This is a genomic window from Actinopolymorpha sp. B9G3 (genome assembly GCF_040120725.1).
Taxonomy (GTDB): Bacteria; Actinomycetota; Actinomycetes; order Propionibacteriales; family Actinopolymorphaceae; genus Thermasporomyces.
Window position 1 is genome coordinate 1 of sequence record NZ_JBEEAB010000029.1, and the last position, 54815, is coordinate 54815.

Consider the following 54815-nt stretch of genomic DNA (forward strand, 5'->3'; position numbering starts at 1 on the left):
GGGCTATCGCGCCGTTGCCACCCGATACGACAAACGCGACTACATCTGGCGCGGCACAATCGACATCGCATCGATCAGAATCTGGCTCCGCGACCCACCAACCCAAGATCTACGGGACACGCCCTAGACATAATCACTGACGTCCTCTCCAGAGGCAGACAGAACCGTCCCGTTGCTGGATTCGGTTCGTTGTTTGGGTGGGGTGTGCTTGAACAATTCGCTCTTCCCAGCCACCGCCTTTTTGGCGATGACCGGCTTTTCCTCGCTGGTGTTGGTCAGTGGGAGGCCGATGCCGACCGCCCATTCGGAGGCGGTGTAGCGGGTTTTCGACTCGACCCGACCGTTCGGTGGGATGACTTCGGGTTCGGCGTTCTTCTCGATCAGCACGGACCGGACTGGGGTCTTGGCGTCGAGGGGGTCGCGTCGGGTGATGTCGAGCCGGATCAGGTGGGCGAACCGGCGGTGTGCGGTGACGCGGCCTTCCCGGCCGTAGCAGGTGGACGCCAAGGACTCGGTGCGTTCTTCGACGTCTTTGCAGGTGACGCCTGCGACGAGCCACATCCAGGCCCGTTCACCGACCCTCGTGGGTCGGATGAAGATCAGCCAGGGCAGGCGTCCGGAGCGGTTCCGGAGCCCGTTCTCAGCCATGAACGCCCGCAGCCGGTGCCTGGTGACGTTCAAGCACCACAGGGCGATCAGCACCCGGTTGACTCCTGGGATGCACAGCAGGACCGCCACAGGTGCGACAAGGACACAGCCGGCAGCCCAGGCCGGCAGATCCATCCGGATCAGATATACGAACGCCGTCACCACAGCAGTGGTGGTGATGATCTCGGGTAGCCACCGCCACACGGCGACGACCACCTGCACTCCGACGCGCTGGTGGAACCGTGGTTTGACGTCCTCTACCAGGCGGACACGGTTACTAGAGCGGCTACGTCGTGGCATGACAGGTTCACCCGGCCTTCCGGAGTTCATCGGTGTCGAGGTTGAGGAAGGCGGTACGGGCCTGCTCGATCGCGGCGGTGAGCCGGTCGAGGGTTTCGATCTCGTGGACCCACAGAGTGATGCCGTGGTGGAGCCCGATGGTCAGCAACATGACGGGCTCGGAGTTGCCGTTGGTCGCCGAGCCGTTCAGGTAGGTCGTTGGCGTGATGTCGCCGCTGATCCGCAGTGGACTGAGGTCCCGGTCGACGTGGTGGGTAGAGTTGGACATGACAGAGCCCTCCCATTGGGTTGGGTTGTGTTTGGTAGGCAGAGAGCCGGAAGGTCTGGTAGCCGGTCCCGGCTCTCCGCCCGTCTTGTGTGGAGCGGCCCCCGACCTTTCGGGGGTCGTTCTCTTTGTGTTGATGCATGCGCCGTCCTGCAGCGCGTCTCGCCACCTCAGGGCGAGATCGGGATCACGTCACGTGCACTCGACTTGAGAACGTTGGTGTCGCCGTTCACCGTGCTATGACTCACGCGGCCTTTACCGACGCCTTGGTGTCGAGGGACTTGGCACGAAAGGCCACACCAGACCGACCGTTCGTCGCCCACGGCATGGCTTCCAGCTCAACCGGGGTAACGGTCTGCCCCACGCTCACCTTCGGCGGTTGACCCGCCACAGTGATCATGAGGACGTCCGCCCCGCTGTCAGCGTTGAGCGCCATCACCTGAGTGACGAACAGCAGCTCTCCGGTCTTGCGATCCGCCTTGTGCCGACCCTCGTTGTCGGTCTTCGGCTCCGGAGCCTTCGTCACCGTGAACGTGTACCGCGACGCATCGAGAAGCAGATTCATGAGTGCTCTCCCCTTCGTAGGAGTTCTGATGGAACGAGGCACCTCGCCTCACCACGCACGCTGCGTGGCTCCGTGCACGCGCCCGACTCGAACGGACCAACCGCGACTCGCGCGGCTTGCCACCTGGCTACGTGCTGCCACTCCTCACCTCCCTGACTTGCGGTCCTACTAGCCCGACCAACCGGACTAACAAGTCCGACTATAGGACACAATAGTCCTGGTGACAAGGACTAACAAGTCCGGGACGATGGGATGCATGCAGATGGGAGAAGTGATCCGGCAGCGCCGTCGCGATCTGGGCATGTCTCAGAGCGACCTTGCGCAGGCTGCCGGAGTCGACGCGCGACAGATTCGCCGGTACGAGACCGGCGACCAACAACCGCTCTTGACGGTGGCGATGGCCATCGCCGATGCCTTGCAGATCTCAGTGACCGAACTCGCCGGACGTCCGTCCCACCGGGTCAACGTCACCGGCGACTGGTGGGCGTCCTGGCAGACGTCCCGCGGTGGCGAACAGAAGATCGCCACCCAGCCCGTGCAGATGCGTCAAGAGGGCGACAAGGTGTTCATCGCCTCGACGCGACGCGGTCTCAGCGAAGAAGAGGGTGGCTACATGTGGAGCGGAGAGCTCCGACTCTGGGACAACGAGATCCTCACCGGCTGGTACGCGGCCGAGGACGGTTCGATCCGCTCCAAGGGCACCATGTACCTCGTTCTGCACCCGCACGGTGTCTACATGGAGGGCCGCTGGGTCGGCCTCGGCTACGACGACAGCATCATGACCGGCTGGGCAAGCATGGGGAAGACGAGCGAGGACTCCGAAGCTGCGATGACACGGCTCCTCAAGGGGGAGGCGAGCAGGCAGTGACGGAGCTGTGCGAAGTCGTCATCACCGCACCCGACCCAGACTGGCTCGCAGAGTTCACAGGGCAGCTCGTGTCCGAGCGGCTCTGCGCGAGCGGTCACAACTACACCCCTGTGCGATCTATCTACCGATGGCGCGGCCAGGTTCACGACCGCCAGGAAGGCCGAGTGTCGCTCCACACCCGTAGGAGCCTCGTGCCGGCGATTGTGCGCCGCGCCAAGGAACTGCATCCGTACGAGGTCCCCGGCATCAGTAGCAGGGTCATCGACGACGGCAACCCGGACTACCTCCAATGGATCCTCGACGAGACCCAGGAGCCGACGTCGTGACCGGACACCGGAGCCGCCTCTGCCACTTTGTCGTCGACGTCGGCGACCTGGACTACGGGCTCGCCTTCTGGAGTGCCGCACTCGGAGCGGAGGAAGAACCAGTCTCGAAAGGGAGCCAACACATCTACCGGCGTCTACGCCTACCCGACTCCGACGTCCGGATCCTGCTCCAGAAGACTGAGGACTCCAAGGTCTCGAAGGAACGTATGCATCTCGACATCGAGACCGATGACGTAGAGGCCGAGGCTACTCGGCTCGAAACGCTCGGCGCTACACGCTGGGACCACCAACAAGAACGCGGCTACGACTTCTGGGTCATGCGCGACCCCTGGCATAACGAGTTCTGCGTACTCCAACCAACCTTCCCCCACTTGCTCGCCCTGCGTCGCCCCGCGTGACCTAGCAGTAGCTCTGCGGCGCCTGTCCAAAAGATCAAACCATGGCGATCAAGGGCTGGCATACTTGGCGACGATCTTGAGGTCCATATGGGGGAGGGACATGCGATACCGGACCTAATGGTCAAATAGGACGCAAGTGGCGAGACGCCAGTGCTGGGGGGATACTGTGGCCATATACAAGAAGCCCGAGAAGCGTGTGCACCGAGGGTTCTATTACCTCAATGACGAGACCGTCATCAATTCACTCTCTGCCGTAGAGGCAGGCAAGGTTGACGAGGTAGTTGCGAAAGTCAACTCCTCACGCGAAGGCGGCTTCGGGGGAGGTGCCGGATTTCAGGGCGCCAAGATTGAAGGAGGGAAGAAATCTACCTCGGCATTCGAGGAAGAGATCGTACGCACGCGTACGCGGTTTTCGATCTTCGAACTCTGGTATCAGAATCTTGTAACCTCGAAAGCGATCGGTCAATTTAGAGGCTGGGGGCAGGACGCGCTCGAAGATGTTGACCCCGGCGACACTGTGGAACTTCGAGCCAGCCTGACGGTGGTTCCTCTTCAAGCGATGTTCCGAATGTTCCTCTGGTTCGCGAACTTAGCCAAGAGTCCCGGTCACATGTTCTCGCAGAAGGGTGACGAGCTCAAGACCACCAAGGAATCCGAACGGAACATACGCATGCTAGTGGGCGACGCCGATGAAATGGAGTTCGTTGTAATCGCCAAGCCCGTTGGAAATGCTGGTCCCATCGTTGCAATGCAACTGGCTGATCGTTGGATGATTGGCAATGTAGGCCACCTCTCTGGGCACTATACGGTCGTAGGCCAAGTAGATCAGGTGTTAACCGACGGCGATGAAGTTCCAACCATGCGCCTAATACGCGAAGCACCGCCAACGCCGCTCGAGGTCAACACGTTAGGAGATATCGTGGAGCCATTCATCGAACCAGCGAGCGCGTTTGGGGTATCCGTATCCAGGGATGATGCCGCCATCAAGGGGCCAGGGCTTTGGCTCACTCCGATCGCCATTTTCCGATAGGGATCATCCCGTGCAGGGCGGCCCTATAGAGTCGCTTCGTCCCGTCGGTGATGAGTTTCCCTACGTCTTCAAGGGCGGCCCGAACCGGGCCGCCGCGCCCGCCTCAACGGGGCCGGCCTTCCCTCCGCGCCTTGACGGCGCCCGGTCGGCCGGCCCGGCTGGGCGCGAAGAAAGGGCCGCCAGAAGACTGACGACCCTCACAGCGTCGGCACCGTTCACCAGAGACCCGGCGGTGGCCGGGGCGGGCCGGAGGCTTTAGCCACCTCGCTTGGTCCGGGTCCCGAAGGCCGGGGGCCCACGGTGGGCGGTAACGGTCGGCCAGCGAGCTGCCCACCGCGCCGGGCGAGGCTACGGGCCCCCGACCTCCCGGACCAAGCCAGGACACCGGCCAAACCCTCCGACCCTCCGAGCTGACCGATCCCTACGAGATGAGCCGGTGACCGACGAGGGCATGCGGTAGATCCGAGCCGGGTGAGGTCTCCCAACCGCGCACCAGTTCGAGGGACGAGACTGTCACGTCGACCAGGCCAGCACGCTGAGCCATCCGGATCGGCAGAGAGTGGTCTTGTAATCGCATGGCAGACAGCGCGTTGCGTGTCTCGGCGGTGTAGTGCCGCTGGAACAAGCCCATCGGTTTCTCGGCGGACTCCTGGGCTGGCGACTCGTCCATAGGGCCAGTTCCGAGGCCGTAGATCGCTACAACCCGGCCACCAGGTCGTAACAACGTCTGCCAGCTTCTGAAAGCCGTCTCCAGCTCGCGCAAGGTCCAGATCACGCTGCGAGAGATCACTACGTCGAAGCTCGCCGGCGGGAACGGTGGTCGCACCGCGTCCCCGACCAGCAACGACACGTCCAAGCCAGCCCGTTCGATGCGATCCTGCGCCGATTCGAGCATGCCCTCGGCTAGGTCGACCCCCGTCACCCGATGTCCGAGTTCCGCTGCCATCTGTGCAACGAATCCAGTGCCGGTCCCTACGTCCAGTACGTCGCTGGGCGTCTCGGGCAGGAGTGACCGAACTGTCTCCAGCCATGCCGTGTACTCCGATGATCCGGGCGCTGCCACGTTGTCCGCGGTGTTGTAGCCGGAGGCGAGGACGTTCCAGAACGCGGTGATCCGTGCCTGGACGGCATCTGCGTCGTCGGACATCTCCTGCTCCTTGAGATCGCTCCATGTGATGGCAGCATGCCGAGCGGATCCACGAGCGATCAAAGTAGCGACGTACAGCAGACAAGTACAGCAACGCAGCCGGCCGTAGCCGCCCATTCGAGACCCCCAATGGCCGCCTGACCTGCACGTACGACCTCTGGCGACCATCACGCCCATTGATGGCATCGAGGGGGTCTGGACTGCAGGCACGGGCCACACCGTCCGCCCTTCCGAGCTTCGACATGCCGCGTACTGTTCGGCACGTGAGACCGGACGCGATGCCTGAGTGCGCCGGGAGATGGCCGTGAACCTCCTGGACCTCGTAGTTGACTTCTGCCGAACGGGGACGCTGGGTCCCATGCGCTGTGGCGCCAAGCTCGAGGAACTGCACCGTCAGCTCGGACCGCACACCGACATCGCTGCCGATGGACGGCCCAGGCGGTGGAAGCCACGCCTGCACTACTGGGGAGCGATCGAAGTACTGATCTGCCACTCCACAGTGATCAGCCTCAGCCTCCAGACCTGGCGAGACACCGCCCAGCTGCCCGGCCAGCTCGGACTGGGCAACACCCCGATCCCGTGCCGCCTCAGTCATGTCGACGTCATGGACTCCCTCAACGCGGCCGAGATCGCTTGGCAAGACGCACCCGAACTCCTCGTCATCCCTGGTGACGGGGACGCCCGCGGTGTGCGCACCATGCCAGCGAACGTCGAGCTGGTCTTCTGGGACCACGACGGCACCGGCCGCAACGACACCACGCTGCGACTGAAAGGTGCCTACAAGAGCGACCCGAACGTCCGGTGCGGACCGCACCCCGACTCCGGACCACCCGACGGCAGATGACACCGTGACGGGGCCGTGGCGCATCCAGCTGCCATATCCTCCGTCGTGCCGGACGGGGCGGAGACTCACCATCGAGGAAGCAACGCCACCGCCATGACCACGAAGACCACCACGACCCTGTGGCGCCCGACAGGCCCGACGGAGTTGGACCTCGTTCGCCAGCTGGACTTCCGAGCCTGGCCACCGCGTCTGCCTGAGCAGCCGATCTTCTACCCGGTACTCAACGAGAACTACGCGATCATGATCGCCCGCGACTGGAACGTCAAGCACGACGGCGCCGGCTACGTGACCCGGTTCGAGGTCGACACCGACTTCCTGAGCCGCTACCCCGTGCAGCAGGTCGGCGGCAGCACCATCCTGGAACTGTGGGTCCCGGCCGAGGACCTGGACGAGTTCAACACGCACATCGTCGGCCAGATCGAGGTCATCCACGAGTTCCACTGACCGACGCCAGCCGTGACGCCAACCGACCCACTCAACAGCACACATCAGCCACCGCATCATGATCATCCCGAGTGCGAACCCGGCGCCGCAGCCGACCTGCCTGGACCTGAAAAGCGGAAGGTCGACGGTTCGATCCCGTCCCTGCCCACCATGTTTCCGCAGGTCAGCGGCTTGCAGAGCCTCCTGCGAGTGCCCGTCAGGGCCGAAACAATTGAGACCACCGAGACCGGAAACTGAGACCACCGGCGGCATCGTGCCTGGTCAGCGGCCTGCAAGCGTCTGATTCGGAAGCGGAAGGTCGCTGCCGTGTTGTGGCCGTTGCGTCCATTGTGTCCGCGGTCGGAGCGGGGCCCGTCGTCCCTGAGTAGGCCTCGTTCGGCCCGGTCCCCGTTCCAGGTGACCCGCGCCGGCATCGAGTTGCACCTAGGACCGCGGTCACAGGAGCACGGCCTCGAGCAGGTGGACATCACGCTGGAAGAGCAGCGCCTCATCCGAGGCCGCCCTCCTGAACTTTGGGCCTACGGGCCCCCGATGGAAATGCCGGCAGACATGACGCGAGTCCATCTGGCAGACATCTTCGAGGACGTCAACGAGTTCTACAGGTAGATCCACACCGGCAGATCCGTAGACCCAGGTGTCGCGAATCTGATGGCGGACCTGGGTCGCAGACAGTCGGTGCCCCCGACAGCAGATCTACGACAAATCACTGCCTCTGATACGCATCAGGCCTACGAGCCTGTTGACAACCGGAGGCAGGATCAACGCACGGATCTGCCGATGTCCGGGTGGGCGGGGACCCCTCACCCGTCGGCGGACTCGTCTCCCCCGTACAGGTCAACATCGAGGGGGATGCCCCGTCTCCCCAGTGCCAACATCGTCTCCGGCCCGAGCGTCACGCCTTCGTTTCCGCGCTCCATAAACCATCCGCAGAACAGGTCGACGGTGTACCGAGCGCCCAGGTCGCGCCACACCGCCTCGTCCGAGGTCAGGCGCCCGAGGATCGTCGCGACCTGGGCATCGACGTCGGCCGGCGTCGTCTCTTCGGCGTCCAGACTCCACAGACCGAAGCGCCGCGTTCTCGTCACACCGTGGGAGATCCACGCGTCGCCCATGGCCCAGCTTCGTGAGGGCTCACATCCCAAAGCAGTCGTGATCGCGTCCGGGACAAGGTCTTCGCCCGTAATCCGGAGCGCGGCCAACGCGCGAGCGAGTTCCGCCATGACAGCGAGAGTAGCCAGCCTTTAGGTCACGCTGCACGCGACTCACAACCATGCCGCGTTGAGTGAAGTAGGCGCGGCATCATTGCGTCGTGGACCAGTCGCTAGAATTCCCCGACGGCCGGCTCGAACTGCCCGACGGCGCCCGATTGGAACTCGTACCAGGAGGCGACGGCTACGCGTCAGCGGTTGTACGCCGAGAGGCCGACGGCTCAACCGGATGGCAGGCGCGGCCGCCCGAGGGAGAACATGACGCATGGGTCACGGTGCACCCTGTCGGGCGACTCCCTGATTTGCCATTCATGGTCGTCCTGGCTCGTCCGTATCGACCCGACCACGGGCACTGTCATCGAGCGCCTGTTCACCAAGTGAACGTACGCACATGCCGCCGTGAGGGCGTCTGAGAACGCGCCTGGCAGGCTTACGGCATGACCTTCGAACTCGCAAAGGTCCCGGGTGGCGACGTAGCCCGATGGGGTGAAGAGTGCCGCGCGAAGGCGCTGGCTGGAGTCGAGGCCAGAGACTGGCGCCCTGTCTACGACTGGACCAAGAGTTGGATCGGCTGGGGGCGGCGGGGCGTGGATACCAGACACGTGGCTCCTGTACGCCGTCTCCTCCCTGCTTCGAGGACAACCTCGGAATGCGGTGCACTCGCTCGACCTGGGCATCGGCACGTGGCTGGCGGGGCCAGGTGATCGTGCTGGCCTGACGTGGTGCCGAGGCATGGTTGTCATGAACGCTCTGCAGGACCCGAAGTCGGCCCTGCTCGACCTGGAACCCGTCGCAGAGTCACTGCCCCCGTGGCTAGCTCACCAAAACGCCGAACTCCTCGGCCGGTGCCGCGAGGCGGCCTCGCGAAGTCGCAAGCGCCAGCCGGCAGTCAAGCCGCACCCACACTTCACCGGTGCTGACAGTGTGCGACACGTAGTGGCTCCCGCTGCCACCGATCGCCGTGACGGCGATCCTCCTGCGGTGTGGGCAAACATCGTCGCCTACTTCAGCGCGTAACATCCGCAGATGCCGCGTTCCGCGCGCTCGTGCCGATTGGCAAGCGCCAAGGTTCTACGCTGCGACCTGTGCCCGACGACCTTGCCGAAGAGATGCGACTCCACATGGCTGAGCCCTTCTTCCCGACGCCGTGGAGAAGGGGATGGACTACAGGGAGGTGGATGCGGTCATGATCGGTGCCGACATCTACGGCTGGGCGACAAGGCCTGGGTTGCTGTCCGACCTGGACCGTTCTCGACTGGTGCAGGCGGCTGACGAACTGCAGCGCTCCATGGAGGCGTTTCCAGCAGACGCCCGGCCGTACTACGAGCGAATCCTTAGGATCGCTCGTCTCACTCTCGACGTCTGAGCGACGCACTCATCTGCCGCGGAGAGTGAAGTGCGGAAACTGCCGATGAGCGGACGCGTCACAAGTGGCGGATAAGCAGCGAGCCGCCGTACTGGGGCAGCCGGTCGGCGAGGGTCTGCAACACGGAGTTGGTGCGATGATCCGGGTCTCCGGCTTGAGCGGATACGACGATGCGCCACGGGCGTCCTGCTGCCTCCGGAAAGGACCTCTCCATCTGCCCGTCGAGAGCGAAGGAGACGTAGGTCTGCACCTTGTCTTGCAGCGATGACAACTGCGCATCGGAGCCCGTCCAGGGAGCGTCAGCCACGATGACCAGTTCGACCACCCCATCCGCGGTCTCAGCAACCAGGTCCACCTTGCCGGGGTCGAAGAGAGCTTCCGAATGCTTCCGTCCAAAGCGCATGGCCTCAGCGTAGGTCCGCCGGCACGTCCGCACATGCCGCGATCCGCGCGGTCATGCCGAATTGAGGGCCCTCAGCGAGGCAAGCTTCTCGCTTACTTGTCTGCGAGCCAGTCTGGCTGCGCTTCGCGATCGAGGGCCCGTGCCGGACAAGCCGGGTCCCTACATGCCACGTCGGGATCGTCGTCAGCCGAGCCCTCCGCCTGATGCTCGAACTCGTAGTGGAAGCAACTCCAGTGCATGCGCTCGAAGACCTCGAAGTTCTCGGCCTCACGGACCACCGGCCGGTTGCAGCGACGGCACGTCGGCACTTCTTCTGACATCTGAGCATCATGCCTCGTGACTGCTCGGTCATGCCGCTGATCGCGCGGTCGCGGCGACGAGCGGTAATCCCACCGATGAGCTTGCCGCTGTCCGTGCGGATGCGGTGGTGTTACCCGCTGAAGGCCTCCGCCAGATCGGTCCACAGGTCTGCCAGGACCTCGGTGCGCTCCGTAAGTTGATCCAAGGGCATCCAGGCGTCTTCTTCGGCGGCGTGGAGCTTGCGGTACGCCTCAGCATTGAAGCGAGCCGCCGCTTCGGCCACAGACTGTGCCGCGAGAGCAAGTTGTGTGTGGTCGAGCTGTTCTCGGACGGCCGCCATGAACGCGCCCTCGACCTGCTCGTACTGCTCGGACAACCGCTCCAAGTCGGACTTCACCCGTGCATTCTGTCCGCCGGCCCCTCTAAACGCACGGATCTGCCGCGATCCGGTGCTCGTGCCGATGTACGGGACTATCAGGCCCGGAAGGTCTGGCCCGTCGGACGGCCGTGGCGGATCTGTTCGAGTGACCACGCGTCGTCGGAGTAGTCGTCGAACGCGTATCCGCCCTCGGCCAGGAGACGCTCGACAAGATCACGCATCTCAGCCTGGTAGTCCCCGCGACCGGCCACACGAACCTCGACCCATACGCCCGCGAGTTCCTGCCCCTCCTTCCGCAGGGCGTCCACCTCGGATTTGGAGAACCAGCCCTGGACCTGCAACGCCTGGATCAGGTCTTGCGCAGACTCGTAGCGGGTCACACCGACCTCAAGCCGTCGATTAGCAACCCCGAACCATTCCGACCCTGCACGCTCGCCCACGCTATCGAGCAGGGGCAGCAGCCCAGGCAGGCCCATGACCGGGAACACCTGCACCGACCTCATAGCCGACAGTGTCTCAGCCGCGCACCCAGACGTCCGCACATGCCGCTGTCCGCACGATCATGCCGATGATCGGATGATCGCGAGCCCGACACCATGACCGTCGGAAGCCCGCCATCACGGCGATTCGCGGTCCTCCGGCAACTTGCCGCGCCTAGTGAAGACTCCCATGGCGGTTTCGGCCTCGCAGCGCAACCGCTCCCAGGCCGGCATAGCCTGGACGTCTCTGAGTGATGGGTAGTCGTCAGGCACTACCCTGGCCGTCTCCTGCCACACGCCGTGGAACTTCTTGATGGCCTCGATCTCGTCGGCGGTGTAGACGTCTGGCCAGTCATCAACGCTGTCGAGGCCCCGAGGAAGCTGGTCCTCCCACTGGTTGATGACCTCGTATGGCACGTGTGCTATTGGTGCTGCCCGCTCATAGTCCCTCTGTGCGGCGAAGGAACCAGCGAGTTCGAAGTACTCGATGATCCGATTGCGGACGCGCTGCTCGATCAGACGCCCCCTAGGATCATCGCCCTGGGGTTCGATCACGGCCACATCCTTCCGGCGGCCGCCCCCACACTGTCACTCCATGACGGCGAGCGCACTTACCTGCCGCCGGATAGCGCCCGCCGGAACGGCTCGGACACACGGATCTGCCCGCAGTCGGTGCGCGTTTTCGGGGGTCGCCGCCCATGGTGGACGGCGCCCCCTGGCGCCCGGCCCGACTCGAACGGTGCCGTCATCCTTGGGTTCAGTGACGCCCAGTACCAGCGCTGGGCGTTGAGCAGACTGACCTCCAACCGTACGAGAGAGGCCGCTCTCGAGCACGTCAATTGAATGTCCGCTCATGCCGCCGAGCGGGAAGCGATCATGCCGCCGTCCTCGCGATCATGCCGATGAGCGCGCTAGTGCTGCTCGCGGTACGGCCACTCTGATTCCGGAGGTTCCCATCCGTCGGGAGGCCGGTGGTAGGCGCCCTCGGCGAGGCATGAATCGCACGCCGAGGCGAACTCGTCGTCGAGTCCGAGGCGTTCTGATTCAGCGATCGACGAGGGCGTGAGTTGCCGCATGCACCAGTCGCAGTACGTCTGGCCACCGCGTCGTTCAAGAACCTGGAGGTCTGGTCCCTCTACGACCAGCTGGGCTTCGTCGCTGCACGCCACGACCCGGCGGACCTCACCTGCCACTCCTACGCGGAGAAGGGCGTGGCCCAACTCGCCGACGGCGCCTCCCGCAGCCAAAGAGAAATCCTCCTGCGCGACGTTCATGCATACCTTCAGCTCGTTTGGCGCCTCACCCGACCAGACGCACAACTCCTCGTCGTGGGGGCGGAGGGCGGCGGCGATCCGATCAAGATCGTCTGGTGTCAACGGCTGGATCGCCTGAAAGTCCAGGTACACGACGAAGGGCTCCACGTCACAAGTGTCCTCCACCGAATGATCCTGTAGTGGCCGCCCGCTCATGCCGCGATCCGCGCAGCCATGCCTATGAGCGAACGAGCGGCCCTCCGACTACCGTGGCGGCTATGGATGCCGGCCCACGCCGATTGACGGTCGCTGAAGCCTACGAGGCGGCTTACCGGCTCGTGTGGGACTACGCAAGCAGGGAGCCGGACTCGGAATCGCTGCAACTCATGCTCGTGGCCATGGAACCGACCGCAGACAGCGAGCGCACTAACGACCCGGCCCTGTGGCACGACTGGCTCCGATGTGTCGAAGCCGTCGGGCGGGCACCCCTCCCTCGCTTCCCGAGCTCGTGACCATGCGCACATGCCGCGTTCCGCGTGGTCATGCCGAATTGAGGGCGCTACTGACCGGGCCGATCGCGCCAGAACCGAGGTGATCCTTCCGACTGCCACTCAGCGCGGTATGCCTCGAACGAAGATGGTTGTGCGGTCCCCGGGTTGTCGTCGTTCCCAAACTCGAAGCCGCAGTTCGGGCACACCTCATACGAAGGGCGGCCGAGCAGATCCTCGTAGGGCGGGGTGATGGCCGTGCCCTTTGGCGGCGGCCAAACCTCGTAGGGAGGCGCGGTCAGCTCGCGCGAACCGCAGCCGGGCATTCGAACATGCTGCGAGTATTCCGCAGATGCCGGGAGCGGCGCACTGACATGCCGCTGTCCGCGCGATTTCCCATGCCGATAGGCCGAAGGTCATCCTCATTAATGACGCCTGGTGATGTCCTCGGCCGCTTGAATCGTCTCGGGTCGGAGTATCCTGCTCGCGCCGAGCAGCTCGATCCCCAGCACACGGCCGTTTGCGTCGAAGTCCACCGTCAACGCCGCGTTCTCCAGCGGGATATCAGCCACCCGGGAGTTGGCGACCTCGCCTCGGGCGATCTCATCGACCAGGTAAACGTAGGTGGCATCGGCTTCGGCATCGTAGGTGACGCGCATGGCCGGGATTCTCACATGGAACGCACTCATCTGCCGCGATCCGCGCGGTCATGCCGATGAGCGGTAACTGCGGATGATCTTGTCCGGCGCAGTTGTGCCGATGAGCGGTTACGCGGGCAGCTGACCGTACCGCCTGGATGGTCGTCATGGGCGGGACAGGTGAACTGCCTTGATGCTCGGGTCTACTCAACTGTGAGCGTGCTCGGCTTTTCACCCCGGTACGGAATCCAGAGGTAGCCCGGCTGGAACTCGACGTAGTTGTCTCCCAAGCGGAGTTCGTCGTGCAGGGCGTCCTTGAGGACGAGTCCATCGATAGTGCCGTCGGCCAGCTCGTCTGCCCAGTCGCTCTTGAGTTCTGAGGGATCGACGGAGCTCTCCGGGTCCCAGCCGACCTTCGCCACGAGGTACCCGTTGAACCGCTCAAGTAAGCGGTAGAGCCCTATACCTACCTCGCTCAACTCGGCGGCAGAGAGTCTGAATCTCGGCAGCGTCCCGTCCAGGCTCACACCCCAGCCGACAGCAACCGGGATCACTGATACCTCGATGTAGGAGGGCGTCCGGTTCATCACGGTGCGGTGGACGGGAATGCGGTGGCGGCCCGCCTGAACCGGCGCGGGGCTGGGATCGGCGAGGGCGGCCGCGCGTGCACCCTCGACGTTCTCACCGAAGTTGACTACCAACTCAAAGCAGATCGCCATGGCGTCCTCAGCTCGTCGGCCACGACGCCCCGGCACCCGGGCGCCCGGGCGCCCGGGCGCCCGGGCGCCCGGGACATTCTTGCGTGGAGGATCTCCGGATAGCACTGCAGGGCCTGGTCGTGGGCGGAGACCAACCCCGCGGCCATCCGGAACTGCCGCCGACCCGTCGAACGGTGTAGCAGGGGGAGAATGGTTCCGTGAGTGATCCCGCAGCAAGGTACCTCGCCACTTTGGGCAAGATGGCCGAGGCCGAAGGCGACGACGGGCTCGGCCAGAACCGCCCACGCCAGTGGAACCGGCTGGTTGAGCGTCTGCAGGTCGCGCGCAAGGAACTCGCGGCCACCGAGTCCGGCCAGGAGCTAATCAATGGGCTCCTCGACGACCCGCGAGTAACTGTCCGCCTGTGGGCCGCCAGCCACGCACTGCACTGGAACGCACACGCTGCGCGAACGGTGTTGGAGGAAATCCAGGCGGATCCAGCGCTCGGACTAAATGGACTCAACGCCGAGATGACGCTTCGCGAGTTCGACGCGAGACGCCTGAATCCGGACTGGTGATTCGCGCGCCCATGCCGCGGAGAGTGCGGCGCGGCACTGCCGATGTCCGGGTGGGCGGGGACCCCTCACCCGTCGGCGGACTCGTCTCCCCCGTACAGGTCAACATCGAGGGGGATGCCCCGTCTCCCCAGCGCCAACATCGTCTCCGGCTCAAGCGTCACGCCTTCGTTTCCGCGCTCCATAAACCATCCGCAGAACAGGTCGACGGTGTACCGAGCGCCCAGGTCGCGCCACACCGCCTCGTCGGAGGTCAGGCGCCCGCGGATCGTCGCGACCTGGGCATCGACGTCGGCCGGCGTCGTCTCTTCGGCGTCCAGACTCCACAGACCGAAGCGCCGCGTTCTCGTCACACCGTGGGAGATCCACGCCTCGCCCTTGGCCCAGCTTCGTGAGGGCTCACATCCCAAAGCCGTCGTGATCGCGTCCGGAACAAGTTCTTCGCCCGCAACCCGGAGCGCGGCCAACGCGCGAGCGAGTTCCGCCATGACAGCGAGAGTAGCCAGCCTTAAGGTCACGCTGCACGCGACTCACAACCATGCCGCGACCGCGAGGGTCATGCCGATGTGAGGTTCTGCTCCGGCCTCCTCGCCGCTCCTTCCTGAGAGGATTGTTTCATGAAGGTTCCGCCGCAAGAAGCGGGCGCCTGAGGATGTGCAGTGGGAGCACATCCAGGCCGAGGTTCGAAGGGCACGTCAATCACGGTTCGAGCAGACAGTGACGCAGCGAGATCTCGTCGATTCTGTGTCGCAGATCCTCTTGCGGGCCGATCCTGTCGGGATCAACTTCGAGACGAACACAGATGAGTACGACGCGGAAGCGGAAACCATCGTGATCGGCCTACCGAACACGCACGGCCCCGAGGACGTGAACGCGCTGACGCACGAGACTTCGTTCAGTGGTTCGACGCACAGACTGCCGGCCCCATCGAGCGGTACGCCGCGGTGTCCTCAGAGATTTGGAACCTGTGACGACGCCATCATGGTCAGCATGGACTGAGCGGTCAGTAGGCACTCACTTGCCGCTCTTCGCTCGCGGGTCCACGGCTATACGCGCGAGAGGACGATCGTCGAGAAGTCCGGAAGCTCAACGGCCGCGCGCTCGTGGCTTCGATCGATCATGCTCAGCCGGGTGATCGATTGGTCAACGCGATGGATGCAGTACAGGTCGTTCGTTCCGTCGTCGCCGAATGCGATCCAGTCGTCGAGGTAGCCGTCGATGGGTCTCAGCCAACTCTCGGCTCCACCCATAGACCCCGCAGGTAATGGCAAACGCCGGACCTTAGCGTGTCATGTTCCAGGGTGATCCTCGCCCCGGCCTGGTGCTCATCGTCAACCATGATCGTTCCGTCTTCACCACCTGGTTGCGAGAGCGTTTCGCCGTCTTGGAATGGGTGCCAGTCGGTCTCGGGCATGTGGTCAGCATCTCGGACACGTGGCAGCACTGACCAGAGAGGCAGCCCGTCATGCCGATGACAGGCGGGTCAGTGAGGTGTCGGGGGCATCGGCCAAACGCGCCGTTCGCGGCGCTCGCCTGGCAGGCTTACGGCATGACCTTCGAACTCGCAAAGGTCCCGGGTGGCGACGTAGCCAGATGGGGTGAAGAGTGCCGCGCGAAGGCGCTGGCTGGAGTCGAGGCCAGAGACTGGCGCCCTGTCTACGACTGGACCAAGAGTTGGATCGGCTGGGGCGGCGGGGCGTGGATACCAGACACGTGGCTCCTGTACGCCGTCTCCTCCCTGCTTCGAGGACAACCTCGGAATGCGGTGCACTCGCTCGACCTGGGCATCGGCACGTGGCTGGCGGGGCCAGGTGATCGTGCTGGCCTGACGTGGTGCCGAGGCATGGTTGTCATGAACGCTCTGCAGGACCCGAAGTCGGCCCTGCTCGACCTGGAACCCGTCGCAGAGTCACTGCCCCCGTGGCTAGCTCACCAAAACGCCGAACTCCTCGGCCGGTGCCGCGAAGCGGCCTCGCGAAGTCGCAAGCGCCAGCCGGCAGTCAAGCCGCACCCACACTTCACCGGTGCCGACAGTGTGCGACACGTAGTGGCTCCCGCTGCCACCGATCGCCGTGACGGCGATCCTCCTGCGGTGTGGGCAAACGTCGCCTACTTCAGCGCGTAACATCCGCACATGCCGCCGAGCGTGAATCAGGACCATGCCGATGAGGAGCGGGCGTGCTCACCCATACTTCCTCTATGGAGCCCCTGCCGCTCAGCGAACTCTTGAAAGCGCGCCCGAGGTTCAGCGTGCACATGCCCAAGCGGTTGATCGCTTCAGCCCTATGGGACTACGGCGAGGATGCGCTTGCCCAACGCGCACTTGGAATGTCTGAAGAGGAGCGACTCCAGATCGACAGGATTTGTGCCTGGTACGAGATGCCCGACTATCCGCTACCGATGACCGGGCAGCGCATTACCCACAACCACGTCGCAGCGTTCGCCGCCATCACCTATTTCGAAGGTGCGGTCAGACCCCTGGCTCGCAGTCGGCGCCGGCCAGCAAAGGACCGGCCGGCGGACTTCGACGACTAGCGGCCGGTTCGCTTGCCACCTCAGGACGCACGCGACGACGCACTCTCATGCCGCGATCCGCGCGGTGATGCCGATGAGCGGACGTAAGGCGGCGCAGCCTGCAACACTGCTCCGGTGGCTGACGACTGGTTCCGCTCTCCCGACTGGTCACCCGGTGCTCAGGCGGACTTCGAGGCGCGTCTTCGGCGCGCCCACGCCGGTAACCGGACTCAGTACACACGCATCAAAGGCATAGCTCTCCGGGAGTCGGGCCAGATGGATGCCGCTCGGAGCGTTTGGTCGCGCATCCTCGAAAGCGACCTCGGCCACGAGTTCGAGAAAGCGTCCACCATCGAGCACCTGGCGGACTCCTACGTCGAGCAAGACCCGACGACCGCTGAGCAGTACTACCGAAGACTATTGGCGGAACATCCCACGCTGAACGGAACGACCGCGACCGCGGAGATTTCCCTTGCTGAACTACTCATCGACAAGGGTGACCCAGCCAGCATGGAGGAGGCACTCGCGCTCTTGAACTCGTTCCTAGAACGCGGCACGTCCCAGTTCCCCAGTGCTCTTCCGCTGGCATCTGGCACTCATCCGCATCGCCCAGGCAACCGCCGAGCAGGAGACAGTTCGACGTGCAGCGAGGACCGCATTGGACATGGCCGGGCGCGGCCCGGTGTTTCCTCGTCACAAGACGGTCGGCGTCGTCCATGCTGACGACCACACCCTGAAGCGCCTACGCAAACTCGCGAAGTAGGCTATAAGGAGCAGCGATGCCAGAGAAGCGACAGACGTTACGACCGGGAGTTCCGTGAGATGCCTCTGGTGAGTCACACGCACCGCGAGGCGAACGAGTCGGCAATGTGTTGTTCCACGTCGGCCCAGGCCGGCGTGTGGTGACCGTAGCCGGGCACAGGTTGTCGCTGGACTCCGAAGAAGTATTGGTGGTCCACGGTGCCCCTGATCGCTGCATGCACGTCGGGGTGATCGTCGATGAAGTGGGTCAATCCCAGTTCAACGCAATGCATTCGCTTGTCCGCTCTCGCCCTGCAGAACCGAACATGTTCGCGTTTCAGTCCAGTGCGGCGGTAGAAGTCGTGCGCCTCTAGCCAGTGCTCGGTGCGGGCTTGGACCCGCGGACCGCATTTTGAGATCAGCCAGACCTGCCCGCCGAATTGTTTGATGAGCCGGGCAATCGCGGCCGCCGCGCCGGCCATCTCAGGCGTCGCCAGCATGGTCGCCTCGTCGCCGGTGAAGAACGCCGTGTCCCCACCGTCCGGATGCGCGGATCCGTCGATGATCACTCGTCCGATGTCGATACCCAAGCGTGGTTCGCGGCGCTGTTCCATGCTCGACAGCATCCACCAGCCGAGCCTTGACTTGAACTATTTTTCTGCGGACTAGCTATAGTCCTTTCCTATGATTGACCGGGACATGCTGGAAGCGGACGCGCTTCGCTCGTTTGCGGTCTTCGCCGAACACCGCAACTTCACTGCCGCGGCCACGGCTCTGCACATCAGCCAGCCCTCTTTGCACGTGAAGATCAAGAAGCTCGCCGCCGCGTTAGGTGTCGACCTGTACGAACGCACCGGCCGGGCATTGACGCTCACCGCCGCCGGCGAACGGCTGGCAGCGTTCGCACTGGACTCGCATCGACGGCTGGACGACTTCCTCGGCGACCTGCACGGCACAAGCCGACCACTGGGCATCGCCGCCGGACGCGGCGCGCTGCGCTGGGTGATCGCCGAAGCCATTCGCCGCATCAGTACAACCGACCGCAGCATCAGCGTCCTCACCTCCGACCGAGAGTCGGCGATCTCGGCACTGTCAGCGGGTCACGTCGACCTCGCGGTGATCGCCCACGACCCCCCACCTCCACAGTTCGACTCACGCCAGATCGCCAGCTACCCACAGGTGCTGGTCATCGATGTCGACCACCCGTTGTCCAACCGAGACGACGTCAGCCTGCTCGACCTCGACGGCCTCGAGCTGGTCCTGCCTGCCAGTGGGCGACCCCACCGCCGAACCCTCGAGCGGGCACTTGCCGACGTAGGAGCGTCCTGGCGTGTCACCGCCGAAGTCGACGGTTGGGACCTGCTCGTCCACTGCGCAGCCCTGGGCATCGGCGCCACAATTGTCAACGGATGCGTGGCCGTGCCAGACGGTCTAGCCGCCATACCGGTGACAGACCTCCCGAAGATCAGGTATTGGGCCACCTGGCGCAGCCAACGACGAACCCACGTCAACGACCTCATCACCCACCTGGCATCACCATGACCGAGGATCGCGTCGCAGCGAGCAAGTTCCTCGCCTACGTCCTGCGACACAACCCCGCCGCCATCGACATCAGCCTCGACCCATCCGGCTGGATCTCCATCGACACCCTGCTCGCCGCCCTCGAGCACCACGGCCGCCCCATCGACCGCAAGCTCTTCGACCAACTGGTGGCCGGCACCGACAAGAAACGGTTCGAAGTCCTCGGCACACGGGTCCGCGCCGCACAGGGCCACTCCATCAACATCGATCTCCAACTCGACGCCACCGAACCACCAGCCGTGCTCTACCACGGCACTGTCGACCGCTTCCTCCCCAGCATCCTCACGAACGGTCTCCGACCACAACAGCGAACCCACGTCCACCTCTCCCCCGACCCCGCTACGGCCCACACCGTTGCAGCCCGCCGCGGCAAACCTGTCATCCTCACCATCGACGCCGCGGGCATGTACCACGGCGGCATCCCCTTCTACCAAGCCGCAAACGGCACCTGGCTCACCAACCACGTTCCACCCAACCGGATCCACCTCCACAAACCGACAGCCGATGAGGAGCCACGTCGCTGAATCCGCCGACCCCGACCCGGGCAGTGGACTCGTTCGGAGCCGAGGGCCAGTCAGCCCGCGCCGTCACAAGCACTGCCTCCGCCGCGCGGTCCTCAGGAGCGCTCTTGCGACGCCTGGTAGCCCTGCGGGCCCGGCGTGAGGTGTCGATGACAGCGAGGCCCACTCAAGCGGCACGTCCTGCCTGGTCTCAGACGTGGTCTCATTCGTCTACATTCGTGACCGTTCGGCGTGGTCCACGGGGGCGCTGCCGTGCGTGGATGGATGCCTCCGGACGTACGCGGACGCGGGTGCTTGGTCCTGAAAAGCGGAAGGTCGACGGTTCGACCCCGCCCCTGCCCACCACGTTTTCGCAGGTCAGCGGCCTGCACGGTCCTCAGACCGTCCAAGCCGGGCGCGAAACAACAGAGACCACGGCGCCCGAAAATTGAGACCACCTGGCGCATCGTGCCTGGTCAGCGGCCTGTCAACGTCTGATTTGGCAGCGGAAGGTCGACGCAGGAGTTGCAGCCATTTGCGTCCACACAGTCCGTGTCGGAGCGGCCCTTTCGTGAGCGGGCGTGATGCGCGATGGCCGGAAGGGTTCCCGGGCGAGCCTGCGTGCTCGGCGTGCGCCGCGGAGTCGCCCCGGATCATCGTCGGTGGTGATGAACGCGATCCGGTCGTTCCCGTTCAGGTGGGGGTGCCGCTGCAGTAGGAGAGGCGGTCACCTCCCCGGTGTGGACGTCGCCGATGAACAGCTCGTTCGTCTGTCTTGGTTGGGTGGCGACGGCGAACGGGAGCCCGGCCGGGATCGTAGGTACAACCTTCAGAGTTTCGCTAACGATGATGTCGACTCGGCATTCACCGGCAACCAGGACTCGGTTCGACCATGGTTGACGGTGATCGCCCGTGCTGCGGTCGAGAGCGGGATCCGCGCGGTGACCTCGCGAGTCGGGCGGTCGAGCACGGTGACGCTTGGTGTCACTTCGCCGCCGCCGAGTCCGGCCACGTAGATACCGAAACGCCGTGGCCGACCGTGCGCTCATCGGCGTGTAACAACGTGGGCGCCGCTGCTGGCTCCCCTCCGGGATCGCGACTGCCAACGACCGAGGTGGCGCCTCCCACTATGGACGGCGCCCCCTCACCATCTTGGTGCTACGGCACTAGGCCCAGGATCAGGGCGATGGTGCCGACGGTCGCCATGAGGAGAGCGGCACCGGGGTGCATGCCGATCGACACCCGAATGTCCTGCTTCCGCCAGACCAGCCAGACCGCTGGGAACATGAAGATCACCTTCGACAGCACCGTCCACGGCGCCCAGAAGTGGTACACCGAGAACAGGACCGTGTTGAGCACGGGCGCCCCCCAGCCCAGGTGGGAGATGCGGGGAAGCAGGAATCCGCGGAAGTAGAGCTCCTCGATGAGCGGAAGGGTGAATCCGGTCAACGGAAGGCACACCAACATCGTGATCAACAGCACCGAATGCGAGTACCCGTCGAGGTAGGTGGTAGCGCTGCCGCCCGCGCCTTCGAAGGGGATCCAGGTGAAGAACGTGTCGAAGACGAGGTTGTCCAGTGGGGTGAGAGCGAGCGCTACCAGCGTCATCCACACGATGAGGCCGGCGATGATGGCGGTGATCTTCCCCCGCGGGATCGGCTTGTCCAGGTACTCCACCACCCCGCGCAGCGAGAACCGGCCGTTGCGCCTGCTGCCCAGCCACAACAGGCCGAACTGAACCGGCACGAGCACCACGATCAAGGCGATCGCCCAGGCTAGGAAGCTCGGATAGCCGATCGCCTTGACGAGCGGTTCGGCGAAAAGCATGTAGACGGCGACGATCAGGGCGCCGGGCACAAGGTGCAGTGCGATCGACAGCGGAACGGAGTGACGGTCAGCGACCAGCAACTCGACCAACCGGCCCGGTTGGGCAACTCTCGTTGTGTCCGTGGGGGTCTGCGTGTTCTCCATGCCAAAACGATTGCCCAGCCTCCTGTCACGGCCCTGTCATGCCACTGACGCGGTGGTCCCCACCTGGCCGCCACCCCCGGTCAGAGTGGTCTCAGACGTGGTCTCATTCATCTACGTGCGACGTCGTCCGGCGGTGTCCGTGGATGGCACTGGCGAGCGTGAACGGACGGCTGCGGACAGCGCCGGACATACATCCTTGGTCCTGAAAAGCGGAAGGTCGACGGTTCGATCCCGTCCCTGCCCACCACCTCTGACCAGCGCAAACGCAAATCGGCGGACGCTGTAGGCCCGATTGACGCCAGCCTTGACGCCAACGCCGCTCGGATTGACCACTAGCGAAGACGCTCATCGAGCCTCCGCAACGCTGCCCGCTTCTCGTCGAGTGAGGCGTGAGCGTAGATCGTCATCGTGACATCGATGTCGGAGTGACCCACGATGTCTCGCACGATGTGCGGGGCCGTTCCAAGGGCGGCCCCAACGGGCCGCCGCGCCCGCCTCATCGGGCCGGCCTTCCCTCCGCGCCTTGACGGCGCCCGGTCGGCCGGCCCGGCTTGGCGCGAAGAAAGGGCCCCCAGAAGACTGACGACCCTCACAGCGTCGGCACCGTTTCGCCCACAACCCGGCGGTGGCCGGGGCAGGCCGGAGGCTTTAGCCACCTCGTTGGTCCGGGTCCCAAAGGCCGGGGCCCACGGTGGGCGGTAACGGTCGGCCAGCAGAGCTGCCCACCACGCCGGGCCAGGCTACGGGCCCCCGACCTCCCGCACCAAGCCAGGGCACCGGCCAAAGCCTCCGACCCTCTGAGCTTCACCCGAACCCTCCACGATCCAGATGTCGTCGCCAGACGTCCACAAGGGCCCCTACGAAGCGATCGTCGTCGTATGCGTTGCTGACAATCATCCGAACCACCTGAGGGAAGCTGTGGTGTCCAGGTCGACTGAGACCTCGAATGAGGTCGGTGGCGAGGTCGTAGTAACCGTCCTCTGGCGCCCCAAACACGCCGCCCGTCCCCTCAGGATCACGCTCGCAGAGGATTGATCGAAGATCATCGTGCACGCGACTCCATCTCTTGAGCCGCTCCTTGTCGCAAGCATCCATGCCCACCCCTGAGTCCACGAGCCACCGATCGTGCCGTGCACCTGCAAGTACAGCAGTGAACATGTACCTACGGGCCAGCGAGCTCCCGGACCAAGCCACGCCACCGGGCAAACGCTCCGACCCTCTGAGTGCCAGTGCCGCCCCTAGCCCAATGGAGCAGAAGGCTGGCATGATCCGGCCGTGACTATGCCTCCCAGGCGAACGCCGACCCGGAGATGGATCCTGCTGGCGCTCGTGCTCTCGTCTGCCGCCTGTGGAGCCCGAAAGAGCGTCATCAGTGACAAGGACAACGCGGTGACCGAACATGCCGTCACCGTGCACCTGCCGCCACCCGCCGAAGGCGATGAGCTGGCCCTCGACCAGATCGAAGATCCACTGATCGAGGCGATCGATGCTGCCGAGGTGGGAGAGTTCGACGGCAACGAGGTCGGTCCGGACGAGACCGTCGTCTACATGTACGGGCCGGATGCAGACAAGCTCGCTGCTGCCATCCACCCAGTCCTGAAGTCGCTTCCTCTTCCACCCGGCAGCTACCTGATCAAACGCTACGGTGACGTCGGTGCGCGTGAAGAACGGGTCAACGTCGCTCAGTAGCCGCACAGCAGACAAGTACAGCAACACGGCCGACCAGACCTACCCGAACCTGCAGCCAGCCGAACCTGCCATGCTCCTTCCAGAAGCGCGGCCTGGAGGTAGGTAGGACATGTCGGAGTCCGCCGAGGTTGGACGAGCCATTGAGGAGCTCGCGGCAAGGGTCGATGACTGCCAGGGGTTCGCCGGCGAGTTCAGCCTGGAGTACACCGGAGGTGTCGCTCCTCCCGCCGATGCGTGGCTCTGCTCAGTCGAGGTCGAGGTCCCAGGAGGCACCTTCGAGGTGAGGGGCGCCACTGCGGCCGACACTCTTCGCGAAGCAATCCAGAGAATGAACACCCTCGATCCGCCGTAGGACATGCCGAAGCTCGGAGAGCGCAGAGCGCGCCGACTCTGACTCCAGCCGTGACGCCAACCGACCCACGCGAGGACAACCAGGATCCGCCAGACCATGGTCACCACAGCCGCGAGCACAGCCCCGACGCCGCCTGCCGGGACCTGAAAAGCGGAAGGTCGACGGTTCGACCCCGTCCCTGCCCACCGCATTTCTGCTGGTCAGCGGCATGCAGACCGTCCCACAGACGCCGCTCGGGGCCGAGTCAATTGAGACCACCACGGCGGGAACTGAGACCATACGTGGCATCGTGCCTGGTCAGCAGGCTGCAAGCGTTTGATTTGGAAGCAGAAGATCGCCGCAGGGTTACGGCGATAGCGTCCAATGCGTCCACGGCCATCGCGGAGATGCCGGGGTATTCTGCTCCGCGGCGGTCCCGCGACGAGTTCGGTGCCCGCAACGGGCGACTGCGGGTCTGGGTTCAGTGACGGCGTCGGTTCGTCTCGAACACTGACCCGATGGCGCGGACACTCCTCTGAGCGCCCGTCGGAAAGCGTACGTGCCGAACTGGTCCGCTTCCTGGAGTCAGATCGCACTCGGTTGCCATGTGATCGCCAACAGTGCCATCGTCAACCCGGCAGCAGGTTAGCCGCGGTTAGAAGAGGTCGTCGAGGATGCCGCCGTCGTCGTCGGTGGGTGTGGGGGTGGGTTCGGGCTCGAGTTCGGGTTGGCTGGCGACGACGATGGTTATGGTCGAACCGCGTTCGCGCCTTGTGCCCGCTGTTGGGGTCTGGTTGATGACTGTGCTGGTGGGGGCGTCGGCTGTTGGTTCGTGGGTGGTGCGTACGTCGAAGCCGGCGTCGGCGAGTCTGGCTTCGGCGACCTCCTGGCTTTCCCGCATCACGTCGGGCACTTCGACGAGTCCAGTGGAGTAGAAGAGTGTGATGGTCGTGCCGGCGGTGGCTTGCGTGCCTGCGGCTGGGTCGCTGCGGGTCACGGTGCCATTGAGTTCGGTGGACTCATCGTCCTCGTGTTGTTTGACTTTGAAGCCTTTGGCCACCAGCTGAGCTTTTGCTTCGGCGAGTTGCTTACCTGTCACGTCGGTGATTGTCACGCGGGGTTTGCCGTCGGAGACGGTGATGCCGACGGTGCCGCCGGCCTTGATCGGCATGCCGGGATCGGGGTCTTGGGCGATGATCCTGCCTTTGGGCACCGAGTCACTCGGTTTCGTGGTGACTTGGGCGAGGTCGAGGTTGTTCCTACCAAGAATCGCTCGCGCTTCACGTTCAGTCTTGTCCATCAACGTGGGCACCAACGCGGTCCGCGGCTCTTGCTGACCGAGTGCCCGGAGACCGATGAATGCCGCAACACCCAGCAGAAGCAGCAACGCCAGCGCGAGCAGAGCGTAGCCCGCGCCGCGGCCACGCCTGTCCGGCCGGTCACCCACCAGTGTCATGGAATCGTCGCCAGCCATGAACGGGGCAGTCGCGTCGATTGGCATCACTGGTGCAGCCACCTGCTGGCCGGACAGTCCGCGTTCGATGTCCAGACGCATCTGCGCGGCCGATTGGTACCGGTCACCCGGGTCCTTCTGCAATGCCGTGAGGGTGATCGCGTCGACGACCGCAGGTAGGTGCGGGGCGAGTGTCGATGGCGGTCGTGCGTCTTGCTGGACGTGCTGGTAAGCCACCGACACCGGTGAATCGCCGACGAACGGTGGCTGTCCGGTCAGTAGCTCGTAAAGCAGGCAGCCGGTGGAGTAGATATCACTGCGCGCATCCACAGACTGACCGTGCACTTGCTCCGGGGAGAGGTACTGCGCGGTGCCCATCACCGCGCCGGTCTGAGTCATGGCGGCAGTTTGGGTGGCGGTGCTGACGGCGCGGGCGATGCCGAAGTCCATCACCTTCACGTCGCCATCGGCTGTCAGCATGACGTTGGCCGGTTTGATGTCACGGTGCACGATTCCGGCGCGGTGGCTGTACTCCAACGCGTCACAGATGTCCGCGGTGATTTCCAGCGCCCGCTCAGGCAGAACCCGGCGGCCCTCCCGGACGACTTCGCGCAGCGTCCGGCCCTCGACATACTCCATCACGATGTACGGCACCGACACGCCTTCGAGGACCTCTTCAGCGGTGTCGTAGACGGCAACGATCGACGGGTGATTCAGTCCGGCTGCCGACTGCGCCTCTCGACGAAACCGCGCCTGGAACGTTGGATCCGTGGCATGGTCGGCACGCAGCGTCTTCACCGCGACCGTGCGCCCAAGCCGGCGGTCGACACCGATGCGGACCTCGGCCATCCCCCCACGACCGATCACCTCACCCACCTCATAACGGCCGTGAACCAGGTGCTGTGCAACGCCGGGCTCGGTCACTGCAGTGGGATACCCCTCTGCCTGATGCCTCCCGACCATGCTCACCGTCCGATCATCTGCCGTCCGCAACGCGCCACGCCAGGGTGCTCGACCCCTGCCTGTCACCGCATGTCCAGGCACAGCCGCTGCCGGTCCCTGCCGCGGCATCGGCCTGGCTACGCGGCCTATGCTCCGCCGCTGCGTCCGCGCTCACACCACCCCAGGTGGCCTGCAGCCGGAGCAGCGGCTCGGGAAATCCAGGTGGTGGAGTGTCAGTGGCGGTCGTACAGAGGCCGTCCATCTCGACGGTAGTAGTTCCGGCGGTCGTCTCCACCAGAGGTTCGGCGGCGCTGCATGCTCATCAGCACCGTGCCGGCGACCGCGATGACGCCCCCGCCCATGAAGATCGCCCCAAGTGCGTCGTCGTCGATGTAAGGCACATCGAAGGCCACCGCCCAGGTGATGATCGCACCGGCCACGATCAGCACAATGCCGGTACCGACACCGGCCTCTGGCCGGTCCGCCTGCATGATCACCGAACCAACCAAGGCGACGATGCCTGCAAACAGCAGAATCAGCCCCAAGGAGTCATCGGCGATGTAGGGCAGGTCGAAATCAACTGCCCAGGTCAGGACGGCCCCTAAAGCGAGCAGGAGAACGCCTGATCCAAATCCCATGGAGACTTCCTTCCTCAGATTTCGGCTACAGGACGCCCGGGTCCACATCGGTTGATCATGTTTCCGGGCCTGTCTACCGCGCCGTTCACAGCCCCCATAGGCGCCGTGGTCGAAACCATCAACCACGCAGTGCAAACGCTCCCACCCTTGCTTCGAAGCCGCAGCCCACCGTATGACAGGAAAGCCATTCGCGGGAGACCCGGTACTTCGACTCTTTGGATCTCCAACGAGGCTGCAGTTGCCGGGTTACGCGATCTTCCCAGTTCCACTCCCCGGACAGATATGTCCGCAGGCGGCCACCGCTCGGCGGCGCAGGGCCGTGAACCTCCCGAGACGTGGCTTGCCGCTGATGCCGCTGCGCTGGGACATCGAATCCTGTCGCTGCAGGTCAGCACCGGGTACGACCGTTCGTCTGCTCGCGCGGACAGGCCGGCAACACCGCAAGGTCGGCTCACGGGTTGCGACGGGAACGCATTCTTCGAAAGAGAAAATTGCCGGCCTAGGACTCGTCGGATCCAGGCTTGTCGAGGACATGCGCCCACGGCGTCGGCCGGTGCACCCCCGTGGGCTTGGGTGGACCGATCCAGCGTGGCACATCTGTTTTGTGGGTTTGTTACTCGGTGGTTGCCCGTAACCTCACCGCCGGGGGATTCGTTCCTTCGACCGCACGCGGAAATCTCCGGGGTCGTACAGGAGTGCCGTTCGGGGCTGGCGATTTCCACCAGAGGAGGGACGTGACAAACCAATGGTGATGCGTGGACCGGGGTTGCCCCCGGACAAGCACATCCAGGCCAGAGTGTGGGCCCGACGCGCCGCCGCCATCAGCGTCGGTGCCGCCGTGGTGTCGGCACTGACTGTGGCCCCCGCCGCAGCCAGTGACGAGGTAAGCGCTGAAGGTGAGACGGTCAGCCAGGCGACCGCCAGTGCGTTCAACCTGAGTATGGCCGGACAGGTTGCGGGCAGTGGCGGTTTCGTCGCAGTCAACGACGGTGTACTCGAGACCGTGAAAGGTGTCCGCACTCCCGATCTGCCGGTCATCGACGACCAGCAGGCTGTGGTCGTAGGTGCTCTCGGTCAAGACGCCGCTGCCACCGCCAGTGGCTACGCCGCGGCCTGCGCCGGCGTTGTCGGCAGTGCCGGGGTCATCAAGGTCGGCAGCGACAACACCTGCCTGATCTCCGGCGAGGGCAGCATGCAGGTCTCGCTCGGCACGCTCGACCAGCTCGGCCTCGCCGCCCTGCTGGGTGGCCAGCTCCCCGGGCTCCCGGCACTGCCGGACCTCCCGGCCACCGGTGATCTGCCCCTGCCGACCAGCCTTCCCGAGACCGGCAACCCGCCGGTTCCCGGCAACCTGCCGGCGCCGGGCGACCTGCCCGTCCCGGCTGTTCCTGACCTGGCGCTGACTGACCTTGGACTGGCTGACCTCGGTTTGGAAGGCCTGACAGGTGAGCTTGCCCTGCCTGCCGGTGGACTGCCTGACATCGAACTGATGCTGGTCGGTGAAGCGATCACCTCCCGGTGCCTGTCCACCCCGACCGACACCTTCGGCGAGGCGACGCCGATCGATGCCCAGGTCGTCGCCGTTGTGGCTGGACAGCAGGTCCCGGTCGCCGACCTGACCGCCGACGGCCTGGACCTGACCCTGGCCGACATCCTCAGTAAGGTTCAAAGCCAGCTACCGGCCCAAGCAGGCACCGTGGTCGACCAGATCCTGGCCGCGGTTCCGGCCGACCAACTCAACGCCGTACAACTGGCCACCATCCAGGTCGGGGCCCAGACCGCCGACGCCACCGCAATCGCCGTCACCGCGCTCGGTGTCGAGACCGCCCTCCCAGGCCTGATCGACATCGAACTCGGCAAGGTCACCTGCACCTCCAACGCCTCCGCATCCGCCGATGCAGACGCAGACGTCCAAGCCGGAACGTCCGCAGGAGGCCTCGACGCTGGTGCCGGAGCATCGGCTGACGAATCCGGTGTCGCCGCCGGAGGTGGAGCCGCAGCCGAAGCCGGTCCCGCCCAAGCCGAGGGTGCCGTTTCAGCAAACCTCGCCACCGCATCCGACAACAACCCGGCCGCCAAACTGGGCTGGGGAGCAGTCATCGCCCTGCTGCTGGCCGGAGTCGGCCTCGCCGGCCTCAAACTCCGCAGCGTGATCCGCCACTAAACAAGAAGCCGGCAATAGCCGGCAATTACCACCAGAACACCCAGATGAATCGCTCCGACCCCGTCGGCACGCCTCAGGGCAACCGACGGGGTCGGAGCGGTTTTCGAACTCGCGGCTGACCAAAGCCGAGCTCAGGCGCTCCGAACACACGCGTCGAACACGGGCGGCGTCATTTGCCCTTCCACGTGGATAGGTAGGTCCTGGCCCTTCACGTTTGCTCGAGCCGCCGACAGGCTCCGCCAGGGTGCAGCGAGTACGAGTGGGGATCCGCGTCGATTACGCCGAGCGACGCGGCCGGCCACCTTCTCCGCCCGGCATCCGTCCGGTGCCGCGCCCTAAGAACTCACCGAAGGTCGCCTCCGACTCGGCGACCCCGCGAGCAAAAGCCTCCAGCGCCGCCTCAGAACCGTCCCAGGTGTCGTGACCCTCGAACTCGGTGGGACGCGCGAACGGCGGCATCGTTCGTCTTGACATCGGGCTGCCAGAGGCGCCCTCGTCGCACCGCGCCAAACGTGGCGTCCTGTGCACGCTCACGATCCACGTCACGAGGAGCCCCGAGAGTACTGGCATACCGCCAGTTCCGATGGACCGCGCGTCGCAACGTGCGAGTGGTCTCAGACGTGGTCTCATTCGCCTACGTTCGGGACTGTCCGCATGTGTCCTTGCGTGGTGCTGCCGAGCGTGAGCGGACGCTCCTGAACGCTGGCGAACGACCGTTCATTGGGACTGAAAGCGGAAGGCCGACGGTTCGATCCCGTCCCTGCCCACCGCCTTTGACCTGCGCAAACGCACCTGATGAGGCTATCTGGGCTGGTTGGCTGGTCTCATTTGTGGGCCAGCGTCGCCGGCACAACTTCGGCGCCGCCGATGCCCGAGTAGCGGTGGTTATGACGCCTTCGGTGCGGTGTCGGTAGCGAGTTGCGCGGCACGTTGATGGGAGATGCCGAGAAGCTGGCCAATGTCGCGCAACGGGAGTCCGGCGTCGACGAGTTCCCGTACGGCGGCGCGCGACTCCTGGGCCGCGCGCGACTTGGCCAGGTCAGATTCCTTCCGCAGCTTCTCCGCGCGGGCAAGATGGAATTGAACCGACTTGGGTAGCCGGTGTGAGACCACCAACTCGAACGAGTCCGGCGCAACGTCGCGCATAACTGCGATCAGGTCACGGGCCATCTCCTCGACCTCGCGAAGATGACGGGCCTGGGTTGACCGGCCGATCTCGGGTACACGGATCAGCCAGAACCGGCCATCACGTTCGACCTTGGCATGGTAGGTATCCATTACCGCCACCATCCCCTCCCCAGGACAGGTTCGCACTCTTTGAAGATCTCCCGGGCCAGGCCTTCGCCGATCTCGTTGTGCCTCGGGATCGGTATCGTCAGTCCGGCGAGGTTGTAGACGGTGTGCTGAGCTCCCTCGCGGCCGATCTCCCACCGCTTGCCCTGTTCCTTGGCTTCGCGGCCGATCTTTCGGATCAGGTCTCGGCGCTTTCATGCAGGGTAGTCTAGGTTCCCCTAGACGGTCAAGGCAAGGGCTCCCTAGACGCGACCCTAAACGTTCACTGCCTCAGTGTCGAATCCTTCGTCTCCCCCTCGGAGACCTCCGATGCTTTCAAGGGGTCAAGCTGACGCCTGTTCCGTGGCCGGCGCGCTGCGCGACAAGCACCAATGAGGGAACCCCGGCCACACTCTCGGGGAGCCGCAGTTCAGCCACCGGATCGAGGCCCGCCGCAGCCAAGAGGGCCCATAGATCGTCGGGCTGCCAGAGGTGAGTAGTCCACGCAACCGGAACCGCGCCGTACGCCTCGGTTCGCTCGATATCGCCGTCACCCATGTGGGTACCGATGATGAGGTGCCCGCCCGGAACCAAGGCTCGGGCGAAGGACCTCAGTACCAGGGGAAGAATGTGCCGGGGCAGGTTGAACAGTGACCACCACCCGAGAATCCCTCCGAGCGACGAGTCGACCAGATTCAGGTCAGTTGCCGAGGCAACGTCAAACCGCTGGTTGGGGTGTAACCGCCGGGCGTGGTCGATCATCCGGGCCGACAGGTCAACCCCGGAGACATCGAGGCCGCGCTCCGCCAAGTAGGCGGTCACAGCTCCAGGACCGCATCCGACGTCTAGTACCGGGCCAAGACCGTGCACCGCGGCTGCGAAGCCATCGATCGCCGTCCGCAACCAGGGGTACGTCGTGATGTCACCGAGGTTCATCTCGACGTAGTTGTCTGCGACGCGGTCGTAGGAGGTCCGCACCACGTCAAGATCGGCAGGTTGCTCGATACGGGAAGCGTTCATAGTGCCGGATGTTAGTGACCACTGCAGAGCAACCGCCCTGCCCTCCACTAGGGTTACCCGCCTTCGTTCGGTCCCGTGGCCAGTCATAGCTGCACCCTCCTCATCTGGTGGCCGGGTATCCGGGCGCCGGCGGATACTGGCGGAACCGCTCGGCGTGCATGTCTTCGACGGGCTGGCGCCGCGGGCCGAGGCGAGATGTGGCGGCAGAATGCTCGGCATGTGCGGACGTTTTTCTGGTTGGCCCAAGGCAGCGTTCGACGTCCTGCTGCAGCTCGATGGTGACCCACCTGCGGACGTACGGGAGAAGTGTCGTCAACGGCGCGAGCAGTTGGTGCGGCAGCCGATGATCGCGCTGCTGCACGATGTCGCCGATGCCGACCCAGCCTACGAGGACTTCTTCGTCGAAGGTTTCCGCTCACCGGCGTACGGACGATGGCAGCACCAGTACGCGACGATCAGGATCAAACGAACTCTCGTACTCGGCCTCGCGTTCGACCTCGACGGGCTGCATGTGCGAGGCGCCTGGCGGCCCGCCGCTCCAACGGAGGTCGAGTGCTATCGGCAAGCGGTCGCTGAAGGAGTCAGCGGTGACGAACTCGTGGAGGTGATGCGAACGCTACGAGAGAAAGGATTCGAGCTCGCCGGCAACGCCCTGAAACGGATGCCCCGTGGGCATCCGTCCGACCATCCGCGCGCGGAGTGGTTGCGACATCGCTCGCTGGTTGCCACACGACCACTCGGATGTGAGGACTGGCTCCATACCCCTCACACCATCGAACGGGTACTCACAGCGTTCGAAGAGCTGGATCCGTTCACGGCCTGGTTCGCCGTGCATGCCGCCGCAGGCCTTCGGACCGACAATAGCCGCAATCTCATCGGCCCATCTGCCTGCCTTGCGTGGTGAACCGGTGTTGCTGTCCCGCGCCTGGACAGCCCGAGGGCGGCTGCACGATCCTTCGCTTCTGCTCGTACGGGCCAGCCCTCTACCCAAACCGGGCCAGGTGATCTTGTTCTTGCGCGACATCAGCCGCTGGAGGTGTCACAGCGGGCCGGGGTGTTTCGTCTCAGAGCCTTGCAGTGACAGGTCCCGGTGGTAAGGAGGTAGTGCGATGCGAGTATTCGTGGCAGGAGCTGCTGGTGCGATCGGAATGCGACTGGTACCGCAATTGGTCGCGCGTGGGCATCAGGTGACGGCGACAACTCGGAGTACCGACAAGGTAGACCGGCTGCGCGGGCTCGGCGCGGAACCCGTAGTGGTCGACGGCCTCGACGCTGCGGCGGTTGGTGAGGCTGTCGCGCTGGCCGAGCCGGACGCGATCGTGCACCAGATGACCGCTCTGGCCGGCAAGGCCAACTTGCGCAGGTTCGACACATGGTTCGCGCTCACCAACAAGTTGCGAACAACGGGCACCGAACATTTGCTCGCTGCGGCTGAGGCGGCCGGTGTCGGCCGTTTCGTCGCACAGAGTTACACCGGATGGTCGAACATTCGCTCGGGAGGTCCAGTGAAGACCGAGGACGACCCGTTCGATCCGCATCCGGCGAAGAACCAGAGGGAAACGATGGCGGGCCTTCAGTTCCTGGACCGGGTGGTTCCGGCGGCGCAGTCGCTGGAAGGAATTGTGCTGCGGTACGGCAACTTCTACGGTCCGGGAGCGTCGGAGTCGCAGGTCGAGCTGGTCCGCAGGCGGCAGTTCCCGATCATCGGTGACGGCGGCGGAGTCTGGTCGTGGACCCACCTCGACGATGCCGCGGCAGCGACGGTGGCCGCCGTAGAGCACGGTCGTCGCGGTGTCTACAACATCGTCGACGACGACCCGGCCCCGGTATCGGAGTGGCTGCCGTACCTCGCCGAGGCTATTGGTGCCAAACCACCGCTGAGAGTGCCGGTGTGGCTGGGCAGGCTGGCTGCGGGCCAGGTCGCCGTCCAGTGGATGACCCAGGGGCGGGGTTCATCGAACGAGAAGGCCAAGCGGGAGCTCGGCTGGCGGCCCGCCTGGTCGAGCTGGCGGGACGGCTTCCGCTTCGGGCTGACTGATTCCGATCGACGGTCTCCGAGCAGCAGCGCGCCGGAGGCGGCGACATGAGTAGAGCAGAACGCGACATCGGCGCCCGCTCGGCAGCGGGCGGGCGCCGGCGCCGAGGCGGCGTTCGGACCTCCGAGGGCTCCCCGCCAACTGCGGCAACTGAGACGTCGGAGGCGTTCCTGGAGCTGCGTCCGCTGATGTTCTCCATCGCGTATCGGATGCTTGCCAGTGTGAGCGAGGCCGAGGACATGGTTCAGGAGGTGTTCGTTCGCTACCAGCAGGCGCTTGGCGATGGGGTCCATGTCGTGTCGCCGAAGGCCTATCTGTCCGCGGCGATCACGCGTTTGTGCATCGACCATCTGCGGTCGGCTCCCAAGCGGCGCGAGGCTTATGTGGGCCAGTGGCTGCCCGAGCCCTTACTCACCGATGTCGAGGCGGCCGATCCGGCCGCGCATGCAGAGCAGGCTGATTCGTTGTCGATGGCGTTCCTGCTCGTGCTCGAACGGCTGAACCCGATCGAACGCGCGGTGTTCCTGCTCCATGACGTGTTCGACTACGGCTATGACGAGATCGCGGAGATTGTCGGCAAGAGCGAAACCAACTGTCGCCAGTTGGCTGCCCGGGCCCGTCGTCATGTCAAGGCGGAGAAGCCGCGCTTCGGGGCCTCGCGCGAGCAACGCGAGGACCTGGCGGCTCGTTTCTTCGCCGCGCTCAGCCAGGGTGATCTGGACGGCCTGGTCGGGATGCTCGCCGACGATGTCGTCGCCTACGGCGATGGCGGTGGGAAGGCCCCGCAGTGGAGCATGCCGATCGTGGGAGCCGAGCGTGTCGCGCGCGTGTTTGTCCAGATGAGCCGAGAGCTGCGTGAGCACGAGATCACCATCGAGCCGCAGCACGTGAACGGCCAGCCCGGCGCCGTGCTGTGGACCTCGGACGGCCAGCTCATCAACGTCTTCTCCCTCGACATCGTCGACGGCGTCGTCCAGACCGTCCGGTCGGTGATCAACCCTGACAAGCTGCACCACATCGGCCCGGTCGCCGACGTGTACGCCATGCGCAGACAGCGCCGCGCCGAGCGGACGCGCGATGCCTGAGCCGGTGCCTGCGGCTGACACGAACCACTCGGCGGCGCGAGACATTGGAGGGGAAGGCAGTTCCTACGGTGGACGTTGGAACACCGACCTCTCCTAACATGACGATCCGATCTTTCCAACGGAGGAACGCAACGCCTCACCAACTCGAGGGAAAACCGCACTGGTCTCTGGCGGGTCGCGGGGAATCGGCCGGGCGATCGCGCTCGGGTTGGCTGCGCGGGGTGCGAGTGTGGTGGTTGGTTATCTGAAGAATTCCACCCGTGCTGAGGACGTTGTCGGTGCCATTACCGGCACCGGCGGTAGGGCCGTCGCAATCCGCGCAGAGCTGTCCCGTCCCGGCGAGGTCGCCAGACTATTCGACGAGGCCGAGCTGGCGGTCGGCACGTTGGACATCATGGTCGCCAATGCCCGCGCCCGGCTACGTGCCCCGACCTCCCGGACCAAGCCAGGACGCCGGCCAAACCCTCCGACCCTCCGAGCTGTCGAAACGGCCTGCAGGCCGATCTGATAGGTGTCATGATCACGCGGTGACGGTGACCAGGATGCGCGTGCCGAGCCGGATTGGGTCCGCGCTCGTGGTCTTGACCGTGCTCGGCGGGCTGACATGGTTGTACGTCGTTGCTGGCGAACCGGATGGCGCGAGCAGGGAAGCTGCTGCTGAGCAGCTTGGGCAGCACGAGGGCGTCGAGCTGCCACTGCCTGTCCGCCTGCCCGCCGGTTACGAGCCTCCAGACTCGTACTCGACATCGGTAAGTCCAGACGGCACCGCCTACGCGCGCAGTACGCGGTTCCACCCAAGCGGAGAGGATGCGCCTGACGGTTCGCCAGTGGTTGTGTTCTGCGCTCAAGGCGTCGACGCAACCGACCGACCTTGCGACCCGCCCCCAGGGATGCAGCACATGCAGCGTGCAGTCGGGTCAAGCCACGTGGTGATGTGGGTCGAGTACCCAAGGGCAGCCAACCTCGACCGGTGGAAGTGGATTGACCTCAGCACCGATCTTCATGAGGTGACCTGGCTGCACTAAGCCAAGGCCCAACATCGACCCGCGTACAGCAGACAAGTACAACAACACAGCCGCGCCCAACCGGTGGGAGTAAGAGGCGGCAGGCGGGAGGGCCGCACGCGTGGCACGCGACCGGTGCCCTGTGCAGTCCCCACCGGACCCGGCCCGACGCCAGCCGTGACGCCAACCGACCCGCTCAACGGCACACATCAGCCAGCCGACCATGATCATCCCAAGCGCGAACCCACTCAGCGACTCGATCTGCGCGGACCTGAAAGCGAAGGTCGACGGTTCGATCCCGTCCCTGCCCACCGCCTCTGACCTGCGGAAACGCCGCCTGAGGTACTGCGGCCTGTGTGACGTGGTCTCAGTTTTCGTCTCAAATGTATCCGCTATTCCGAGACGGTTGGCACGGTACGTACGGTGGCGGACGCCCGCGGACGGAAACGAACACGTTCCCCGGCTGAAGTCCGTCAGCTGATCGCCCCGATCAACCCCGCGTACGTCCGCAACCTCCTGCGCGCAACCACGAAGCCAACCAGCCGCACCGAACCACTGGTGCATGGCCGCCGCCAGGCGCACGTCCTCCAGCGCGACGGTCGGACAATGGCACCGCTCACACCCGCTGCAGTTCTTTGGCCGTCAAGCGCGTGCCAAGGGACTGCCGCGGTTGCGGGCATCGAGGGCGACGGTAGCGAAGAGGCGCAGAGGCCGGAACACGGTGCACACATTTCGGAGCTGAGCTAGGGGGGCTGCTGCCGGCCGCTCGGCCTGGGTAGAGCCTCCGGATGATGCGTCTGCAGATAGCTGATCAACCGTTCACGAACGTCACAGCTCAGATCCCACGAGCTGGGAGCATCGGCGGCGGACGCGAGGATCCGGACGACCATCGTCCATGGAGTCGACTCAACTACCTGTACTACCCACTCACGGCGGTCCCAGAGCGGGGACGCCTGGATGATGCGTCGAGCCTCGGCACGCACCTCGGCGATCGGCGTCCGATAGTCCAGCTGAAGCTCTACCGTTCCGACCACCTTGGCCTCGTTGCGGGTCCAGTTCTGGAACGGCGTTGTGGTGAAGTACGCGGTCGGTAAGACCAGCCGACGCTCGTCCCAGAGTCGCACGACCACATACGTGAGCGTGAGCTCCTCGATCCGGCCCCATTCGTTCTCGACGACCACGACGTCGTCGTAGCGCAAGGCGTCGGTCATCGCGACTTGGAGCCCGGCGAAGACATTGCCGAGCGTGGCGTGCGCGGCGAATCCAGCGATCGCTCCGAGGACGCCTGCCGACGCGAGCAACGAGGCGCCCAGCGCGCGGAGTCCGGCAAATGTCATCAACATTGCGGAGAAAGCGATCACCACCACGAGCCCAGTCGTCAGGCGGCGAAGGATCGCGATCTGGGTCCGTCGGCGCCTGACCCGCCGGTTGTTGGTGACGTCCACTCGGAGCCACTGGAACGCCGCGTCCTCCACCACGAACAGCATCCGCAGGACGAGCCAAGCCGCGGCCGCGATCATCGCCAGGATCAGCGCATGCCGGAGCTGGGAGACGAGGGCTCGATCCCACCCTGTCAATGGAAGGACGACGAAGAGTCCGGTTGTCACCAAAACGGCGGTCCACGCGCGTCGGCAGGTGCGGTGCACCCGGAACAATGTCGTCGACCGGCGCCGCCGGGCTGTCCAACGCACCACGATGGCCGACAGCCAGCCGGCGAGCAGCGTGCCGGCACACGTCACCACAACAACGAGGAACCCCTGCCAGACGTCTCGCCACATGCGTTCGCCCTCTCCGCAAGGCACATACCCACGATGGCGAGGCACCGACCTCCCCTCCCTCGAAGCCCCGGCTGTCTAATTGCCCAGACTGTCAGGCCTCGCCGAGCTGCGTGCGAAGTGCCTGACGCCGGTCTTCGAGTTTGGCGATCAGCGCTTCCTGCTCCTCGGCCGCGGTGAGTTCCGTCGCAACGTCCACCTCGTCCCGCGGTGCATCCGCGCGCTCGGCGATTTGTCGGCGGAGCTCCTGCGCCATGCGCCGAAGCTCCGCCTGTTGCTCCTCGACACGCCGCAGCTCATCGCGAACCGCGGTCTCCGACCGTTCGCTGGTCATGCGCCTGTCCTTTCTGCAGGGTGCTGCTGGTGCGGTGCTGCATGTCGATCTCGCCGCCACGCTCGTGGACATTCCTCGTCGGCATGCGTTCTTGCGGGAAGGGATCGACATACGCCGGGGCCTACGGAAGGACCGATGCGAGGTCGCGTGACACACCTGACTTGATGTCGTTCCATTCGCCTTCGGTGATGTGGTCGCGCATTGCCGCAAGGACGGTCTGCACAAGCGACTCGGCGCCGCCCTCGACCCGGAACCGGAACTCCCGTTGGACCCTTTCCAGGAACTCGTCGCGGTGCATCTTCATCGGTACCCGGCTGGGATCCCAGCCTTCGTAATAGATGCCGCGGACCAGCATCGGCAGCTGGGCGCCGAGTTGCGCAGCCTCCTCGACCGTGAGGCGGTCGCGCAGGGCATGCAGTACGGCGCGCAGGGCGGCGTAGGACATGTTCCGCCGCTCCTTGGGCCAGCCGTACGCCTGCTCGATCTCCTTCAGAATGCGATTCGTCTTGTCCGTCGTCGTGTTGAACGACGAGAAGCCTGTTTCGGCCATGGTGGCGTCCTTCCTGTCGATCAGTTGCGGCCCGAGTGAGACGGGTTGTCGGAGGGCGGCGAAATCCCTCCGACAAATGCCTCACACGGCGAATGGATAGGTTTCCGGGGCTTCCCCCGCCTCCCAGCGCGCCGTCCGTTCGATCGGTTCCACCGCGCGTGTCTCGTCGATGTGGATCACTGCGTCGAACTGGTCGGTCACCCGCGCCTGCAGGTAATGGCTCTGCCGCTCGGTCCGGGGCCGGTACACCACGCCGATCGCGCGCTCCAGCCTGGCCGAACGCAGCACCTCGGCAGCTCGGGTCGTTCGTTGCCCGACGGGGAGTATGAACTCCTTCTCCCCGACCTCGTGAAACAACTCCTCGATACTGTCGGGAAGGGCCGGCCGTACGACCTTGCGGTCGGCGGGGGCGTCCCAGTCGTTCGCCGCGGTCACGGTCCCGCCGTAGGTCGTGAACCCGATCAGGCGACAGTCAGCGGGATGGCGCTCGCGAAGGAGCTGGCCGATGGTGAGCTCGCCGCGGGCCGCAGACTCGGTCGCGCGCGCGTCACCCACGTGGGAGTTGTGCGCCCATACGACGATCCGCGGCGACTCTCCTCGCTGCGTGCCGAGATGCTGGACGAGTGCCTCCAACGTCCGTACCATCGCGCGGTCGCGCAGATTCCACGACGACACCCGTCCGGAAAACATGCTGCGGTAGTAGTCGGCCGCCGCCCGCACGGTCCACGCGTTCTGTTCCGCGTAGAAGAAGTCGTCCTCGGCGAGTAGCCCGTCCCGGCGGGCGTAGTCCAGCGCGTGGCGACGCAGGTCGACGAGTTGCTCGACGACCTCGTCCTCACATGTCGGGCCGGCGCCGAACGCCGCGGCATAACCGTACGCCTGTCCATCCTCGCCGCTCACGTGGTCGAAACAGGCGTAGCGGACCCGAGCGCGCTGGGCGGCATCGGGGTCGACGCGTTCGAGATAGGCGATGACCTCATCGATCGACCGGTAGAGCGAGTAGAGGTCGAGGCCGTAGAAACCCACCTTGGACGGCTCGTCGCTCATTCGGTAGTTGTACTCGCGCAGCCAGCCTACGAAGTCGAGTACCACAGCATTGCGCCACATCCAGGTCGGGAAGCGCTGGAAGCCGCGCAGGCTCTCTTCGGCGCTGGCATCCACGCTTCGGGCACGCACCCATCGGTTGACCCGATAGGCGTCGGGCCAGTCTGCCTCCGCGGCGACTGCACAGAATCCCTTCTCCTCGATCAACCGCCGGGTCATATCGGCGCGGGCCCGGTAGAACTCGTGGGTCCCGTGCGAGGCCCCGCCGATCAGAACGAGGTGGGCGTCACCGATCAGGTCGAAGAGCACGTCGTCCGGTGGCACCCCATCCTCGACCGGCAAGGAGTCGGACCGGACTGCCGTCACCTCCCGCGGCCCCTGCGCACCCGGCCCCGCGCCCACGGTGGTCGACGCGGCCCGCAGGACTTCGCGGACCTCCGAGTCGGTCGTCTGGCGGAAGTCCCAGTACGACGCACCCACGGCGAAGAATGGCGTCGGGGTAGTCGCACACACAACCTCGTCGACGAGATCGGTGAGTTCCTCACAGGTCGACTTCGGTGCCGACGGGACGGCGACGACGATCCGGGCGGGGTTGAGCTGCCGCAGCGCCTGGATGGCTGCCCGCATACTTGCACCGGTCGCCAGGCCGTCGTCGACGAGAATGATGGTCTTGCCAGTAACGTCCGGCAGTGAGCGGCCTTCGCGGTACGCGACTTCGCGGCGGTGCAGCTCGCGACCTTCGCACTCGGCCACCTGTCGGACGACCTCCGGCCGGATCGCCAGTCCGCGGATGACGTCATCGTTGAGCACGACAACGCCACCGCTCGCGATGGCCCCCATCGCGATCTCCTCGTGTCCAGGAACCCCAAGCTTGCGTACGACGAACACGTCAAGCGGAGCGCCGAGCGCGGTGGCGATTTCATCCGCCACCGGGACGCCTCCTCGCGGCAGGCCGAGCACCATCACACCCGGACGGTTGCGGTAGTGGTCAAGGCGTGCCGCAAGGGCGCGACCGGCATCCCGTCGGTCTCGGAAGAGACGATCAGGCATGGCTACCTCCCGTTGTCTGTGAAGGTTCGTCCGGGACGCTTGGACCGCCCCACCCAAGCTGCTCGTGCACGAACCGGACTGCCATCGCCCCTTCACCGACCGCGGCAGCCACGCGCTTGATGGATCCGCTGCGTACGTCGCCGGCGGCGAACACTCCGGGTCGGCTGGTCTCGAGGAGGAACGGCGACCGGCCGGTCTGGTCCACAAAGCTCCTGCTGGCCGGGCTCTCAGCGCCGGTGACGATGAAGCCATGGCTATCCAGGGCGACCTGGTCTGTCAGCCATCCCGTATGGGGTGCCGCGCCAATGAAGACGAAGAGAGCGCGCACGTCGAGGCACTGGCGTTCACCCGACTTCACGTGCTCGACGAGGATCGCTTCGAGTGTGCGATCACCGATCAGTTCGCGTACCTCAGTGCGGAGATGCGTCTCGATCGATGGGGTGCGTTCGATCCGGTCTGCGAGGTAGCGGGACATGTGCGCCACCAGGCTTCCACCCCGGATGATCAGGTGGACGCATCGAGCAGTGTCAGCAAGGAGAAGGGCGGCTTGGGCGGCGGAGTTGCCACCGCCCACGACGGCTACCGGGTCGTTGCGGCACCAGTGGGCCTCTTGTTGGGTCGCAGCGTAGTAGATGCCGGTCCCCTCGAACTCCTCGATCCGGGGGAGGCCAAGTGTGCGGTAGCGCGCGCCGGTGGCGATGAGGACGGTCCGCGCAGTGATGGAGCTACCATCTTCGAGCCGAACGGTGTGGTGCCCCGGATGGCCTTCCAGGGCTGTGGCCCCGGCGGGAATCCGCAGAGCGGTTCCGAACTTCCGTGCCTGGATGATGGCGCGCTCGGCAAGGTCGGAACCGGAGATACCAGACGGGAAGCCAAGATAGTTCTCGATCCTCGGTGATGTGCCGGCCTGCCCGCCCGTCGCAACAGCGTCGAGAAGGTCGGTGGCGATACCTTCGGACGACGCATAGACCGCCGCCGCCAGACCGGCGGGACCGGCTCCGATGATGACGAAGTCGCTGAGCGAGCCACCGTGACCGACCGCACGAACGCCGATGAGCCGAGCCAGCGCCGCGTCGTCGGGGTTGCGCATGACCTCACGGCCACGCCAGATGACGACCGGCGTCTCGCTGGGCGCGACGCCGAGCCGGCGTAGCATCGTCTCGGCTTCTGGATCTCTTTCCAGGTCGACGAATCGGTGCGGCAGGCGGTTACGGACGGCGAAGTCTCGAAGCCGGCGGGTGTCCGGAGAGAAGCAGGAGCCGACGATCCGGAAGCCCGCGCCGCGGCCGATCAACATGGACCTGCGGAGAAGAAAAGCTCGCAGTAGAAGGTCCCCGAGGGCGAGGTCAGCGGAGACGACCTCCCGCAGGTGATCCACCGGAACAGCAAGGATCTCCCCCGACTCCACCACCACAGCGGTGAAGAACGCTGGCTGTCCGGTCAATACGCTCAACTCGCCGACGAAGCGGCCTGGCCCGTGCACACTGATCACGTGCTGGTCCACGCCGTAGTCCTCGACATTGGCGACCATTCCCGTCAGGACGACGAAGAAGTCGTAACCCTCATCACCCTCGCGGAAGAGCACGTCACCAGTCGCGACCCGACGCCGCTGCCCGCCCCCGGCCAGGGCGTCGATCTGCGGCTGCGACAGGCGCGGGTAGGCGCCATAGAAGTCGGGCGTCTCCCGGTGCGTGCGTGGATCGGTCATCAAGGACCCCTTCGGCAGGGGGCTAGTGCGTACGCCGACCGGCGCCAGTAGCCGCGGATTCAGGCACTTTTCTTAGTCCGTCCTCCACCCAGCGGCGAAGCGTTGTGGCCGGCGCGGCGCCGGTCTGGGTGGCGATCACCTTGCTCCCCTTCATGAGGAGCAGCATGGGGACGGCCCTGACCGTGAAGCGTTCGGAGACGCCGGGAGCCTGGTCGACATCGATCTTGACGAGCTTCACTCGTCCCGCAAGGTCTTTGGCGATCTGTTCCAGGACAGGGCTGACCGTGCGGCACGGTGCGCACCAGGAAGCCCACAGGTCTACGACCACGGGCACATGCGCTGCCTCGACCGCATCGTCGAACGTCTCGTCGTCGGCATCGGCGATCCAGGGCAACGGGCGTCGGCAGTTTCCGCAACGGGGTAGGCCCGTGGCGACCGCCGGGACGCGGTTACGCCGGCCACAGTGCTCGCACGCGACAATAGTTGCGTGGCTGTCTGCGGGCATCGTTCTCACCTCCTCAGGCCGCGTGCGCTGCGACCTGGGGGTTCTCGTACGTGACTGTTATCTCATCAGCCCGGACATCCACGCGGACGGTCGCGCCATCCTGCACGTCGCCAGACAGCATGGCCCGACCGACCCTGGTCTCGACCTCCCGCGCGATGAACCGACGCAGCGGCCGTGCGCCGAAGGTGGGGTCGTAGCCGCTGCGCGCGATGAACCGGCGCGCCTCCTCGGTGACGTCGAGAGTGATCCTGCGTTCGCCGAGCCGGTCGCGGAGCTGGTCGAACATCAGGTCGACGATCTTCTCGATCTCCTGCTGTGTCAGCGGCTTGAAGAGCACGATCTCGTCGATCCGGTTCAAGAACTCCGGCCGGAAATGTGTCCGGAGCTGTGTGGTGACCATGTCCCGTGCCTGCGTGCTGATCTCTCCGCCGGAAATCGTGCTCTCGGTGAGATACTCAGAACCGACGTTGGACGTCATGATGATGACGGTGTTACGGAAATCCACCGTGCGGCCCTGAGCGTCGGTGAGCCGGCCGTCGTCCAGCACCTGGAGCAAAGCGTTGAAGACGTCGGCATGCGCCTTCTCGATCTCGTCGAACAACACGACGGAGTACGGCTTGCGGCGCACGGCCTCGGTGAGTTGGCCACCCTCCTCGTAGCCGACGTATCCGGGTGGCGCGCCGACCAGCCGGCTCACGGTGTGACGTTCCTGATACTCGCTCATGTCAACACGCACCATGTTGTCCTCGGTGTCGAACAGTGCCGCAGCAAGCGACTTGGCGAGCTCGGTCTTTCCCACGCCGGTGGGGCCCAGGAAGATGAACGACCCGATTGGGCGCCGCGGGTCCTTGATCCCCGACCGTGCGCGGATGATCGCGTCGGCCACCAGTTGGACGGCCTCGTCCTGACCCACGACGCGCTGGTGCAGGATCTCGTCGAGCCGTAACAGCTTCTCGCGCTCGCCCTCCTTCAGTCGAGTCACTGGAATGCCTGTCCACCGCGAGACGATGGACGCGATCTCATCCTCCGTCACCACCTCGCGCAGCAGTCGCTGGCCGTGCTGCTTGGCCGCCAGCTGCTCCTCCTCGGCGTGCAGCCGGCGTTCGAGTTCGGCGAGCCGGCCGTAGCGGAGCTCTGCGGCCCGGTTGAGGTTGTAGTCGCGCTCGGCTTGCTCTGCCTCCAGGCGTACCTGCTCCATCTCCTGCCGAAGTTCCTGCACCCGGCGCAAGGCGTAGCGTTCCGCCTCCCACTGGGCCCGCATGGAGTCGGCCTCGGCGCGCAAGTCGGCGAGTTCCTTACGCAACTCGTCAAGGCGGACTTGACTGGCCGGGTCGGTCTCCTTGGCGAGCGCAGCCTCCTCGATCTCCAGCCGGGTCACCCGGCGGGTGAGCTCGTCGAGCTCGGCCGGCATCGAGTCGATCTCCGTCCGCAGCATTGCGCACGCCTCGTCTACCAGGTCGATCGCCTTGTCGGGCAGGAACCGGTCGGCGATGTAACGGTGGCTCAGCACGACCGCCGCGACGAGGGCGCTGTCCTGGATCTTCACCCCATGGAAGACCTCCAGCCGTTCGCGAAGGCCACGCAGGATCGAGACGGTGTCCTCGACCGACGGCTCGTTGACGAGCACCGGCTGAAGCCTGCGCTCCAGGGCGGCATCCTTCTCGATGTGCCGGCGGTACTCGTTGAGGGTGGTCGCGCCCACCATGTGGAGTTCGCCACGGGCGAGCATCGGCTTGAGCATGTTGCCGGCGTCCATCGCACCTTCGGCCGCGCCCGCACCGACCACGGTATGCACCTCGTCGACGAAGAGGAGGATCCTGCCAGTGGACGCCTTGACCTCGGCAAGCACCGCCTTCAGGCGTTCCTCGAACTCACCGCGGTACTTCGCCCCGGCCACCAACGAGCTCATGTCGAGGGCGAAGATCGTCTTGTCCCGCAGCCCTTCCGGGACATCGCCGTGGTTGATCCGTTGCGCGAGCCCTTCCACGATGGCGGTCTTGCCCGTACCCGGATCGCCGACCAGGACCGGGTTGTTCTTCGTCTTCCGCGACAGGATCTGGATCACCCGACGGATCTCCGCGTCCCGGCCGATCACCGGGTCGAGCCTGCCGGCCGCCGCGTCGGCCACCAGGTCGCGACCGTACTTCTCCAGGGCTTCGTACGCCTGCTCGGGGCTCGCCGACGTCACCCGCTGGCTGCCGCGGACCGTCGTGAGCGCGGACAGGAACCTGTCCCTGCTGAGTCCCTGGTTGTGCATCAGCCGGCCGGCCGCCGTCGCCGTTCCCTCGTCGATGAACGCGATGACGAGGTGCTCGACCGAAACGTACTCGTCCTTGAGGCGGTGTGCTTCCCGGTCGGCCGCCTCGAGCAGCCGGCCGAGGCGTTGGGTGAGGAAGACCTGTCCCGGTTGGGCGCTCGGCCCGGTCGTGCGAGGGCGCCGGCCGAGTTCTGCCTCCACGTCCGACCGCAGCGCCTCCGGGTCCGCGTCGGCCTGGCGGAGCAGTCGCGGTACGAGTCCGTCGGGCTGATCCAGCAGCGCCAGGAGCAGGTGCTCGCCGTCGACCTCGGTATGGCCGAGGCGGAGCGCCGCCGTCTGCGCGTCGTGCAGGGCTTCCTGGGACTTCTGCGTCAGTCGGTTCGGATCCATGAGCGGCCTCCGGTTGGTCTGTGTTGGGGCGGTCGGGATGTCATCGCCAGCTCCGCCTCCAGTTCGGCGATGCGGTCCAGCAGGTCCAGGACCAGGCCGATGGCGGCGTAGTTGAGGCAGGCGCGGGCGTGCAACCGCTTGATCCGACCAAGCCGCGCCACCTGGGCGCGGGTCAGCACCAGCCGGCCGTCCGGTCCCGTCGTGGCCTCGAGCAGGCCGAGCCGTACCATCCGGCCGACCAGCTCGGGATGGACGCCGCATTCGCGAGCGAACGCATCAAGATCGAGCAGCGGTCTGCGGTCGGGTCTCGTGGCCGTCCGCGTCGTGACCTGGGTGATCCGGACGAGCGCAGAGGTCACCGTCGTCGCCTCCTCGAGTCGGATCCGTCGCGTGGGTTGAACGAGGACGAAGCGGCCAACTCCTCGAACAGCCGCCGCTCCTCGGCCGTGAGCCGGGGCGGCACCATCACACGCGCCTCGGCGTACAGGTCGCCGGGCCGGCCGCTCGGGTTCGGCAGTCCACGTCCGCGCAGGCGGAGCTTGCGGCCGCTGGACGTGCCGGCCGGGATCGTCACCTTCGCTTCTCCGCCCGGCGTGTCCAGGGCGACGGTCGCCCCCAGTGCCGCTTCCCAGGGCGCGAGTCTCAGGTCGACGTAGAGGTCGCGGCCCTCCACCCGGTACCGCCGATCTGGGGCCAGCCTTACAACGAAGTACAGGTCACCGGGCGGTGCGCCCGTACTGCCCTGGCCGCCCTGACCCGCGACCCGGATCCGCTGGCCGTTGGTCACCCCGGGCGGAATGCGTACATCGACCCGGCGGGTGCCACCTGGACCGGCCAGCGTGACGGTGCGGCGGCCGCCGTGGTACGCCTCGTCAATGCTGACGTCGAGCTGGGCTTCCTGGTCGGCGCCAGGGATCGGCCCCCAGCCGCGGCCGGCAGCCCCACCGAAGATCCCGCCGAACAGTTCGTCCAGGTCGATGTCCATGCCCTCCTGTCCGCCGAAACGGACCCCCTCGGCCCCTCTCCGGCTGCCAGCGCCGGCACGGGCTCGCCCGGCTGCCTGGGCGCGCGCCCACGTCTCCGGGTCGATGCCCTCGGGAACCTGGCGGAAGTCGGGCCCGAACGCGTCGTAGCGCCGGCGCAGGTCCGGATCGGACAGGACGTCGTACGCCTCGGAGATATCCTTGAACCGCTCCTCGGCCTCGGGATCCTTGTTGACATCCGGGTGATGGGCACGGGCCAGCTTGCGGTATGCCCGCTGGATCTCCTCCTGGCTCGCGGTCCTGGGCACCCCGAGCACCTCGTAGAAGTCCCGCCGCGCCATGAGGACCTCTAACCCGCGTCTTTCGGCCGGGACATGCCGCCGGCGGTGCCATCGTCCGCGGCTGTCGCCACCACCACCGCAGCCGGCCGCAGCTGCCGCTCATCCTCGCCATATCCAGGAAGGACGACACCGACCACGGTGCCTTCCGGCACATCGTTGCGCGGCGTGGTCGCCACCGCCTCGTGCCGCCTCGGATCGAACCGCTCCCCCATCTCGGGCTCCTGACGCGGGAAGCCGAGACTTGCGAGAAGTGCCACGGCCTGGTCTCGCACCGCGCGGACCCCCTCCAGGAGAGGATGTTGGCCGCCGCCTGGGCGCTCGAGATCACCCGCGTGCTCGAGGGCGCGGTCGAGGTTGTCGAGGACGTGCAGCCACTGGGCCGCCACCTGGGTCCGTTCGTCGGTGCGTGCCTGGACGAGCTCACGCGTGGTCCGCTTACGTACGTTGTCGAGATCAGCGAGGGCGCGCCGCCACTGGTCTTCGAGAAACGCCACGCGCTCCTCCAGCTCCGCGGTCCTGACAGCAGCGGTGTCGTCGTCCGCCATCGCCGCGCCAGCCTCCGTCGCCGTGGCGTCCGGTCGCGCAGGGTCTGCCATGGTGATCAGTCCGTCGTGAACTCGGCGTCGATCACGTCATGGTCCCCGCCACCCGATTCCCCTGCGCCCGAGTCCCCACCACGCCCACCGGCGCCCGGACCGCCGGGGCGGGAAGCACCGGAAGCGGCGGCACTCATGCCGTGGAACACCTGCTGCAGATCACCGGTCAACGACCGCAGCCGGTCGAGCGGCACGCTCTGGTCCTTGACCGCCTGCCGGGCGTCGGCGACGAGCATCTGGGCGCGAGCCCGCTCGTGTTCCGGCGTGGCGTCACCGACCTCGTCGAGGAGGCGTTCGACCTGGTAGGCGATCGTGTCGAGCTCGTTGCGGGCGTCGACCGTCTCCCGGAGCCGCGTGTCCTCGGACCGGTGCTGCTCGGCCTCCTGCACCATGCGTTCGACCTCGCTCCGGTCGAGGTTGGAGCTCTCTGTGATGGTGATCCGCTGCTCCGCGCCGGTGTCCTTGTCGCGCGCCGTGACGTTGAGGATGCCGTTGGCGTCGATGTCGAAGGTGACCTCGATCTGTGGTTCGCCACGTGGCGCCGGCCGGATGTTCTCCAATCTGAACCTGCCGAGGACGCGGTTGTCGGCCGCGCGTTCGCGCTCGCCCTGCAGGATCACGATGTCGACGGCGGACTGGTCGTCGTCCGCGGTACTGAACGTCTCGGTCCGCCGGGCGGGAATCGTCGTGTTGCGCTCGATGACCTTCGTCATCACGCCACCGAGCGTCTCGACGCCCAATGACAAGGGCGTGACGTCGAGCAGCAGGACGTCTCGCACCTCGCCCTTGAGCACCCCTGCCTGGATCGCCGCGCCCAGTGCCACGACTTCGTCGGGGTTGACGGTCATGTTCGGGTCCTTGCCGCCGGTCAACCGCCGGACCAGAGCCTGTACAGCCGGGATCCGGGTGGCGCCCCCGACGAGGATCACTTCGTCGATGTCGTCGGCGGTGACCTTGGCGTCCTCCATCGCCTGCCGGACCGGATGGGTGCACCGCTCCACGAGGTCGTGGGTAAGCTCCTCGAACGACGACCGCCTGATCGTCGTGTTCAGATGCCTGGGGCCGCTGGCGTCGGCGGTGATGAACGGCAGGCTGACCGTGGTCTGGGTGACCGACGAGAGTTCGACCTTCGCCTTCTCCGCGGCCTCGAACAGCCGCTGCAACGCCTGCGGGTCACGCCGGAGGTCGATGCCGTCGGTCCGCTGGAACTCCTCGGCCAGGTGGTCGACGAGCCGCCGGTCGAAATCATCACCACCGAGGTGTGAGTCGCCGGAGGTCGCGCGGACCTCCACGACACCGTCGCCGACGTCGAGGAGACTCACGTCGAAGGTGCCGCCGCCGAGGTCGAACACCAGGACCGTCTCATGTTCGCGTTTGTCCAGTCCGTACGCGAGCGCCGCCGCGGTCGGCTCGTTGATGATCCGGAGCACCTCGAGGCCGGCGATACGGCCCGCGTCCTTCGTGGCCTGGCGTTGCGCATCGTTGAAGTACGCCGGAACGGTGATGACCGCCTCTCGTACCCGTTCACCGAGATACTTCGACGCGTCCTCGGCGAGCTTGCGCAGGACCAGGGCGGAAATCTCCTCCGGAGAATAGAGCTTGTCGCGAATCTTGAAACGAGCCGTGCCGTCCGGACCTTCGGCCACGTCGAATGACACGGCGTGCGCCTCACTTTCGACCTCCTCGAACCGCCGGCCAACGAATCGCTTGGCCGAATAGACGGTGCCCTTGGGGTTGAGAATCGCCTGCCGGCGCGCGAGTTGGCCAACGAGTCGTTCTCCCTGTTCGGTGAACCCCACGACCGACGGGGTCGTTCGCGATCCCTCCGCATTCGGGATCACCGAGGGTTTTCCGCTCTCCATCGCGGCAATCACTGAGTTCGTCGTACCAAGATCGATGCCTACTGCGGTGGCCATGTCGTGCCATCCCTGTTCGCAGTGTGCCGTCAGAGCAGGTGAAATACTCCATGACGGGCGTGATGTCGATGCTTCGCAGGTTGTGCAACCGACTCCGACTGACGGGCGCCAGGCCGCCTCGAACGAGCGGAACCCGAGGCTCACCACGCTTCCACGCGACCGACGTCACGACTCCACCAGCCCTTACGATGGCAAGTGTTACTCCGTCGTGAGCTTCGCGCAAAGTATGCCTGGCCCTCGAGTTGGAAAACTTTCGACGCCGATGCACAAGCCCGCCGTCGGCTCGATCTGGGTGGAAGGAAACTCCGTCCAGCAAGGACAAAGGGGGATGTCAGATGCCAATCATGGGAGTCAGCCGGTTCGAGCGGTTCTTCCGCGCCGCCGCTAGTCTGGACGTCGACAAGAACGATCTCAAGCGATACAACGACTTTCTGGACACGAAGATTTACGACCTCCTTCTCATCGGCCAAGCCACCGCGAACGCGAATGGACGTGACATCATCCAGCCGTCTGACCTCCCCCTCACCAAAGGGCTGCAGGAAAGCATTCATGGGTTCCGCAAGCTGGACGAGGACATCGAGCTGGCTCCCATCCTGGAGCAGCTCACCGCAGCCCGACCACCGCTGGATGCTGCCATCAGCGAGGGGACCCAGAACAGACTCCCCGAGATCGCCGGCGGTCTGAGCCTCGCCCTTGCGCGTACATTCAAAATCATCGATCCCGGCCTGAAGAACCCGCAGACCGACCACTGGCGACGCGTCTTCCAGATCTTCGGAACGCTTGTCTGACTGTCGACACGCGACGCTTCGGCGCGACCAGTACGGCAGGCGAAAGCCCGGGGCGGCGAGGGCCACATGCCCCTTAAGGCCACCTGGACACTCGTGATCGGCTTGCGGTGAACGAAAGGAGATGAGAACGATGACGACAGTGTGGCGTGGCCCCGCAAGACGTACACTTCCCGATCTCCTCGACTGGGCCGAGAGGCTTCCCGAAGCACTGGCATGGGCGAACCAGCCGATGACTCAGGGCGCGCAAAGCATGAGGGTCGAGCAGTTCATCGAGGACGGTACTTACACCGTCCGTGCGGAACTGCCTGGCGTAGACCCGGATAAGGACATCACGGTGGAGGTCGACAACGGACTCATGACCATCCGTGCCGAACGCAAGGAAGAGAAGCACGAGCGCGGCACGACCGAGTTCCATTACGGCCAGTTCGAACGGCGCGTCGTCCTTCCCGAGGGCGCCGACGAGGACCAGATCAATGCACGGTACGACGCAGGGGTCCTTGAGGTGTCCGTACCAGTCCGCGAGGAACGTGCCAAGCCGCGTTCAATTCCCGTCCAGCGTACGGCGGAAGGCTCCGGTCAGCACCGCGAGCAGGAGGCGAGCCACCAGACGCAGCCCAGACAGCGCTGATCCGCAACCAGCCGCCTCCCAGCCGACTCCTTTGGAGACCTGATCAGACTGTCGTCGATCGACGCTATGACCGTCTCCCCCAGCACTTGACGAGGCGATTGGGGCTGGAACCCGGTCGTCGGCCATCCCGGTCGACGGTGTTCACGCGTGCCCCTGCGGACAGCCACGTGGTTCGATCCCGCCCCTGCCCACACATTTCCGCAGGTCAGCGGCTTGCAAGGTCTCCAGCGATCGCCCGTCGGGCCTGAAATAGCTGAGACCACGAGGCCCGAAAACTGAGACCACCGGCAGCATCGTGCCCGATCAATGGCATGCAAGCGGCTGATTTTGGAAGCGGAAGGTTGCCGCAGCGTTGTGGGCATTGCGTCCAATGCGTCCGCAGTCGCGGGCTCCCACCGCACGTCCCGTTGACGTTGAGCGTCAGAACCCGGACCAGCGACGGCATGAAGTGGAGCATGTCAGCGACATACGCGTGGTCTGGTCTTCAGGCTCCGTAGGGGGTCTGGCCGCCGTAGTAGGTGGGGGTGCGGGGGGTGTAGTGCTCTTCGAGTGCGGTCACCGAGACCTGGATCTCGTCGATGCCCCGGCGCAGGAATCGGCGTAGACGCGTCTGAACCTGGTCGTGGCCATTGCATTCAATGCGTCCGTGGTCGGGCGGTCCTCGCTCTCTGCGTCGCGTGCTCTGGCCAGCCGACGACGATCCCCTGCGCTCCAGCTTGGAAGCTCTTGCCGACCGACCATGGCGACGGGTAGGCGAAGTTGCCTCATGACGTCAGCGGTTGATCCACTTCTGCATGTGCGAGGGGTAGCGGTCTGTGTGGATGTCGACCTGTGCGGAGTCGTCGGCGAGTTCTTCGAGGTCGTCAGGTGAGAGTTCGATGTCGACGGCGTCGGCGTTCTCTTGCAGGCGCTGGACCTTGGTTGTGCCGGGGATGGGGACGATCGAAGGATGCTGGGACAGTAGCCAGGCCAGCGCCACCTGCGCAGCCGTAGCTCCGGTCCGCGCCGCGATCGCCACCACCAGGTCGACGAGGGATTGGTTGGCGGTGCGGGCCTGTTCGGTGAATCGCGGCAGGACGTTGCGTACATCGGAGTCGGCGAAGGATGTCGTGCTGGCGATCGCACCGGTGAGAAAACCCTTGCCGAGCGGGCTGAACGGTACGAACCCGATGCCGAGCTCGGCCAGGGTCGGCAGGATCTCGACCTCGGGTTCGCGCCACCACAGCGAGTACTCACTCTGCAAGGCCGTCACGGGCTGGACGGCGTGGGCGCGTCGGATGACGTCGACGCCGGCTTCGGAAAGGCCGAAGTGCGTGACCTTGCCGGCGGCGATGAGGTCCTTGACGGCACCGGCAACCTCTTCGATCGGTACGTCGGGATCGACACGGTGCTGGTAGAGCAGGTCGATGCAGTCCACGCCCAGTCGTTGGAGGGAATCCTCGACGGTCGCCCTGATGTGCTCGGGCCGGCTGCTCAGTCCGTTACGCCGGTCTACGTCGAAGGAGAAGCCGAACTTGGTGGCGATGACGACCTGCTCGCGAACGGGCACCAGGGCCTTGCCGACGAGTTCTTCGTTGATGAACGGGCCGTACACCTGGGCGGTGTCGAAGAAAGTAACGCCGAGGTCGACGGCGGCGCGGATGAGGGCGATGCCGTCGTACTCGTCGACGGCGGGGCCGTAGCCGTGGCTGAGCCCCATGCAGCCGAGTCCGAGCGCGGAGACCTCGAGTCCGCTGCTGCCGAGGGTGCGCTTGATCATGGTTCTGCTCCTTGCGGGTTCGGGCACCTGCTCGACGGTAGGACCCGGCTGAGCGATGAAACAGGCACTGGCAGTACCTTCCTCGGCGTGGTGGGCGGCCCGTAGCGTCGAGGTATGGACCGTCAGACCGTGCACGACTTCCTGGTCAGCCGCCGGGCCCGGATCACGCCCGAGCAGGCCGGGATGCCGACCTTCGGGAAGAAGCGGCGGGTCCCGGGACTGCGGCGCGAGGAGGTCGCCTCGCTGGCAGGGGTGAGTTTCGACTATTACGCCCGACTCGAACGGGGCGACCTGTCGGGCGTCTCGGACTCGGTTCTGGAGGCGATCGCGCGAGCTTTGCAGCTGGATGAGGCAGAGCGGCAGCACCTGTTCGACCTCGCCAGGTCGGCGTCGGCCCCCGCTTCCCGAGCGCGTCGGACCAAGCCGGCGGTGACCCGGGTCCGGCCGGCGCTGCTCGGCATCCTGAACGGGATGACCGGGACGCCGGCATACCTGCGAAACGCACGACTGGACCTCCTGGCCGCCAACGAGCTGTGCCTGGTCCTCTTCGACGGCGTACTGACCCGGGACGCCCTGCCCTTCAACCTCGCCCGGTTCGTGTTCCTCGATCCGTACGCCAAAGCGTTCTATCTGGACTGGGACACGATCGCCCGGGACATGGTGGCTTCCCTGCGGAGCAGGGCTGGCCAGGACCCGTCGGATCGCGGGCTGAGTGACCTGATCGGTGAGCTGACGACCCGCAGTGACGGGTTCGCCGTGCTGTGGGCACGTCACGACGTACGCCTGCACCGCACGTCCCGCAAACGGCTGGCGAACCGGATCGTCGGGGAGATCGAGCTGACCGGTGATGCCCTCGAGCTGCCCGGCGACGGGCTGACCATGATCGCCTACACCGCCGAACCCGGCAGCCAAGCAGAGGACCAGCTGGAGCTGCTGGCGGCCTGGAGCGCGACGGCGCACTCCCCCGAGACCAAACCCGCCAACGCAGAAGGGACATGACAGATGGAGTACCGACGACTCGGATCCTCGGGGCTGAAGGTCAGCCGGATCGCCCTCGGCTGCATGAGCTTCGGTGACGGTTCACGGATGCCGTGGGCCCTGAACGACGAGCAGGCTGAGCCGATCTTCCGGCAGGCCGTCGAACTCGGCATCACGTTCTGGGACACCGCCAACATCTACGGCTACGGCAGTTCGGAGGAGATCACCGGCCGAGCCCTCAAGTCCTACACCCGCCGTGAGGACGTCGTTCTGGCGACCAAGCTGTTCCAGAAGATGAGTGACGGTCCGGGCGGCTCGGGCCTGTCCCGCCGAGCCGTGATGGAACAGGTCGACGCGTCCCTGACCCGGCTGGGCACCGACTACATCGACCTGTACCAGATCCACCGCTTCGACCCCGAGACGCCGGTCGAGGAAACCATGGAGGCGCTGCACGACGTGGTCAAGGCCGGCAAGGTCCGCTACCTCGGCGCGTCGTCGATGTGGGCCTGGCGGTTCGCCACCATGCAACACGCCGCTGACCTCCACGGATGGACCAGATTCGTGTCGATGCAGGACCAGTACAACCTGCTGCACCGCGAAGAAGAGCGGGAGATGTTCGGGCTGCTCGCCCACCAAGGCGTCGGCAGCATCCCCTGGAGCCCGCTCGCCGCCGGACGGGTGACCCGCCCCTGGGGCGAGAAGGGCACCAACCGGTCGTCGACCAGCCCGGACGTCGACATGTACGGACGGCCGCTCTTCCTCCCCAGCGACCAGGCCATCGTCGACGCCGTACAACGCATCGCGGAGCAGCGAGGCGTGTCGATGGCCCAGATCGGGATGGCGTGGGTGCTGAAGAACCCCGTCGTCACCGCGCCGATCGTCGGGCCCACCAAGCCCCACCACCTCGCAGACGCCGTTGCCGCTCTCGACATCGAACTCACCGATGACGAGGTGACCGCCCTCGAGCAGCCCTACCTGCCCCGCCTACCCACCTACTTCTAGATCGCCAGTAGCGCATCCTCTCTTGCCACCGGCGCAGGACAACGGCCAAGGCGTACCTTGGCGGGGGCGCCTCATCATGAACGGGCGTCGTTCTGCGGCTCGACCATCTCAGTGCGTCTGCAGTGACAGAGCCCGATCCTGCAAGGCACAGACATTTCCAGGGCCTGCTTGGCACCCGCTCGGACGAGCCCTCAGCCGCCAACGCTTGTTCGCCGCCGCCATCGTCCTCATCGTCCCGCCCGATCACCCACCTGAAGAAACGAACGCGAATGACCGACCTGACCCGCAGGGCGATCCTCAGTGCCAGCCTCGCCGCAGGCGGGGTCGCGGTCGCAGATTGGCTGAGTGGATGCACGCCCGAGAGCCCACAACCACCACGCCCAACGTCACCGTCGGAAAGATCACCCGACACCGCCGCGACTCCTCCCCAGGAAGCCGCATCCAGAATTCTGCTCGTCTTCTTTTCCCGCGCAGGAGAGAACTATTGGGAGGGCGGCAGGCGCGACCTTGAGGTCGGGAACACAAAGGTGCTCGCGGAAATGATCGGTGAGCGCGTCGCCTGCGACATCTACGAGATCGTCGCGGCCGACCCGTACCCCGAGGCCTACGACCCGACCGTGGAACGCAACGTCGAAGAACAGAACACCG

General features: G+C 65.5%; 62 protein-coding genes (1 of these 62 running past the window's edge). 29 read left to right on the plus strand and 33 right to left on the minus strand.

Translation table 11 applies throughout. The annotated features are described in order from the left end of the window. Positions 1–123: 123 nt before the first annotated feature. From ABNF93_RS30815 to ABNF93_RS30825, 3 genes are all read right to left on the minus strand, one after another. Positions 124–948, minus strand: a complete 825-nt coding sequence (locus ABNF93_RS30815; protein ID WP_349331760.1) for a hypothetical protein — start codon at positions 946–948, stop codon at positions 124–126. A 7-nt stretch (positions 949–955) separates the two neighbouring features. Next, a complete protein-coding gene (locus tag ABNF93_RS30820) occupies positions 956–1216 on the minus strand; it encodes a hypothetical protein (RefSeq protein ID WP_349331761.1) in 261 nt (86 codons plus the stop codon). Between the two features lie 241 nt (positions 1217–1457). Next, positions 1458–1778 carry a hypothetical protein gene (locus ABNF93_RS30825; protein WP_349331762.1) on the minus strand — a complete coding sequence of 107 codons (321 nt, stop codon included), beginning with the start codon at positions 1776–1778 and terminating at the stop codon, positions 1458–1460. Between the two features lie 256 nt (positions 1779–2034). On the opposite strand from ABNF93_RS30825, the gene ABNF93_RS30830 reads away from it, so the two are divergent. From ABNF93_RS30830 to ABNF93_RS30845, 4 genes are all read left to right on the plus strand, one after another. Further along, positions 2035–2646, plus strand: a complete 612-nt coding sequence (locus tag ABNF93_RS30830; protein ID WP_349331763.1) for a helix-turn-helix domain-containing protein — start codon at positions 2035–2037, stop codon at positions 2644–2646. Further along, the gene (gene cutA, locus ABNF93_RS30835) at positions 2643–2972 is read left to right on the plus strand and encodes a divalent-cation tolerance protein CutA (RefSeq protein WP_349331764.1); all 330 of its coding nucleotides are present in this window, start codon (positions 2643–2645) and stop codon (positions 2970–2972) included. Before ABNF93_RS30830 ends, cutA begins: the two co-directional genes overlap by 4 nt. Next, positions 2969–3370, plus strand: coding sequence for a VOC family protein (locus ABNF93_RS30840; RefSeq protein ID WP_349331765.1), 402 nt, complete (start codon positions 2969–2971; stop codon positions 3368–3370). Before cutA ends, ABNF93_RS30840 begins: the two co-directional genes overlap by 4 nt. A gap of 166 nt (positions 3371–3536) precedes the next feature. Then, positions 3537–4400 carry a DUF6414 family protein gene (locus ABNF93_RS30845; protein WP_349331766.1) on the plus strand — a complete coding sequence of 288 codons (864 nt, stop codon included), beginning with the start codon at positions 3537–3539 and terminating at the stop codon, positions 4398–4400. Between the two features lie 421 nt (positions 4401–4821). On the opposite strand, the gene ABNF93_RS30850 is transcribed toward ABNF93_RS30845, so the two are convergent. Next, entirely contained in the window at positions 4822–5547 is a 726-nt protein-coding gene (locus ABNF93_RS30850) for a class I SAM-dependent methyltransferase (protein WP_349331767.1), read from the minus strand. A 358-nt stretch (positions 5548–5905) separates the two neighbouring features. On the opposite strand from ABNF93_RS30850, the gene ABNF93_RS30855 reads away from it, so the two are divergent. Then, on the plus strand, positions 5906–6391 hold the full coding sequence (locus tag ABNF93_RS30855) for a hypothetical protein (RefSeq protein ID WP_349331769.1): 486 nt from the start codon (positions 5906–5908) through the stop codon (positions 6389–6391). A 93-nt stretch (positions 6392–6484) separates the two neighbouring features. Next, positions 6485–6835, plus strand: a complete 351-nt coding sequence (locus tag ABNF93_RS30860; protein ID WP_349331770.1) for a hypothetical protein — start codon at positions 6485–6487, stop codon at positions 6833–6835. Positions 6836–7635: 800 nt separating this feature from the next. Here the strand turns inward: ABNF93_RS30860 and ABNF93_RS30865 are convergent. Further along, a complete protein-coding gene (locus tag ABNF93_RS30865) occupies positions 7636–8055 on the minus strand; it encodes a DUF4279 domain-containing protein (RefSeq protein WP_349331771.1) in 420 nt (139 codons plus the stop codon). Between the two features lie 729 nt (positions 8056–8784). Between ABNF93_RS30865 and ABNF93_RS30870 the strand changes: the two genes are divergently transcribed. Both ABNF93_RS30870 and ABNF93_RS30875 read left to right on the plus strand, forming a co-directional pair. Continuing rightward, the gene (locus ABNF93_RS30870) at positions 8785–9060 is read left to right on the plus strand and encodes a hypothetical protein (RefSeq protein ID WP_349331772.1); all 276 of its coding nucleotides are present in this window, start codon (positions 8785–8787) and stop codon (positions 9058–9060) included. Between the two features lie 142 nt (positions 9061–9202). After that, positions 9203–9409, plus strand: coding sequence for a hypothetical protein (locus ABNF93_RS30875; RefSeq protein ID WP_349331773.1), 207 nt, complete (start codon positions 9203–9205; stop codon positions 9407–9409). Positions 9410–9467: 58 nt separating this feature from the next. Here ABNF93_RS30875 and ABNF93_RS30880 read toward each other — a convergent pair whose 3' ends face one another. The 5 genes from ABNF93_RS30880 to ABNF93_RS30900 all read right to left on the minus strand — a co-directional run bounded on the left by ABNF93_RS30880 (position 9468) and on the right by ABNF93_RS30900 (position 11525). Further along, positions 9468–9812 (minus strand): DUF6572 domain-containing protein, encoded by a 345-nt coding sequence (locus tag ABNF93_RS30880; RefSeq protein ID WP_349331774.1) that lies wholly within the window; start codon positions 9810–9812, stop codon positions 9468–9470. Positions 9813–9904: 92 nt separating this feature from the next. Next, complete coding sequence (locus ABNF93_RS30885) at positions 9905–10132, minus strand: hypothetical protein (RefSeq protein WP_349331775.1); 228 nt, start codon at positions 10130–10132, stop codon at positions 9905–9907. A 110-nt stretch (positions 10133–10242) separates the two neighbouring features. Further along, on the minus strand, positions 10243–10509 hold the full coding sequence (locus ABNF93_RS30890; protein WP_349331776.1) for a hypothetical protein: 267 nt from the start codon (positions 10507–10509) through the stop codon (positions 10243–10245). A gap of 77 nt (positions 10510–10586) precedes the next feature. After that, complete coding sequence (locus ABNF93_RS30895; protein WP_349331777.1) at positions 10587–10985, minus strand: hypothetical protein; 399 nt, start codon at positions 10983–10985, stop codon at positions 10587–10589. A 123-nt stretch (positions 10986–11108) separates the two neighbouring features. Continuing rightward, positions 11109–11525, minus strand: coding sequence for a hypothetical protein (locus ABNF93_RS30900; protein WP_349331778.1), 417 nt, complete (start codon positions 11523–11525; stop codon positions 11109–11111). Between the two features lie 512 nt (positions 11526–12037). On the opposite strand from ABNF93_RS30900, the gene ABNF93_RS30905 reads away from it, so the two are divergent. Then, positions 12038–12424: a hypothetical protein gene (locus tag ABNF93_RS30905; RefSeq protein WP_349331779.1), complete on the plus strand. Its 387-nt coding sequence runs from the start codon at positions 12038–12040 to the stop codon at positions 12422–12424. Between the two features lie 712 nt (positions 12425–13136). Here ABNF93_RS30905 and ABNF93_RS30910 read toward each other — a convergent pair. Both ABNF93_RS30910 and ABNF93_RS30915 read right to left on the minus strand, forming a co-directional pair. Next, entirely contained in the window at positions 13137–13370 is a 234-nt protein-coding gene (locus ABNF93_RS30910; RefSeq protein WP_349331780.1) for a DUF2283 domain-containing protein, read from the minus strand. Positions 13371–13552: 182 nt separating this feature from the next. Then, positions 13553–14068 (minus strand): hypothetical protein, encoded by a 516-nt coding sequence (locus ABNF93_RS30915; protein ID WP_349331781.1) that lies wholly within the window; start codon positions 14066–14068, stop codon positions 13553–13555. Between the two features lie 197 nt (positions 14069–14265). Here ABNF93_RS30915 and ABNF93_RS30920 point away from each other — a divergent pair, with 197 nt between their 5' ends. Beyond that, on the plus strand, positions 14266–14625 hold the full coding sequence (locus ABNF93_RS30920; RefSeq protein WP_349331782.1) for a DUF2019 domain-containing protein: 360 nt from the start codon (positions 14266–14268) through the stop codon (positions 14623–14625). Positions 14626–14690: 65 nt separating this feature from the next. On the opposite strand, the gene ABNF93_RS30925 is transcribed toward ABNF93_RS30920, so the two are convergent. Beyond that, a complete protein-coding gene (locus ABNF93_RS30925) occupies positions 14691–15110 on the minus strand; it encodes a DUF4279 domain-containing protein (RefSeq protein ID WP_349331783.1) in 420 nt (139 codons plus the stop codon). A 166-nt stretch (positions 15111–15276) separates the two neighbouring features. On the opposite strand from ABNF93_RS30925, the gene ABNF93_RS30930 reads away from it, so the two are divergent. Beyond that, positions 15277–15621, plus strand: coding sequence for a hypothetical protein (locus ABNF93_RS30930; RefSeq protein WP_349331784.1), 345 nt, complete (start codon positions 15277–15279; stop codon positions 15619–15621). Between the two features lie 47 nt (positions 15622–15668). Here the strand turns inward: ABNF93_RS30930 and ABNF93_RS30935 are convergent, their stop codons facing one another. Further along, complete coding sequence (locus tag ABNF93_RS30935) at positions 15669–15872, minus strand: hypothetical protein (protein WP_349331785.1); 204 nt, start codon at positions 15870–15872, stop codon at positions 15669–15671. Positions 15873–16171: 299 nt separating this feature from the next. On the opposite strand from ABNF93_RS30935, the gene ABNF93_RS30940 reads away from it, so the two are divergent. The 3 genes from ABNF93_RS30940 to ABNF93_RS30950 all read left to right on the plus strand — a co-directional run bounded on the left by ABNF93_RS30940 (position 16172) and on the right by ABNF93_RS30950 (position 17859). Continuing rightward, entirely contained in the window at positions 16172–16747 is a 576-nt protein-coding gene (locus ABNF93_RS30940) for a hypothetical protein (protein ID WP_349331786.1), read from the plus strand. A gap of 53 nt (positions 16748–16800) precedes the next feature. Next, positions 16801–17157 (plus strand): hypothetical protein, encoded by a 357-nt coding sequence (locus ABNF93_RS30945; RefSeq protein ID WP_349331787.1) that lies wholly within the window; start codon positions 16801–16803, stop codon positions 17155–17157. Between the two features lie 114 nt (positions 17158–17271). Next, positions 17272–17859: a tetratricopeptide repeat protein gene (locus ABNF93_RS30950; RefSeq protein ID WP_349331788.1), complete on the plus strand. Its 588-nt coding sequence runs from the start codon at positions 17272–17274 to the stop codon at positions 17857–17859. Between the two features lie 113 nt (positions 17860–17972). On the opposite strand, the gene ABNF93_RS30955 is transcribed toward ABNF93_RS30950, so the two are convergent. After that, positions 17973–18491: a hypothetical protein gene (locus tag ABNF93_RS30955; protein ID WP_349331789.1), complete on the minus strand. Its 519-nt coding sequence runs from the start codon at positions 18489–18491 to the stop codon at positions 17973–17975. A 70-nt stretch (positions 18492–18561) separates the two neighbouring features. Between ABNF93_RS30955 and ABNF93_RS30960 the strand changes: the two genes are divergently transcribed. Continuing rightward, the gene (locus ABNF93_RS30960; RefSeq protein WP_349331790.1) at positions 18562–19419 is read left to right on the plus strand and encodes a LysR family transcriptional regulator; all 858 of its coding nucleotides are present in this window, start codon (positions 18562–18564) and stop codon (positions 19417–19419) included. Continuing rightward, on the plus strand, positions 19416–19982 hold the full coding sequence (locus tag ABNF93_RS30965; protein WP_349331791.1) for an RNA 2'-phosphotransferase: 567 nt from the start codon (positions 19416–19418) through the stop codon (positions 19980–19982). Before ABNF93_RS30960 ends, ABNF93_RS30965 begins: the two co-directional genes overlap by 4 nt. Positions 19983–20787: 805 nt before the next feature. Here the strand turns inward: ABNF93_RS30965 and ABNF93_RS30970 are convergent. Then, positions 20788–20970, minus strand: a complete 183-nt coding sequence (locus ABNF93_RS30970) for a hypothetical protein (protein ID WP_349331792.1) — start codon at positions 20968–20970, stop codon at positions 20788–20790. A gap of 146 nt (positions 20971–21116) precedes the next feature. After that, a complete protein-coding gene (locus ABNF93_RS30975; RefSeq protein WP_349331793.1) occupies positions 21117–21929 on the minus strand; it encodes a CPBP family intramembrane glutamic endopeptidase in 813 nt (270 codons plus the stop codon). A gap of 1275 nt (positions 21930–23204) precedes the next feature. Between ABNF93_RS30975 and ABNF93_RS30980 the strand changes: the two genes are divergently transcribed. Both ABNF93_RS30980 and ABNF93_RS30985 read left to right on the plus strand, forming a co-directional pair. Then, entirely contained in the window at positions 23205–23618 is a 414-nt protein-coding gene (locus ABNF93_RS30980; RefSeq protein WP_349331794.1) for a hypothetical protein, read from the plus strand. 109 nt (positions 23619–23727) lie between these two features. Further along, a complete protein-coding gene (locus tag ABNF93_RS30985; RefSeq protein ID WP_349331795.1) occupies positions 23728–23970 on the plus strand; it encodes a hypothetical protein in 243 nt (80 codons plus the stop codon). Positions 23971–24604: 634 nt separating this feature from the next. Here ABNF93_RS30985 and pknB read toward each other — a convergent pair. Together pknB and ABNF93_RS30995 are read right to left on the minus strand one after the other, a co-directional pair. Next, a complete protein-coding gene (pknB, locus tag ABNF93_RS30990; RefSeq protein ID WP_349331796.1) occupies positions 24605–26473 on the minus strand; it encodes a Stk1 family PASTA domain-containing Ser/Thr kinase in 1869 nt (622 codons plus the stop codon). 104 nt (positions 26474–26577) lie between these two features. Continuing rightward, entirely contained in the window at positions 26578–26982 is a 405-nt protein-coding gene (locus ABNF93_RS30995; protein WP_349331797.1) for a hypothetical protein, read from the minus strand. Between the two features lie 751 nt (positions 26983–27733). Here ABNF93_RS30995 and ABNF93_RS31000 point away from each other — a divergent pair. Further along, entirely contained in the window at positions 27734–29146 is a 1413-nt protein-coding gene (locus ABNF93_RS31000) for a hypothetical protein (RefSeq protein ID WP_349331798.1), read from the plus strand. An 885-nt stretch (positions 29147–30031) separates the two neighbouring features. On the opposite strand, the gene ABNF93_RS31005 is transcribed toward ABNF93_RS31000, so the two are convergent. Continuing rightward, a complete protein-coding gene (locus ABNF93_RS31005) occupies positions 30032–30424 on the minus strand; it encodes a hypothetical protein (protein ID WP_349331799.1) in 393 nt (130 codons plus the stop codon). Between the two features lie 330 nt (positions 30425–30754). After that, positions 30755–31525 carry a class I SAM-dependent methyltransferase gene (locus ABNF93_RS31010; RefSeq protein ID WP_349331800.1) on the minus strand — a complete coding sequence of 257 codons (771 nt, stop codon included), beginning with the start codon at positions 31523–31525 and terminating at the stop codon, positions 30755–30757. 130 nt (positions 31526–31655) lie between these two features. On the opposite strand from ABNF93_RS31010, the gene ABNF93_RS31015 reads away from it, so the two are divergent. The 5 genes from ABNF93_RS31015 to ABNF93_RS31030 all read left to right on the plus strand — a co-directional run bounded on the left by ABNF93_RS31015 (position 31656) and on the right by ABNF93_RS31030 (position 35584). Next, positions 31656–32342, plus strand: a complete 687-nt coding sequence (locus ABNF93_RS31015; protein ID WP_349331801.1) for a DUF2461 family protein — start codon at positions 31656–31658, stop codon at positions 32340–32342. Between the two features lie 205 nt (positions 32343–32547). Continuing rightward, on the plus strand, positions 32548–33525 hold the full coding sequence (locus tag ABNF93_RS31020) for an NAD-dependent epimerase/dehydratase family protein (RefSeq protein ID WP_349331802.1): 978 nt from the start codon (positions 32548–32550) through the stop codon (positions 33523–33525). Continuing rightward, the gene (locus ABNF93_RS31025) at positions 33522–34559 is read left to right on the plus strand and encodes an RNA polymerase sigma-70 factor (protein WP_349331803.1); all 1038 of its coding nucleotides are present in this window, start codon (positions 33522–33524) and stop codon (positions 34557–34559) included. The genes ABNF93_RS31020 and ABNF93_RS31025 overlap by 4 nt, the downstream gene beginning before the upstream one ends. A 160-nt stretch (positions 34560–34719) precedes the next feature. After that, positions 34720–35067, plus strand: a complete 348-nt coding sequence (locus ABNF93_RS35110; RefSeq protein ID WP_502877658.1) for an SDR family NAD(P)-dependent oxidoreductase — start codon at positions 34720–34722, stop codon at positions 35065–35067. 391 nt (positions 35068–35458) lie between these two features. Continuing rightward, the gene (locus tag ABNF93_RS31030) at positions 35459–35584 is read left to right on the plus strand and encodes a hypothetical protein (protein WP_349331804.1); all 126 of its coding nucleotides are present in this window, start codon (positions 35459–35461) and stop codon (positions 35582–35584) included. Between the two features lie 722 nt (positions 35585–36306). On the opposite strand, the gene ABNF93_RS31035 is transcribed toward ABNF93_RS31030, so the two are convergent. The 11 genes from ABNF93_RS31035 to dnaK form a co-directional block, all read right to left on the minus strand. Further along, complete coding sequence (locus tag ABNF93_RS31035; RefSeq protein ID WP_349331805.1) at positions 36307–37365, minus strand: mechanosensitive ion channel family protein; 1059 nt, start codon at positions 37363–37365, stop codon at positions 36307–36309. 67 nt (positions 37366–37432) lie between these two features. Continuing rightward, a complete protein-coding gene (locus tag ABNF93_RS31040; RefSeq protein ID WP_349331806.1) occupies positions 37433–37672 on the minus strand; it encodes a hypothetical protein in 240 nt (79 codons plus the stop codon). A gap of 121 nt (positions 37673–37793) precedes the next feature. After that, positions 37794–38222 (minus strand): DUF2267 domain-containing protein, encoded by a 429-nt coding sequence (locus ABNF93_RS31045; RefSeq protein WP_349331807.1) that lies wholly within the window; start codon positions 38220–38222, stop codon positions 37794–37796. 81 nt (positions 38223–38303) lie between these two features. Beyond that, positions 38304–40316, minus strand: a complete 2013-nt coding sequence (locus tag ABNF93_RS31050; protein WP_349331808.1) for an erythromycin esterase family protein — start codon at positions 40314–40316, stop codon at positions 38304–38306. Beyond that, positions 40309–42024 (minus strand): FAD-dependent oxidoreductase, encoded by a 1716-nt coding sequence (locus ABNF93_RS31055; RefSeq protein ID WP_349331809.1) that lies wholly within the window; start codon positions 42022–42024, stop codon positions 40309–40311. Before ABNF93_RS31055 ends, ABNF93_RS31050 begins: the two co-directional genes overlap by 8 nt. Before the next feature lie 22 nt (positions 42025–42046). Beyond that, positions 42047–42529, minus strand: a complete 483-nt coding sequence (gene trxA, locus ABNF93_RS31060; RefSeq protein WP_349331810.1) for a thioredoxin — start codon at positions 42527–42529, stop codon at positions 42047–42049. A gap of 13 nt (positions 42530–42542) precedes the next feature. Beyond that, the gene (clpB, locus tag ABNF93_RS31065; RefSeq protein WP_349331811.1) at positions 42543–45176 is read right to left on the minus strand and encodes an ATP-dependent chaperone ClpB; all 2634 of its coding nucleotides are present in this window, start codon (positions 45174–45176) and stop codon (positions 42543–42545) included. After that, positions 45158–45535 carry a chaperone modulator CbpM gene (locus ABNF93_RS31070; protein ID WP_349331812.1) on the minus strand — a complete coding sequence of 126 codons (378 nt, stop codon included), beginning with the start codon at positions 45533–45535 and terminating at the stop codon, positions 45158–45160. The genes clpB and ABNF93_RS31070 overlap by 19 nt, the downstream gene beginning before the upstream one ends. Further along, on the minus strand, positions 45532–46500 hold the full coding sequence (locus ABNF93_RS31075) for a DnaJ C-terminal domain-containing protein (protein WP_349331813.1): 969 nt from the start codon (positions 46498–46500) through the stop codon (positions 45532–45534). The genes ABNF93_RS31070 and ABNF93_RS31075 overlap by 4 nt, the downstream gene beginning before the upstream one ends. Before the next feature lie 8 nt (positions 46501–46508). Further along, positions 46509–47096 carry a nucleotide exchange factor GrpE gene (locus ABNF93_RS31080; RefSeq protein ID WP_349331814.1) on the minus strand — a complete coding sequence of 196 codons (588 nt, stop codon included), beginning with the start codon at positions 47094–47096 and terminating at the stop codon, positions 46509–46511. A 5-nt stretch (positions 47097–47101) separates the two neighbouring features. Further along, positions 47102–49012 carry a molecular chaperone DnaK gene (gene dnaK / locus ABNF93_RS31085; RefSeq protein WP_349331815.1) on the minus strand — a complete coding sequence of 637 codons (1911 nt, stop codon included), beginning with the start codon at positions 49010–49012 and terminating at the stop codon, positions 47102–47104. A gap of 335 nt (positions 49013–49347) precedes the next feature. Between dnaK and ABNF93_RS31090 the strand changes: the two genes are divergently transcribed. Beyond that, on the plus strand, positions 49348–49800 hold the full coding sequence (locus tag ABNF93_RS31090; RefSeq protein WP_349331816.1) for a DUF1931 family protein: 453 nt from the start codon (positions 49348–49350) through the stop codon (positions 49798–49800). Positions 49801–49930: 130 nt separating this feature from the next. Further along, a complete protein-coding gene (locus tag ABNF93_RS31095) occupies positions 49931–50428 on the plus strand; it encodes an Hsp20/alpha crystallin family protein (RefSeq protein WP_349331817.1) in 498 nt (165 codons plus the stop codon). A 772-nt stretch (positions 50429–51200) separates the two neighbouring features. Here the strand turns inward: ABNF93_RS31095 and ABNF93_RS31100 are convergent. Beyond that, positions 51201–52187: an aldo/keto reductase gene (locus ABNF93_RS31100; protein ID WP_349331818.1), complete on the minus strand. Its 987-nt coding sequence runs from the start codon at positions 52185–52187 to the stop codon at positions 51201–51203. 114 nt (positions 52188–52301) lie between these two features. Between ABNF93_RS31100 and ABNF93_RS31105 the strand changes: the two genes are divergently transcribed. From ABNF93_RS31105 to ABNF93_RS31115, 3 genes are all read left to right on the plus strand, one after another. Further along, on the plus strand, positions 52302–53186 hold the full coding sequence (locus tag ABNF93_RS31105) for a helix-turn-helix transcriptional regulator (RefSeq protein WP_349331819.1): 885 nt from the start codon (positions 52302–52304) through the stop codon (positions 53184–53186). A 3-nt stretch (positions 53187–53189) separates the two neighbouring features. Beyond that, positions 53190–54167 (plus strand): aldo/keto reductase, encoded by a 978-nt coding sequence (locus ABNF93_RS31110; RefSeq protein WP_349331820.1) that lies wholly within the window; start codon positions 53190–53192, stop codon positions 54165–54167. A gap of 269 nt (positions 54168–54436) precedes the next feature. Further along, on the plus strand, positions 54437–54815 hold the 5' portion of the coding sequence (locus ABNF93_RS31115) for a flavodoxin (protein WP_349331821.1). 317 nt of this gene lie beyond the right edge of the window; 379 of the gene's 696 nt are visible here — the first part of the coding sequence; its start codon is at positions 54437–54439; its stop codon lies off the right edge, out of view.

Excerpts from the sequence above, each read along its gene's own strand:
- ABNF93_RS30935 (WP_349331785.1), bottom strand. The coding sequence starts at position 15,872 with ATGGGTGGAGCCGAGAGTTGGCTGAGACCCATCGACGGCTACCTCGAC.
- dnaK (WP_349331815.1), bottom strand. The coding sequence starts at position 49,012 with ATGGCCACCGCAGTAGGCATCGATCTTGGTACGACGAACTCAGTGATT.
- ABNF93_RS31100 (WP_349331818.1), bottom strand. The coding sequence starts at position 52,187 with ATGATCAAGCGCACCCTCGGCAGCAGCGGACTCGAGGTCTCCGCGCTC.
- pknB (WP_349331796.1), bottom strand. The coding sequence starts at position 26,473 with ATGCCGCGGCAGGGACCGGCAGCGGCTGTGCCTGGACATGCGGTGACA.
- ABNF93_RS30885 (WP_349331775.1), bottom strand. The coding sequence starts at position 10,132 with ATGTCAGAAGAAGTGCCGACGTGCCGTCGCTGCAACCGGCCGGTGGTC.
- trxA (WP_349331810.1), bottom strand. The coding sequence starts at position 42,529 with ATGCCCGCAGACAGCCACGCAACTATTGTCGCGTGCGAGCACTGTGGC.
- ABNF93_RS30995 (WP_349331797.1), bottom strand. The coding sequence starts at position 26,982 with ATGGGATTTGGATCAGGCGTTCTCCTGCTCGCTTTAGGGGCCGTCCTG.
- ABNF93_RS31080 (WP_349331814.1), bottom strand. The coding sequence starts at position 47,096 with ATGGCAGACCCTGCGCGACCGGACGCCACGGCGACGGAGGCTGGCGCG.
- ABNF93_RS31010 (WP_349331800.1), bottom strand. The coding sequence starts at position 31,525 with ATGACTGGCCACGGGACCGAACGAAGGCGGGTAACCCTAGTGGAGGGC.
- ABNF93_RS31020 (WP_349331802.1), top strand. The coding sequence starts at position 32,548 with ATGCGAGTATTCGTGGCAGGAGCTGCTGGTGCGATCGGAATGCGACTG.
- ABNF93_RS30830 (WP_349331763.1), top strand. The coding sequence starts at position 2,035 with ATGCAGATGGGAGAAGTGATCCGGCAGCGCCGTCGCGATCTGGGCATG.
- ABNF93_RS31090 (WP_349331816.1), top strand. The coding sequence starts at position 49,348 with ATGCCAATCATGGGAGTCAGCCGGTTCGAGCGGTTCTTCCGCGCCGCC.
- ABNF93_RS30915 (WP_349331781.1), bottom strand. The coding sequence starts at position 14,068 with ATGGCGATCTGCTTTGAGTTGGTAGTCAACTTCGGTGAGAACGTCGAG.
- ABNF93_RS31040 (WP_349331806.1), bottom strand. The coding sequence starts at position 37,672 with ATGACCAGCGAACGGTCGGAGACCGCGGTTCGCGATGAGCTGCGGCGT.
- ABNF93_RS31075 (WP_349331813.1), bottom strand. The coding sequence starts at position 46,500 with ATGGCGCGGCGGGACTTCTACGAGGTGCTCGGGGTGCCCAGGACCGCG.
- ABNF93_RS30875 (WP_349331773.1), top strand. The coding sequence starts at position 9,203 with ATGGACTACAGGGAGGTGGATGCGGTCATGATCGGTGCCGACATCTAC.
- ABNF93_RS30985 (WP_349331795.1), top strand. The coding sequence starts at position 23,728 with ATGTCGGAGTCCGCCGAGGTTGGACGAGCCATTGAGGAGCTCGCGGCA.
- ABNF93_RS30955 (WP_349331789.1), bottom strand. The coding sequence starts at position 18,491 with ATGGAACAGCGCCGCGAACCACGCTTGGGTATCGACATCGGACGAGTG.
- ABNF93_RS30880 (WP_349331774.1), bottom strand. The coding sequence starts at position 9,812 with ATGCGCTTTGGACGGAAGCATTCGGAAGCTCTCTTCGACCCCGGCAAG.
- ABNF93_RS30850 (WP_349331767.1), bottom strand. The coding sequence starts at position 5,547 with ATGTCCGACGACGCAGATGCCGTCCAGGCACGGATCACCGCGTTCTGG.
- ABNF93_RS31015 (WP_349331801.1), top strand. The coding sequence starts at position 31,656 with ATGTGCGGACGTTTTTCTGGTTGGCCCAAGGCAGCGTTCGACGTCCTG.
- ABNF93_RS31110 (WP_349331820.1), top strand. The coding sequence starts at position 53,190 with ATGGAGTACCGACGACTCGGATCCTCGGGGCTGAAGGTCAGCCGGATC.
- ABNF93_RS30815 (WP_349331760.1), bottom strand. The coding sequence starts at position 948 with ATGCCACGACGTAGCCGCTCTAGTAACCGTGTCCGCCTGGTAGAGGAC.
- ABNF93_RS30975 (WP_349331793.1), bottom strand. The coding sequence starts at position 21,929 with ATGGAGAACACGCAGACCCCCACGGACACAACGAGAGTTGCCCAACCG.
- ABNF93_RS30820 (WP_349331761.1), bottom strand. The coding sequence starts at position 1,216 with ATGTCCAACTCTACCCACCACGTCGACCGGGACCTCAGTCCACTGCGG.
- ABNF93_RS31050 (WP_349331808.1), bottom strand. The coding sequence starts at position 40,316 with ATGCCTGATCGTCTCTTCCGAGACCGACGGGATGCCGGTCGCGCCCTT.
- ABNF93_RS31095 (WP_349331817.1), top strand. The coding sequence starts at position 49,931 with ATGACGACAGTGTGGCGTGGCCCCGCAAGACGTACACTTCCCGATCTC.
- ABNF93_RS30940 (WP_349331786.1), top strand. The coding sequence starts at position 16,172 with ATGACCTTCGAACTCGCAAAGGTCCCGGGTGGCGACGTAGCCAGATGG.
- ABNF93_RS30860 (WP_349331770.1), top strand. The coding sequence starts at position 6,485 with ATGACCACGAAGACCACCACGACCCTGTGGCGCCCGACAGGCCCGACG.
- ABNF93_RS31045 (WP_349331807.1), bottom strand. The coding sequence starts at position 38,222 with ATGGCCGAAACAGGCTTCTCGTCGTTCAACACGACGACGGACAAGACG.
- ABNF93_RS30855 (WP_349331769.1), top strand. The coding sequence starts at position 5,906 with ATGCGCTGTGGCGCCAAGCTCGAGGAACTGCACCGTCAGCTCGGACCG.
- ABNF93_RS31055 (WP_349331809.1), bottom strand. The coding sequence starts at position 42,024 with ATGACCGATCCACGCACGCACCGGGAGACGCCCGACTTCTATGGCGCC.
- ABNF93_RS30865 (WP_349331771.1), bottom strand. The coding sequence starts at position 8,055 with ATGGCGGAACTCGCTCGCGCGTTGGCCGCGCTCCGGATTACGGGCGAA.
- ABNF93_RS31000 (WP_349331798.1), top strand. The coding sequence starts at position 27,734 with ATGCGTGGACCGGGGTTGCCCCCGGACAAGCACATCCAGGCCAGAGTG.
- ABNF93_RS31005 (WP_349331799.1), bottom strand. The coding sequence starts at position 30,424 with ATGGATACCTACCATGCCAAGGTCGAACGTGATGGCCGGTTCTGGCTG.
- ABNF93_RS31030 (WP_349331804.1), top strand. The coding sequence starts at position 35,459 with ATGCAGCGTGCAGTCGGGTCAAGCCACGTGGTGATGTGGGTCGAGTAC.
- ABNF93_RS30960 (WP_349331790.1), top strand. The coding sequence starts at position 18,562 with ATGATTGACCGGGACATGCTGGAAGCGGACGCGCTTCGCTCGTTTGCG.
- ABNF93_RS31025 (WP_349331803.1), top strand. The coding sequence starts at position 33,522 with ATGAGTAGAGCAGAACGCGACATCGGCGCCCGCTCGGCAGCGGGCGGG.
- ABNF93_RS30825 (WP_349331762.1), bottom strand. The coding sequence starts at position 1,778 with ATGAATCTGCTTCTCGATGCGTCGCGGTACACGTTCACGGTGACGAAG.
- ABNF93_RS30910 (WP_349331780.1), bottom strand. The coding sequence starts at position 13,370 with ATGCGCGTCACCTACGATGCCGAAGCCGATGCCACCTACGTTTACCTG.
- ABNF93_RS30965 (WP_349331791.1), top strand. The coding sequence starts at position 19,416 with ATGACCGAGGATCGCGTCGCAGCGAGCAAGTTCCTCGCCTACGTCCTG.
- ABNF93_RS30925 (WP_349331783.1), bottom strand. The coding sequence starts at position 15,110 with ATGGCGGAACTCGCTCGCGCGTTGGCCGCGCTCCGGGTTGCGGGCGAA.
- ABNF93_RS31105 (WP_349331819.1), top strand. The coding sequence starts at position 52,302 with ATGGACCGTCAGACCGTGCACGACTTCCTGGTCAGCCGCCGGGCCCGG.
- ABNF93_RS30870 (WP_349331772.1), top strand. The coding sequence starts at position 8,785 with ATGAACGCTCTGCAGGACCCGAAGTCGGCCCTGCTCGACCTGGAACCC.
- clpB (WP_349331811.1), bottom strand. The coding sequence starts at position 45,176 with ATGGATCCGAACCGACTGACGCAGAAGTCCCAGGAAGCCCTGCACGAC.